Origin of the sequence: Microbispora sp. CL1-1 (genome assembly GCF_012034195.1) — a bacterium.
Lineage (GTDB): Bacteria > Actinomycetota > Actinomycetes > Streptosporangiales > Streptosporangiaceae > Microbispora.
Genome location: NZ_JAATEK010000006.1, coordinates 1 through 52,569 on the forward strand (window position 1 = coordinate 1; position 52,569 = coordinate 52,569).

Genomic DNA, 52,569 nt, shown 5'->3' on the forward strand with positions numbered 1-52,569 from the left:
ACGGTCCTCAACGCCCTCAACAACGCCGCACCCAACACCTCGCCCAGCCCCACCCCGCCCGTCAGCCCGAGCCCGAGCCCGACGCCCCCGGTCAGCCCGAGCCCGACCCCGCCGGTCAGCCCGAGCCCGAGCCCCACTCCGCCGGTCAGCCCGAGCCCGAGTCCGAGTCCGAGCCCGCAGCCGGGCAACGGGTGCAGCGCGACGATACGTACGGTCAACAGCTGGCCCGGTGGCTTCCAGTCCGAGGTCACGGTCCGCGCCGGCAACGCGGCGATCAGCGGCTGGACGGTGAACTGGAGCTGGTCCGGCTCCCCGTCCATCACCCAGCTGTGGGGCGGCCTCACGTCCGGCTCCGGCTCCTCGGTCTCCGTCCGCAACGAGTCGTGGAACGGCACCGTGCCCGCCAACGGCAGCACCACCTTCGGGTTCACCGCCAACGGCAGCCCGGAGACACCGACGCTGACGTGCAGCGCCTCCTGACCGGTGACCCTGACCGGTGACACCATGACGCGCTCCTGACCAGGAGGAGCGCCTGGGGCACCCCCGCCACCAGCGGGGGTGCCCCTCCGCATGCCGGGCGGCTCGTCTGGCGGGCGGGACGTCAGTGCGCGAAGCCGCCGGGCCTGCCGTTCCTGTCGGCGATCAGGCCGGCGAGCGTGGCCACCGCGATCTCCGCGGGCGTACGCGAGCCGATGTTGAGCCCTATCGGGCGGTGCACGCGGGCGATCTCCTCGGGCGGGACGCCCAGCTCGGTCAGCGCCCGCACGTGCGGACCCTCGTGACGGGGGCTGCCCATGATGCCGATCCAGCGCGCGGGGCCGCGGAGGACGTCACGCAGTATCGGCCCGATCTCCGCGCGGTGATGGTCGGTGACGACCACGTCGGCCGTGCCGTCCAGATGGCCGCCTGCCTCTCTCACCACCTCGACCGAGCCCGCCGGAAGGCCGCCGAGCCCGCGATCCGGGTCGGGCTCCAGCAGGATCGGCCGGAAGCCCAGCTCCACGCCGAACCGCAGCAGGTGATCGGCCACCGGAGACGCGAACACCGCGACCAGCGTCCGCCGCTCCGTCTCCTCCGGCGGCGCGTCGCCGTGGGCCGCCGCGCATGCGGGGTCCTCGTCATGGCTGTGACTCATGCCCGCAGTTTCTCAGCCCGCGGGCGTTTCGGTCCCCCGGACGGTGGCGGCGCTCCCGCGAAGAGCTATTGCGTTTCGTCCATAACTGGTCAAGACTGAGCGCTATCGATCAGATTCGGTCGCGTACCATCGTGCAACGCGACCGAACCTGAGCGTTTCGCCTGCCGTCACCCCTCCTGAGATTGCCGAGAACGCCCGAGGTGACCATGAGACACGCCGTCGCGATGCTCGCGACGCTCGCGGCGCTGGCCGCGCCGACCGCCCTGATCCCCGCCCCGGCCGAGGCCGCCCACGCCCCCGCGCCGCCCGCGGCGTACCCGGAGGTCGGCAGGGGCACCGCCTTCCTGGACCACGACGCGCTCGTGTCGGGGTACGCCGAGCCGGAGTGGTACAAGGCCAACATCCCGTTTCTGGAGGTGCCCGACCGGGAGATCCAGGACGTCTACTACTACCGCTGGAGCACCTACAAGCGGCACATCCGCTACACCGACTCCGCGACCGGTAACGTGATCACCGAGTTCCACAACCCGCCCGGATACTCCGCCCCGCTCGGCGGCATCGTCGCCGCCGCCGGTCACCACGTGTACGAGGGGCGCTGGCTGCGCGACACCCGCCCGATCGACGACTACCTCACCTACTGGCTGCAGGGACCGGGCGCCGGCCCCAAGCCGAAGGAGGAGTACCTCAACAAGGACACCGACGACTGGGCGCACCAGTACGCCTGGTGGGCGGCCGACGCCGCCTACCAGCGCTATCTGGTCACCGGCGACGCGTCCTTCGTCAAGGGGCTGCTGCCCGACCTGGTGCGGCAGTACGACAAGTGGGGCGGCCAGTACGACAAGAAGCTGGGCCTCTACTGGTCGGTGCCGGTGTGGGACGCGATGGAGTTCACCGCCTCGTCCTACGAGACCGACCCGGCCGATCCCTACCACGGCGGCGCGGGCTACCGGCCGACGCTGAACGCCTACCAGTACGGCGACGCCAAGGCGATCGCCGCCATCGCCACCTTGAGCGGCGACAAGGCGCTGGCCAAGACGTTCGAACAGCGGGCGGCGTCGCTGCAGGACGCGCTGCACCGCTATCTGTGGGACCCGAAGCGGTCATTCTTCTACCACAAGGCCCGCGCCGACCTGGACCCCCAGGAGCGGCTGGTGTCCACCCGCGAGGAGATCGGTTTCGTCCCGTGGGCGTTCGACATGGCCAGGCCCGGCACGGAGAAGGCGTGGGCGCAGCTGCTCGACCCGCAGGGGTTCGCCGCGCCGTACGGGCCGACCACCGCCGAACGGCGCAGCCCGCTGTTCATGCGCGACGCGCTGAACGGCTGCTGCCGCTGGGACGGGCCGAGCTGGCCCTACTCCACCTCGACCACGCTCACCGCGATGGCCAACCTGCTCGACGACTACGACCAGCACGTGGTCACCGCCGCCGACTACTACACGGTGCTGCGCGGCTACGCGCTCACCCAGTTCAAGGACGGGCACCCGTACGTCGCCGAGGCGCACCACCCCGACGAGCCGCGCTGGATCTACGACGCCGCGGGCCACAGTGAGCACTACAACCACTCGACCTTCGACGACCTGGTGATCAGCGGCCTGATCGGGCTGCGTCCGCAGCCGGGCGGCACGGTCGTGCTGAAGCCGCTCGCGCCGGCCGGGTGGGACTACTTCGCGCTGGAGAACGTGCCCTACCACGGCCACAACGTGACCGTGCTGTGGGACCGCGACGGCAGCAGGTATGGCCAGGGCGCGGGCATGCGCGTCTACGTGGACGGCAGGCAGGCCGCCAAGCGGGCCACGGTCGGCGAGCTGACCGCCCGGGTGCCGGCCGCCGTGACGCCCGACCGCTCCTCGCGGCCGTCCGACGACGCCGCCAACCCGTACGGCACCGGCTATCCCAAGCCGTTCGCGTCGTACACCAACGGCATCGACAACGTTTGGGACGCCGTGGACGGGCGGATCTACTACGACGACGTCCCGCACAACCGGTGGACCAACTACCGCTCGCCGAACGCCGAAGACCACCTCGGCGTGGACTTCGGCGTGCCGACCCGGGTGAGCGACGTGCGGTTCTACGCCTACGACGACGGAGGCGGCGTGAAGGCCCCCGCGTCGTACCGGCTGGAGTTCTGGGACGGCGCGGCGTGGCGCGAGGTGCCGGGCCAGACCCGCACGCCGGAGCGGCCCGCGGGTGCCGCGCTGAACCGCGTCACGTTCCCGGCCCTGACAACGACCAGGATCCGGCTGGTGTTCGGCAACCCGCCGGGCGCGTACGTCGGCGTCACCGAGCTGCAGGCGTGGTCGCCCGCCGCGGGCGACGCCATGGTGGACGTGACCGTCTCCGGGCAGGCGCGTTCCGGCGACCCCGCCGAGGTGACCACCACCTTCGTCAACCGGGGACGCACGCCCGCCACCCGGGTCACGGCGTCGCTGGCCGTGCCCCCGGGCTGGTCGGCCGAGCCGGTCGGCAGCCCGAAGGCCCACGTGGTGCGGCCGGGCGGCGAGTTCGCCGTACGCTGGCGGGTCGCGCCGCCCGCCGGGACCGCGCCGAGCCCCGGCGCCCACCCGGTGCGCGCGGCCGTCGAGTTCGACGGATCGGCGCGGGCCGTGAGCCCGTACGCCCAGGTGACCGTGGGGCTCGACCCGGACGCCTACGGGAAGGTGGAGGCCGACGACGACTTCGCCGCCGACACCTCGGCGGGCTACACGCTCTACAAGCCCGAGGGCGGCGAGGCCCTTCCGGCGGTCACCGTCGGCGGCGGCCGGTTCGCGGGCGGCGGCGCCCAGCCGTTCTTCGGCCTGGCGGCCGGTCCGGCGGCGCTCTCGTCGGCCGACGCGATCAGCGTGGTGACGGCGGGGGAGTTCGCCGGCACCGGCAGCCCGGAGGACAGCGTGTTCGTCGGCTGGGTGAAGGACGCCGGCACCTACGTGACCGCCTGGTACAACAACACCCGCAAGCAGTCGGGCATCAACGTGCGGGTCGGCGGCCGGTTCCTCGACACGCCCGGCGACGCCCCGCTGACCCTCAAGCCCGGCGACCGGTTCGCGCTGGCGCTGTCCGGTGACACCATCACCTCCTTCGCCTACACCGGCGGCCAGTGGCGTCCGCTGCGTACGGCGGACATCGGCGGCACGCTCGCCACCCCGCAGGCCCGCGAGGGCTTCCGCTACGGCTTCGGCCTGCGCGGCACCTCCGGCACGATCGCGGTCGCCGGCCTGGAGGGCCGTAGTTCCTCGTAGCGTGCCCCGTGGAGGGCGTGGTTCCGGCGCCGCGCCCTCCACGGATTCCGGGAACGACGCGCCGGGCACCGGCCGCGGTCGGGCCAAGGCGGTCATGTGGTCGATCTCCGGCGGGATACTGGAGGCGCGTACGTGCCCCCGACCCCCGGAGAGTCATGCCGCAGCCGCTGGAGCCGAGCGATCCCGCACGCCTGGGTTCCTTCCGCATCACCGGCAGGATCGGCGAAGGAGGGCAGGGCGTCGTCTATCTCGGCGAGGCGGAGTCCGGCGACCTCGTCGCGGTCAAGCTCTTCCACGCACGGCTCGGCCAGGACGCCGCCCGCACCGACTTCACCCGCGAGGCGGAGCTCGCCCGCCGGGTCGCCCGGTTCTGCACGGCCCAGGTGCTGGAGTCCGGCATGGACGGCAGCCGGCCGTACATCGTGAGCGAGTACGTCGACGGGCCGCCGCTGAGCCAGGTGGTGGCCGCGCGGGGGCCCCTGTCGGGCGGCGCGCTCGAACGGCTCGCCATCGGCACCGCCACCGCCCTGGTCGCCCTGCACGACGCCGGGGTGGTCCACCGGGACTTCAAGCCGCAGAACGTCTTGATCGGGCCGGACGGGCCGCGCGTCATCGACTTCGGGATCGCCCGCGCGCTGGCCAACACCAGCACGATGACCAGAGTCAATGTCCGTTAGACACACCAGCGGCGTACTCTGCTGGGCATGACAACCCCCGTCTTACGATCGGTCATCTACGACCGGGCCAGCAAGGACCGCCGCCAACGCAAGAGCGTCCGCGAGCAGCATGCGGAGAACCTCGCCGCGAACGACGAGCACGGCTGGCGGCTGGTCGGCGAGTACGTCGACAACAACATCTCCGCGTCGCGGTTCTCGAAGAAGGACCGCCCGGACTGGGATCGGTTCCTCGCCGACCTCGAAGCCCGCACCTGCGATGTGGTGATCCTGTGGGAGTCGTCCCGAGGGGACAGGAAGCCGTCGCAGTGGATGGCGTTCCTCGACACCTGCCGCACCCTCGGCGTGTTCGTCCACGTGACCAGGCATAACCGCACCTACGACATGCGGGTGGCGCGGGACTGGCGGGTCCTGGCCGAAGACGGCGTCGACAACGCCTACGAAAGTGAGCGGGCGTCGGAGCGGATCCGGCGGGCGATGCGCGGCAACGCCGTGGAGGGGCGCCCGCACGGGAAGGTCCCGTTCGGGTTCCGGCGGATCTACGACGACCGCACGGGGCACCTCGTGGCGCAGGTCGTGGACGATGTGCCGAGGCCGGCGATCGGCCCGGCCTGCGTCACCGGGCGGGCGTGGTTGCTGCTCAGCGCGTACACGCGGGCGGGCGTGGTGCAGGAGCTCGGGAACAGGATCGCCGCTGGGGAGACACTGCACGGGCTGGAGATCGACCTGAACCGGCGTGGTGTGCCCGCGTGGGGTGGGGGAAGGTGGACGGGGTCGCAGATCCGGGCGCTGCTGAAGAAACCCGCCTACATCGGGAAACGTGTCCACCATGGGGAACTGGTGGATTCCCCGGTGTGGCATCCGCGGATCCTGTCGGATGAGGTGTTTTTCACCTGCGCGGGGAAACTCACGGACCCGGCGAGGTCGAATCGCCGGGACTTCAGCGTGAAGCATCTGGCATCGGGGCTGGCGGTGTGCGGGGTGTGCGGCGGCCCGGTGCGCATCTTGTACAAGAGCGACTACAGGCGCAGCCCGCAGTACGTCTGCCGGCCGCGGACCAATGACGGGTCGCGGGGGGCGCACGTGGTGCGCAATGAGCAACGGGTCGATGAGGCGATCGAACGGGTCGCCGTCGCGTGGATGGCACAGCCGGAGCCCCTGGAAGCCCTGTCACGGCCCGACGAGGCGGGGGAGGAGTTGCAGGGCATCCAGGACGAGATCGCGGCTGCGAGGGCCCGTCTGGACGCGTTCTATGACCAGGCTGCGGAAGGGGCGCTGTCGGCGGCTGGGCTGGCGCGGGTGGAGGCGCGGATCCTGGCCGAGGTGGAGGCATTGGAGACGCGGGCACGCCGCCTGCGTGGGCAGTCGATGGCGGTGGTGGCTCGGGTGGGGAACCGTGAGGACGCGGAGCGGTTGTGGGCGTCGTGGACGCTCTCGCAGCGGCGTGAGCTGCTGATGGAGCTGTTCGAGCGGATCGAGATCCTCCCGGTGGGGAAGGGCCGGCATTCATACACGGATGAGGAGTCGCTGCGTTTGACCTGGCGGAGTTAGACGTAGTTGCGGTGACCTGTGGTTCCTCGGCTTGCGGGTGTCGCCAAGGTTACGGTCCTGTCACCTGGAACGTTCCGGGCATACCGGGAGAAACGTAACCTTTGCATGCTGCAACCTGCGCGGACCGTAACCACTTATTCGCCCTCCGCCGAAAACTTCCGGCCCATCCCGACGTGATCGCGAAATACTTGATCCAACGTCCCTTTTGGCGGCGATGGTTGAGACGTAAAGTACAGGTCCACTTGTCCGGGGCGGGGCGGGCAAGACAGCAGCTCAGGACTCTAGAGAGGCCATAGGTACGCAATGTCGCGTTTCATCAACTGGATCCTGACCGCAGTCGCTGTCACAGCCTGGGGAGCGCTCGTCGTTGACGGCATCCATCCTGCGGACCTGTTCAACGAGGACGCCACGATCCTGCTGTGCATCGCCGCCTGCCTCCCCTCCGTCGTCGTGGCCATCCGACGACACACAGCCCGCATCAAGACCGTGCTGGCGGCGGAGTTCGCCGCCAGCAGGGCGGACACCCGGCAGGCGCTCGATGAGCTGGGCGACCGGCTGTGTAAGCGCACCCTTGAGGCGGCGATGGAGACGCTGCTGCGGGCGCAGGTGGGGGCCACTATGGAGCACGCCGACCACGTGGCCGACCGGTTCCGGCTGACTGACACTGGACCGTTCCGAATGACCCGTTGAGCGATCAACACCCTCACGAAGAAGCCCCGGCCGTTCGCCGGGGCTTCTTCGTATGCGCGGGTGGTCAGGCGCGCCCGAACGCCTTGCGCCGCAGCAGCATGTACAGCTTCAGGAAGTCCGCCGCGGCCTGGGGGGTCATGTCGTCGGCGGCGAGGACCTCCATCACCTTGGCGTCGCGGTGGTCCTCCAGGTCGGTCAGCTCGTCCTCGGTCGCGACGCCGTGCTGAACGAGCAGCTCCCCGATCGTCGGGATCTCATCGGCGGGTTCGGGCTGGCCGCCGGCGGCGAGCGCGTCGAGGCTGCCGCGCTTCCACTTGAGGGCGTCTTCGAGCAGGGCGCGGGTGAGGTCGCGTGCGCCTTTACGGCCTTTGCGGTACTCCCGTAGGAACGCGGTGGAGACCCCGGCCTTAGCCGCGATCTCGTCCCACGACAGCCCGAGCTCGATGCGGCGGGCGTTCATCGTCGCGTCGAGTGGCGTGGTGGTCTCCACGGTGGTCTCCGGTCTGTGGTTGCGCTCCGATGTGCGCAACATACCGCAACATTGCTGTTCGGTCTCCATCAGTGTCGCGATCGTCACGTCCTGCCTCCCGGTAAGGTCGATATATCGGTTGCGCAAGGTTGCGCATCTGCTCTGGTTTCGCTAAGTTGCGTTCATGCCTAGCAGACGAAGACTCAGCCTCCCGTTCGACGGCGGAAAGGCCCGCACAGTCCGCGAGCGCCAGGGCCTCCGCTTGAGGGACCTGTCCGACCGCACCGAGAAGGCCGGAGACCGCATCGCCGTGAGCCTGCTCTGCCGGTACGAGAACGGCGAGTACCACCCCAACGCGCGACGGCTCACGATCCTCGCCAGCGCACTCAACTGCACCATTGACGATCTCCTGACACCGGCCAGCGAAGACGTACGCGAGTGTGCCTGATGGCCGCCCAAACGATCAATCATGATCACGGGAAGGTAACAACTCCATCCCCCCGCCGCCACCTCACCCCCGAGGAACGCGCAGCCGCCCGCAAGGCCGAACTCGACGCCTTCGCCGCCCGCGTCCTCGCCCAGGCCCCACCGCCTTCGGAGCGGCAGCTCGCCACCCTCCGCCGGCTCGCCCGCGGTGTCGAAGTCCGCCGGGACGCGGCATGACCGCCTCGTCGCCTTCTGAGGCTGCCCCGCCTGCGGTGCTGGAGACGACGTTCGTGTGTTCCCAGGGCCGCCCGCATCTGATCACGCAGGGCTGCACCTGCTCCCGCTCGTCCCGCTGAGGACGACGGCGGGCCCAACCGTCGCACCGGTCAGGCCCGCGTGACCCAGCTCAACATCACCCATTCGACTGAGGAAGGAGCCGGGACTTTGAGCATCATCTCATTGCCCGAGCCGACCACCAGCAAACCCCTGTTCGACCTGTCCACGGACGACGCCCTCGCGTTCGTCACGACCCTGACGCCCGCTGAGGCGCGGTCGATGCTGATGGAGCTGCTCGGCAGGGACGAGGACGCGTTCATCACCGCGATGGAGCGGGTTGAGCGGACGCGAGCCCGGTACGCCGAGGCGGTGACCCGATGAGCGACCGTGCCGCAGAGATGATCGAGAAGGCGCGCGCCACCATGCGCTCCTGGGCCCTGATCGCGGACTTCCTCGACCACAACCGGGACATCGCCAGCAGGGCGACCTGCTACCGGGACGCCGTCCTGGTCTGCCTCAACCTGGAGCCTGACCCGGTCACGGTCATCGCGGAGTACGCGAACCGCGCCAGCGCGACCGGAGCCCGGATCGAGGCCGACATCAACGGCAAGCACTCGGGCCTGAAGGCGTGGTTCGGGGAAACCTGCATCAGCTTCTACGCGGAGTCGGAGCAGGTGTGTGAGGTCGCTCCGGGTGTGCCGTCGCTGGCAGGTCCGCTGGCCGCCCTTGTGTCTGAGCCCGCCGCGTCCTCGGGGGAGACCCGATGACCGCGACGACCACCAACCCCCGCACCGCAGCCATCGCCGCCCGCGAGACCGCCCACACCGCGTACCAGGCGCTCGCGGCGCACGCCCGCACCTGCCGCTCCTGCACTCCGTACCCGTCCCGCGGCTGCGTGGAGGGCCGGGAGCTGGAGCGGGACCTGAACCAGGCGATCCTCGCCGCCCTTCGCGCGTGCGAGGCGTACGCCACGACCGGCGACCAGGTCACCTACCACGGGTCGAAGAGCGACTGTCACGGCGCGTGGACCGTCCACGGCCCCACTGCGGGGACGTTGGGGGCGGCGTACACCCTGACTCGCGACGACGACGAGCGGGTCCTGTCCGGGGTCCGCATCGAGTCGATCACCCCGGTCGGGGGTGCGCTGTGACAGCCCTGCAGATCGAGACCACCGCCGCCGAACGCCTCGAAGACCTCGCCGTCCGCTACCTCAACGAGGACTGGACCACCAGCGACGAGACCGAGCTGTACCACTTCGCCCACCACGACCGGGCCGAAGAGGCGATCTGGGCCCTGTTCGAGGACCTCGCCGAGGCCGTGCGGCTCCGTAACGGCGTCGGCGACGGCACCGTCCACTGGTCCGCGGTGTGTGACGAGCTGACCGGCTGGGACCCGTCTGAGGCCGCGTGGGAGATCGCGCAGGAGCGGGTGGACGAGTTGACGTACTCGCTGCTGTTCGGGAGGACCCGATGACCGACACCCCCATGAACGCCGTCCAAGCGCTCGCCAAGGTCAAACGAGCCGTCGGCGCCGTCGCCAAGAAGGACCGCAACACCCAGCAGGGATTCGCCTTCCGCGGCGTCGAGTCCGTCGTCAACGCGGTCGGCCCCCACCTCGACCGGATCGGCGTGGTCGTCATGCCGGTCCTGGAGTCCAGCACCTATGACACCGTCGAGGTCGGTAAGAACCGCACCCTGATGGGCCACGTCCGGGTGGAGGTCACCTACCGCTTCTACGGCCCGGACGGCACGTCCTACGTGGACGCCCGGGTGCCCGGCGAGGCGATGGACTCCGGAGACAAGGCGGCATCCAAGGCGATGGCCGTGGCGTGGCGCACCGCTCTGATCCAGGTGTTGAACCTCCGCACGCTCGACCTCGAACCGGACGCCCAGTCCTACGAGCGGTCGGCACTCGCCACTCCGGAGGACTACCGGGACCGGGCGCTGAACCTCAACGCCACGAAGGACGACCTGCGCCGCCTGTACGCCGAGGTGTCCCGCGCCGGCCACATCCAGACGGCGGTGGTGGACGAGCACGGCGACCAGATCAGCCTCGGGCACCTGATCCACCGCCGGGGGCAGGAAGCGCCGGACGGCCTGCCCCGTAACAAGGACGGCTCGATCAGCCGGTCGAAGGCCACCCCGGAGCAGCTCGAAGCGGTCGGCACCATGACCCCGCAGCAGATGCGGGAGCACAACAAGCTCGTGAAGGACGTCACCGAGTCGGCCCCGGCGGACCGGACCAAGGACGCCGACCTGTTCGACCAGTGGGCGAAGCAGCCTGAGCCGCCCGCCGCGAACGGTAAGCGGGGTGGCCGGCAGTGAACGCCACCCTGACCGTGGTCCGCCAGCTTGGGCAGCTCTCCCGGGAGCTGGACAAGGCCGTCGAGGAACTCGGCAAGGCCGAACTCGAAGCCGTGGACGCCGAGGCCGACTACAAGGTGGCCTACTCCAAGGCGTTTCGCGAGGCCGAGGGTCCGGTGGAGGACCGTAAGCAGATCGCGACCGCGCAGACCGACGACCTGTTCCGGGTGTGGGGCAAGGCGGTCGCGGTGGTCCGGTTGCAGCGGGAGCACATCAAGGCCCTGCACGCGCGTATCGACGTGGGCCGGACGATTCAGTCCACGGCGCGGGCTGAGATGGCGCTTGCGGGGTCGGGGGTGACTCCGTGAAGCCCGGGAAGCCTCTGCGCCGGTACGCCCGTCTGGAGCGTTCTACGCCCCTCACGGGCGGCACCCCGCTCAAGCGGACCCCGCTGCGGGCCCGGTCGAAGAAGCAGGAGGCCAAGTACCGCATCCGCCGCGGCCTGGTCGCCGAGCTGCTCGCCGAGCGGCCAGTGTGCGAGCGGTGCCACATGGCCCGGTCCACCGATGTCCACGAACCCCGCATGCGATCCCGCGGGGCGGACATCACCGACCGCCGCGAGTGCGTGTGCCTGTGCCGCGACTGCCACAACCATGTGCACGCCCACCCGGCAGAGGCGACCCGTGAGGGCTGGCTGATCCCGTCGTGGGAGGACCTCGCCGAGTGCGGCGCCCACCCCGCGTCGGCGGCCTGCCCCGGCTGCACCGCGTGCAAGCGCTGCGGTCCGTGCGGGTGCGAGCTCGTCGCCGGCTGGCAGCAGAGGACCCCGGCGTGACCCCCGTGGAGGACATGTCCGGCGGCCCGTGCGGCTGGTGCCACCACACCCACCCCTCCGGCGCCGAGTGCGTCACCGACCCCCAAACCTTCCGCCCCACCGAAGAGGAGACCACCGATGAGTGAGCACGTCGCCAACGGGTGCCACTGCGAGGAGCCGCCGGAGCCGCAGCCGCTCGACCTGGACAAGCTCCAGATCGCGCACGACGTCTACCGCCGAGACGGTGAGGAGGGCAATGGGCCCCAGGCCCAGACGTACCTCCTTGACGCCGTGCCCGGCCTGCTGGCCGAGCTGCGGGAGGCCCGCGCCGAGATTGAGTGGTGGCAGGCCCTACCCACGCGCGATGAGTACGCCTGCGCCGTCGGCGGCAAGAAGCACCCCGACGACTGCACCCAGGTGTGGCACACCGGCGACGCGGACGAGGCGCTGAGGTGGGCCGACAACGGCACCACCGGGCGGGCCTGGACGAGGGCCATCGCCCTGCACCCCTGGGTCGAGCTCTCCGCCGAACCGCCGTTTTGACCTTCCCCGGCTGCTCCCTCCCCGGGGGCAGCCACCCCCGCACCACCCGATCAAGGAACCACCCCCGCGAAAGGCGCGACATGAACACCACCGTCCTCGAACACCCCACCTTCACCCCCGCCCCGCTGACCGACCCCGCCCGCCGCTGGCTGACCTCCCGCTACCAGACCGACGAGAAGACCATCGCCGCCCTGGAGGCGGAGCGGGCCCGCCACATGGCGGAGGCCGCCGCCCTGGACGTCCTCATCGCCGACATGCAGGCGGAGCAGCAGGTGCGCGCGGCCCGTCTGGGTGGGGTGGTGTCCCTGCTCCCCGCCGTGGACCTGGCCGACGACGAGGGGGAGTTGCCGGTTGAGGCGGAGGCGCACGCCGCCGCCTCGCAGCAGCACCGGGAGCACCCCTACGCGCAGAGCGAGGGGGCGGCGTGATGGCCCGGCACACGCAGGCCGACCTGCACCCCACCGACTGCCTCGACTGGTCCCGCGAACCCGTCACGGTGCGGGCCGCTTACGACGACTGGCTGGCCGAGCACCCCGCCCCGGCACCGCGTGTGGTGCCCGCGAAGACCCGAACCCACAGGAGCACACGATGACCGCCCCTCTGTCTGACGAGCGCCTCGCCGAGATCCGCCGGGACTTTTCCGGCGGCGTGATGGGCGCCGCGACCGTTTTCGAGCTGCTGGCCGAGGTCGAGCGGCTCCGCACCGTCGTCGCCCGCGCCCGGGACATGCACTGGCGGTTCGACATCTACGACATCTGCGGCTGCCGGGAGCACGAGGACGAAGCCGCGACGGTCACCCTGTCCGACGGCGAGGTCGTGTGCCGCAGCGGCTACCAGTACTCGATCTGCCACGAGTGCTGTGCCCCCGGCGACAGTCAGACGGAGGAGTGCGTGGACAACCACGACCACTCCGAGTGCTGGCCGTGCCCGACCCGGAAGGCGCTGGACGAGACGCCCTCGCTCGTGGGGAGCCCGTCGTGACGGCGACCCGGGAGGAGCTGCTCCTCGCCGCCGAGTTGCAGGAGGAGTACCACATCGCGTGCTACGCCGAGTGTGGGCACGACAAGGAGGCGGACCGGCTCCGGGCGTTGGCTGCCGCTCTTCCGCCCGTCAGTGTGGCTCTCAGCCCCGCGGGGAGCCTGTCGTGAGCCGCCTCCGCCGTGGCCGCCTGTCGGTCTACCTCGAACCACGCGACATCTGGGTCGGCGTGTATGTCGCCCCGGCCGCCCTGTACGTCTGCCCGCTGCCGCTGCTGGTCCTCAAGTGGGACCGGAAGGGGAGCCCCTCATGAGCGGGGCCGAGCTGTACGAGCACCTCCGGGACGACGGGGCGTGGGGCGCAACCAAGGCGACCGCCGCCATCGTCGGCGTCCTCCTGCTGATCTCCACCCTCGTGTGGCTGTGGGAACGCCGCAAAGCGCGCCGCATCAACGCCCAGCAAGGCATCGAGATCTACCCACCCGACCGGACCGAGCAGATCCTCCGGGACGCCCTCCGAGAGGACCCCGACGACCTCACCCGCGACTGGCAATGGCCCTGATCGCCACCATCGCAGCCGCTCTCGTCCTCGGCGCGGTCACGGCCGCGCTCCGCCTCCTGGCCGCCCGAGGACTACGCCCCTAACCACCCCACCACTGCCCTTCGGAAGGAGGGACCCCCGATGACCCGCAAGCCCAAGCCCGCCCAGGGCTTCACCCCCGAAGAGTTCGAGGCCGTCGTCTCGATGATCCGCAGCGACGCCAGCCTGCGCGCCGACATCGAGACCATCACCGGCCAGAAGCTCGACGGCAAGACGCCCAGGCAGTTGTTCGACCTGTTCCGCGCCATCAACACGGCCGCCGAAGTGCAGAACGCCGTCGTCCGCTACGGACGCGCCCGGCAGGCAGTGCGGCAGACCCGCATCGAACTGCAGGACCTCCCGCCGGCGGACATGCCGCCGACGCAGGCGGCGTACGTGCAGGGACTGCAGGAACGCCTCGACGTGGTCAAGGCCGAGAACCAGCAGTTGCGGGCCGCGAATGCCGCCCTGAGGGCCGGAACGGTCCACCCCATCCCCGCCCGCACCATCAAGGGAGAAGTTGCGTCATGAGCGCTCTCGACGTGTTCGGCGCATTCGGCGCCACCGACGAATTCCAGAGCTACTACGTGCACCTGCGCGTCATCGACAAGATCGTCGGTGGTATCCCGTCCAGCCCCAGTGTCATCAAGGGCTGGCTGAAGACCCGCATGGAGCTTGGGGACCGCGACCTGCAGGAGATGGTCGACAAGACCCTGGTCGAGCGGTTCCCCGACCGGCAGCCGTCCCCGGACGAGCTGGCCGACGCTCTGATGGAGACCGACGCCGCCCCCTCGGTGAACGGCTTCAAGCGCATCCCCGGCACTGGGGAACTCGCCTACGAGGGCCGGTGCATGAAGGCCGCGATCAAGGAGTGGGCCAACAGCGCCTACCCCGGCACGGAGTGGCCGGGCAAGGGCGACGTCGCGAAGGGCTTCCGTAAGGGCCTGATGAGCACGCTGGCGGAGCGCGTGTTCGTGGACGAGGTGTTCATCGGCCTCGGCGTGACGGAGCCGACGGGGGTGGAGGAGCGGATCAAGCACGTCATGACCCCCCAGGGCCCCCGCTCCAGCATCAACCGGGTCGAGTACGTCCAGGGGGCCGAGCTCCACTTCACCCTGCTCGTGCGGGACGACTTCCTCCCCATGCAGGCGTGGTCCCGCATCTGGCAGAGCGGCGAGCAGATCGGCATCGGCTCCGACCGGGGGCGCAGCGACGGACGCTTCGAGCTTCTCAAGTGGGAGCGCGGGGGGGCCGCCAATGCCTGACCTTCCCGCCTGGGCATGGGGCTGCTTCTACGGCCTCGCTGGGGCCGCGAACGCCACCTGGTACCTGCCTGAGCTGCGCCGCAACCGGGTCCTTCAGGGCCGGGTCGGCTCGCTCGCCGAGGTGCTGGAGCCGCTGTTCACGCCGGCGTTCGTCCGTGGCCTGTTCGTGACGTCGATGGTCCTCGCCTGGCCCGTGGCCCTGCTCGCTGCCCTGATCTGCGACGTGCCGGGCCACGGCAAAAACCTCACCGACGACGAGCGCACCGAGATCGAGCGCTCCTGAAACGCGTAGGGCCCCAGCACACGGCTGGGGCCCCTCCCATCAACTGACTGTACCCGGAGGGTTCTGGTGAACGTCTGCGACGCCGCTCGTGCGGCTAGCCCATGCGACTACGCGAGCCTGTTCAGCCCTGCCTCCGCCTCGCGCCGACAGTCCACCCCACCGCCGTCCTGGCCCGACCTCGCCGACAAGCCCAACCCTTCCTTCGCTTGCCGACAGTCCATCCCACGCCCTACCTCAGCGAGCCCCTCCGACATACCGACTCCGCACCGTCCGTGCCGCCCCGACAGGCCCAGCCCGGTCCTGCCGCTCGCCGACAAGCCAAGCCTCCGCCTGCCTAGCCACGGCGACATGCCAGGCCACGGCTTCCCTCAGCACGCCGACTATCCGCACCGGCACGACTCCCGCCCTGCCGACGACCCGAGCCTTCTCAACCCTTGCCCCGCCGACAAGCCAAGTCTCCCCGAGACAGCCCATCACGCTCGACTAACCGATCCCTACCCACCTTCCCCGGCCGACGTCTCATGTGCCGACAAGCCGCACCGGACCCATCCCTCCCAACCCCGTGGCGACTATCCAGCCCGCGCCAGCCCTAGCCGACAGCCCAAACCAAGCCGAGACGTGCCGACATGCCACCCCCGCCGCAGACCAGCCCAGCCCGACATGCCTATTCCTGCCGCCCCCGCTCAAGCCCAACCGACATGCCATCCCTGCACACCAGCGCCCCGCCCCGACTCACGCCGACTCGCCTACCCGGGCCGTCACCGACCTCGCCACCCCATGCCTGTCCTCGCCGACCAGCCATCCCAGCGCCTCCCGGCCCACGCCGACAAGCCAGCCCCACCCGGACCGGCCCGCCCCGACTACCCGTTCCCTGGCTCATCCCTGGGACATCCCACACCCGCCGCGACATGCCTTCTCTGGCCCGTCCTAACCAGTCCGCACCCCTCCTCGTGACCACTGAAAGGAGGCCACTGTGAGCCCCTACCGCGTTCTCGTGACCGGGTCCCGCACCTGGCGGTCACCCAACGACCGCAAGACCCTCAGGGACGCCCTGGACGCCGTCCACACCGCGTTCCCGGACCTCGTCGTCGTCCACGGCGCCTGCTCCCGCGGCGCGGACTTCCTCGCCCAGCGCTGGGCCGAGGACCGCAACCGGGCCGGCGCCAACATCACCGTCGAGCAGCACCCCGCGGACTGGGACCGCTACCGGAAGGCGGCGGGGTTCCGCCGCAACGCCGAGATGGTTGCGACCCGCCCTGACTTGGTCCTCGCGTTCATCCGCAACGGCTCACCGGGTGCGACGCACTGCGCCGCCCTCGCTGAGAAGGCCGGCATTCCCGTCCGGAGGTGGTCGGCGTGACCGGCCGCCGCATGCACATCGCCATCCAATGGCAGCTCATCGGCGGGGGCAGTGTCCTGCGCTGCAAGTGCGGCGAGTGGGAGAGCGACCCCACCCAGGCCGTGCGTGTGCAGCGGGCATCCCATCGGGCGCACCGCGTGCAGATGGGGGAGACCGTCGCCCCCGTCAAGCCCACCTTGGCGGAGCGTGTCGCGGCTGTGCGGGCCCTTCACCATCCGACCGAAGGCATGGGCTACAACCCGGACGACGACCCCACCCCCGGCGCCTACGGGGACATCGCCAGGGTTTGCACCTCGTGCGGCACACACGACGAGTACGGGGTCCGCTGGCCGTGCCCGACGATCCGCGCCCTTGACGGCGAGCTGGGGGAGGCGTCGTGAGCGGGCATGCGAAGGGGGCCGGTCACTCGGTGACCGGCCCCGGGGGTGACACATCAGGACTCGGCGGAGCGCGGCGCCGGCCGCGTCTTGCGCTTCGGCGGGGGCTTGAGCCCGTCCACCACGTCGGCGTCCTCCTGGATGCGCCGGACGTGCTCGGGCTCCCAGTCGAAGTGGCGGGCGATGTCCGCCTGCTTCACACCGTCAGCTCGCATCTGGCGAATGACGCGGCCGAACTCCAACCAGGCCGCGTTGACGATGTCTTCCGCACGCTGCTCGGCGCGCTGGATCTCCGCGTACGCCGCATCGAGGGCTGCCATCTGCTCGGTCACCTCCACATCATCACACCTCTAATGTGGCCACCTTAGCATGTGGGCCCCCACTTCATAATGTGCCCACTAGCCATGGTGCCCACATGCTGATGTGGGCTAGGATGGCAACCGTTCGACCACCTGTACGACAAGGGGATCAAGGTGACCACCGTCTACGCGGACTTCCTCACCCGGAAACAACGCTCCCACCGGCCCGCGGGCCCAACTGTCGACATCACCGACGTCCACCCGACACTGCACGAGTGGCAGCGCCGCATCGTCGCGTGGGCCGCGCGTACCGGGCGGGCCGCGATCTGGGCCGACACAGGCCTCGGGAAGACCTTCATGCAACTCGAATGGGCCCGCCTGTCCGCCGACCGGTCCCTTGTGGTGGCGCCGCTCGCGGTATGTCAGCAGACCGTGCGGGAGGCCACCAAACTCGGCATCACCGCCCACTATGTCCGCTCCGACACGGACGCGACCGGCCCGGGGGTGTGGGTCACCAACTACGAGATGACCCCGCACTTCGACCCGGCCGGGTTCGGCGCCGTCGTGCTGGACGAGTCGTCCATCCTCAAGGACTTCACCTCTAAGACCCGCGACCGGATGATCAGCGAGTTCGCCGGGGTGCCTCGCCGCCTCGCGTGCACGGCAACGCCGGCCCCGAACGACGTGGCCGAGCTCGCCAACCACGCTGAGTTCCTCGGCGCCGCCACCCGCCGGGAGATGCTGTCGACGTACTTCGTGCACGACCAGTCCGGGTGGCGGGCCAAGGGGCACGCCCGCGGGCCGATGTTCCGGTGGATGGCCTCATGGGCGATCGCGATCCGCCGGCCGTCTGACCTCGGTTACAGCGACGACGGGTATGACCTGCCCGGCCTTGAGATCGTGCCGCACCTGTTGCCTGTCGACGTCGTCCCCGATGGGCAGTTGTTCGCGACCGACCTGGGCGGGGTGGGTGGCAGGGCCAGGGTCCGCAAGGCCACCCTCGACGCCCGGTGTGCCCGCGCCGCGGAGCTGGTTGCCGCCGAACCCGACGAGCCGTGGGTGTTGTGGTGCGGCCTGAACGACGAAGCTGACCGCCTCGCAGAACTGATTCCAGGCGCGGTCAACGTCCACGGGTCCCTGACCCCGGAGGAGAAAGCCGAACACCTACTGGGCTTCGCCGATGGGCAGATCCGGTACCTCATCACCAAGCCCGGGATCGCCGCCTACGGCCTCAACTGGCAGCACTGCGCCCGCATGGCGTTCGTCGGCCTGTCCGACTCCTACGAGCAGTACTACCAGGCGATTCGCCGCTGCTACCGCTACGGGCAGACCCGGCCCGTCCACGCCCACATCGTGCTGTCCCAGCTCGAAGGGCAAATCGCATCCAACATCGCGCGCAAGGAAAACGAGGCCGCCGGCATCGTCGGCGGCCTCGTGTCCGAGATGCGGGCCTCCGCCACGTGGGGCGCCGCATGAACTACTTGGAAAGCCACTCGCGTAGCAGCTCGCGGATTACGGCGGACAGGGATCGGCCCTCGCTCGCGGCCTTGGCCTTGGCCGCCGCCCAAAGGTCGTCCTCGATGCTGATGTTGCGGACTGTGACGCCTTCGGCGCGCTTCCCTGGCATGTCAAGCCACCCATGCGGCGGGGCACAGCAGCGACCCGTTGGGGGCGTCCTTGGGGACGTCGGCGAAGCGGTGGCGAATCCACGGTTTGCCGCAGATCGTCAGGTGCTCGACCTCGGGGACCTGCACGGCGATCCGGCCGTCGCCGGCGTCCACGCCGCCGTTCCGGTTGATCCACGCCTGGTCGGTGGTCCGGATCACGAACTTGGCCATCTCGGTTCCCTCTCTTTCGGGTGTACCCACACCATAGCCGGGTGTACCTACACCGTCAACCCCTTCAGGAGTACCCCATGACCCTGGACATCGACGCCGGATACATCACCGACGACGCCACCGGCGACGGCTGGCGCCTCATGCTGGGCGACTCCTGCGAGCGCCTCGCCGAGATCGCCGACCACACCGTGGACCTGTCGGTGTGCTCCCCGCCGTTCGCCCAGCTCTACAACTACTCGCCCTCGCCGCGGGACCTGTCCAACTCCCGGGACCGGGGCGAGTTCTTCGAGCACTACAGCTTCATCATCCGCGAACAGCTCAGGGTCACCCGACCAGGCCGCCTGTCCATCGTCCACGTACAGCAGATCGCCCTGCAGAAGGCCCTGCACGGGGTGATCGGCCTGACCGACTTCCGCGGCGAGGTGATCCGCGCGCACGAAGAGGCAGGCTGGATCTTCCACGGCGAGGTCACCATCGACAAGGACCCGCAGGCGCAGGCCATCCGCACCAAGGCGCACGCCCTGATGTTCGTCACCAAGGACCGCGACGCCGCGGGTCTGCGGCCCGCCCTCGCCGACTACCTGCTGATGTTCCGCGCCCCTGGCGACAACCAGACGCCCGTTAAGACCGACGTGTCCAACGACGAGTGGATTCAGTGGGCTCGCCCGATCTGGCCCGGATGCGGCGACGTCGAGGCGATGCAGGCGATGGAGGACCTCGGGCTGATCCTGCCCCGCCCCGCCTGGTACGGCATCCGAGAGACGAACACCCTGAACACCAGGGTCGCCAAGGAAGACGCCGACGAGCGACACATCTGCCCCCTGCAACTCGACCTGATCGAACGGTGCGTCCGCCTGTGGTCGAGCCCCGGCGAGCTCGTGCTGTCTCCCTTCGCCGGCATCGGGTCCGAGGGCTACGTCTCCGTCATGCAGGGCCGTCGTTTCGTGGGGTGCGAGCTCAAGCCGTCGTACTGGCGGACCGCGGTGACCAACCTTCGGTTGGCGGAGCGGCAGGTGTCGACTCCGTCGCTGTTTGACGACGAGTTCGACCTGGCCAGCGGGGACCGCTGAGCCCCACCCCGCCCCTTACCAGCCGGGCCGTCCCCTTCAACGTCTGAACCATTTGGAGCACGCACCGTGGCCGGAAGCTTCGCCAAGATCTACAACCGGATCTGGGCAGACGCCGACTTCCGCTCGCTGACACGCAATCAGCAGTGGCTGTACTTCACGCTGATCAGTCAGCCGGAACTCACCTTCGCGGGCGTCGTCACCACGACGGATCGGCGTCTGACCGGCTGCGCTGTCGACTTCACCGCGCCCGAACTGAAGGCGGACCTCGCCGTGCTGCACGAGCGCCGCTACGTGGTGGTCGATCACGAGCACGACGAGATCCTTGTCCGCACATACATCAAGTGGGACGACGCCTGGAAGATCCCCAACGTCCTGAAGAGCATCATCCGGGACGCCTCGATGGTCAGGTCTCAGGCGATCCGGGCGACGCTCGCCGAGGAGTTCGCCCGGCTGCCGGTCGCTGGCCTATCTGGCAAGAAGGCCGACGAGATGCGGGAGTCGATCGGAAGGGTTATCGAAACCCTTAGGCCAATGGTTCCCGTAAGGGTTAGCCCAACCCTTCCCGGAACGGTTCCCGGAACCCCTGGCGAACCCTTGGCGGAACCCTTCCAGCAACCCTCGGGCGAACCCATAGGCCAACCCTCCGTTGTTGTTGCTGTTGTAGGTGAAGAAGTTAAAGACCGTACTTCGGTAGAACCCGGCAACGATCCCGCCGCCCCGGCTGAGGCCGACGCCTCCGGCGACGGAGTCTTGATCCACCTCGAAGCCGCCCAGAAGAAACCCACCTTCCAGCCCGGCAGCGACCAGGACCCCGCCTTCGTCGCGTTCTGGAAGGCCTACCCCCGCAAGGTCGACAAGGGCCACGCCCGCGCCGCCTGGGTCAAAGCCGTCAAGCGCGCCGACCCGCAGGCGATCGTCGCCGCGGCTGAGCGGTTCCGGGACAACCCGATGCGGCAGGCCCGGGGCATCGAGTACACCCCGCACCCCACGACGTGGCTAAACGGGGAGCGCTGGAACGACGAGACCGCCACGAGCAATGACGACCACTGGCGGTGGGACGCCGTGCAGGAGGTCGCACCGAGGGAGTTCAACCACCGATGACCGACGACTTCCGGGCCCTGCCGCACGACATCGAGGCCGAACAGTGCGTCCTCGGCGCGTGCCTGATCTCGCCGAACGCCGTAGCTGTCGCCCTCGGGCACCTCGGCGCCGACGACTTCTACCGCCCCGTCCACCAGGAAATCTTCATCGCGATCGCGGATCTGCGCCGCCGCGGCGAACCGATCGACGTCGTGTCGGTGCGCGCCGAGCTGGAGCGCATCGGCAAGCTCGACCCGGCCGGCAAGAAAGCGATGCTCCTGCACGACCTGTCGGCCGTGGTGCCGACCGCTGCCAACGCCGGGTTCTACGTCAACCGCGTCCGGATGCTCGGGTCGAAGCGGCTCGCCGCGCTGGAATTCTCCCGCCTGGGCGAGATGGCCTACGAGGCGGACACCACCCCCGAGGACCTGGTCCAGGCCGCCGAGGATTCCCTGAGCTTGCTCCGCCGCACTGGCGACGACGGCGAGGTGGCCGGGCTGTCCACGATGGGCTCGTTCGTGGACGAGACCGACGAAGACCACGACTGGCTGATCCCCGGCGTGCTGGAGCGGATGGACCGCGTGATCGTCGTAGCGTCCGAAGGCGCTGGGAAGACCACGTGGGCGCGACAGATCACCGTGATGGGCGCCGCCGGGCTGCACCCGTTCTCGTGGGGCACCCGCATCCCCCCGTTCCGGACGCTGTACCTCGACCTGGAGAACCCGCCCGCCCTGATCCGCCGCAAGGCCCGCCACCTCGTGAGCCTCGGCCGGAACGCCGCCGGATGGGACGACGACCGCTGCTGGCGCTGGACCATCCCAGGCGGGATCGACCTGCGCAAACCGCACGACCAGTACCTCGTGGACCGCGTCATCGAGCAGGTCCGCCCGGACTTCGTGGCGATGGGCCCGCTGTACAAGGCGTTCCTCGAATCGGGGGAGAAGGCCGAGACGATCAACGGGCAGGTCGCCCGCGTCCTCGACGGGTTCCGGCAGCGACACGGCGTCGCCCTGTGGCTGGAGACTCACGCCCCGATGGAGCAGTCCGGGCAGCGGTCTCTCCGCCCTCTCGGGTCCGGTGTGTGGCAGCGCTGGCCCGAGTTCGGCCTGGCCCTCCGCAAAGACCCGAACAACCCAACCCAGGTGTTCGTCGAGCGGTTCCGAGGCGACCGCGACGAACGCGCCTGGCCCCACCGCTTGCAGCGCTCCTCCCCGTGGCCGTGGCAGGCCGTCTGGGACGGCGGCTTCCCCGTCGAGGAAGCCAGCGCCTAACCCCCCATCCCCCCCTCTCCGAAGGAGTCCCCATGACCGAGGAAAAGCTTGAAGTGATCTGCGACGCCTGCCGCCGGCCGATCGAGGACGGCGACGGGTTCCTGTACGTGGAACTCGCCAAGGTGCGGGACCTGTGGTCCGCGCAGCCCGACCCCGACGCCCAGGTGCTGTCGATCGAGTCGTTGATGGGCCGCCCCGTCCGCCCGACGTGGCAGGCCCGGCACACCGCGTGCGCCCCGGACGACGGCGGCGCCTCGTACGACGTGCCGGTTGCTCAGGTCCGCACCTGGCCCGGCCTCGCCGCGACCACGGCCCGCCTGATGGGCAAGTCGTGGCTTCAGCACACGGACTGGGACGCCCTGTTGGAGGGCGCTGCGTCTGCTGGTGGTTCCCGGGTGTCTCGTACCTCCCTCCGGGAGGCGTCCTAATGACCGCGCGACCCGACCAGCCCGTGCAGGTGGTCATGCCCGCCGCACTGCTGCCCCGCCTCGTTGAGCCGCTCGCCATGCTCGGCATGCGCGTCTACCAGCTCCCGACGAAGGACGGCCCGACGCTGATGATCGCGGCTGACCTGTCGGAGCTACGCGACCCGGACGCCCCGGCGTCTCTGACGACCGAGGACGTGCTCGAAGCGTGGTCGTTCGCCGTCGACTCCCTTGTTGAGGCCGCCGCTGAGGCGAAGCGACCGAAGACCCGGAAGCGGAGGGCGGCATGAACGTCTGCCCGAACCCCGAGTGCCTTGGTGTGTTCCCTCCTGCTGCTCCTGGTGAGTGGGTGTGCCGGTGCGGCTCCGGGTGGGCTGCGGACGCGGGCGCACACGAGGCGGTGGCGGCATGACCCTGCGCATCGGCAGCATCTGCACCGGCTACGGCGGCCTGGACATGGCCGTCCACCAGGTGTGCGGCGGCGAACTCGCCTGGGTCGCCGACATCGACCCCGGCGCGAACCAGATCCTCGCCCACCGCTACCCGCACCTGCCCAACCTGGGCGACATCACCACCGTCGACTGGTCGCAGGTCGAACCGGTCGACATCTTCACCGGGGGTTTCCCCTGCCAGCCCGTGTCTGCGGCCGGCCAGCGAAAGGGCGTCACCGATGACCGATGGCTCTTCGACGACATCTGCTCGGCTCTTGGCCGAATGGTCACACGCCCCCGGCTGCTCGTGTTCGAAAACGTCCTTGGGCTGCTGTCTGCAAACGGCGGGGACGCTATGGCCCGTGTCATTCAGGGACTGGCCGCGCTCGGCTACGTGGGGTCCTGGCGGACTGTACGAGCTTCCGACGCAGGCGCCCCCCACCGCCGGGAGCGGGTGTTCATCGTCGCTTGGCTCGCCGACGCCACGGGCGACGGACACGAACGGGGCGGGCGCGCATGGGACGGGCGGCCCGGATCTGCGGACGGCGGTCACGCTGTTGCCGACGCCACGGGCGACGGACACGAACGGGGCGGGCGCGCATGGGACGGGCGGCCCGGATCTGCGGACGGCGGTCACGCTGTTGCCGACGCCACGGGCGACGGACGGTACGAAGGGGGGGCCGAACCAACGAGGCTCGTCAGGCGACCTGATGCTGCCCTCAGCGGTGATGGCGTTCCTGCCGACGCCGGCGGCCGGGAACTTCAACGACGGGGAGAGCCTGTCGAACTGGGAGACCCGGAGGGAGACGCAGAAGGCTCGGGGGATCAACGGCAACGGGATGGGCATGCCGCTGGGCATCGCGGTGCAGAAGCTGCTTCCGACGCCGAGAGCCTCGGACACGGGGACGCCGGGCCGACGGGCGACAGATGGCTTCCGGCCGCCGCTGTCGCAGGTGATCTTCCGGGAGACGTCAACTGGGGACAGTACGAGCCCGCGATCCGCCGATGGGAGCAGCTCACCGGCCGCCCCGTCCCTCGACCCACCGAGCCCGGACGCAACGGCGAGCGCCTGAGCCCGCGCTTCGTCGAGTGGATGCAAGGCCTGCCCGCCGGCTGGGTGACGGACGTCCCCGGCTTGGCGCGTAATGCGCAGCTCAAGGCTCTCGGTAACGGGGTCGTGCCAGCCCAGGCGGCGTACGCCCTTCGCCTGCTGCTGGCCCGCGCCGGCGTTTCGGGGGTGGCGGCGTGAACCCGATCGATTTCGCTGCCCGGGTGTTGCGTGACATGCACGGCGACCGGCAGGCCGACCCGGGGCCGGTGGCGGAGCTGGCCTCGGAGGCGCGTGAGGTGGCGCCGACCTCGTACCGGCCGGATCCCGCCCTTGTGACCGCGTTCGAGTCCGGGTTCCGCGCGAGGGCTGCGGACGAGGCGATCGTGCTGGAGCGGCTGGCGGTGGAGACCGCCCGGGTCGGCCCGTGGGAGGCCGCCCGGACCCTGTTCGCCCCCAACACCCCGTGCGCGGGGCTGTACGCCACGCAGACGCCCGCAAGTGCCCCCTCTCATGTCTCGGTATCCCCGGAACCGCAGAAGCCAGCTCAGCCCCTCCCGTAACCCAACCCGCGAAGGAGACCAACCGATGACCACGGCTACACGGTTCCGGAAGAAGCCCGTAGAGATCACCGCCGCCCAATGGTTCAAGAACGGCGACCACCCCGAGGACAGATCCTCCGGCATCGAAGAGGGCCTCGTCGTGCGCTACTTCCGCAGCCCCGACCTGCCAGGCACCGCGATGTGCCGCCACTGCTGGAACCAGATGCACGACCATGGCTGGATCGACACCCTCGAAGGCGGTCACATCGTCTGCCCCGGCGACTGGATCGTGACCGGCGTCAACGGCGAGCGCTACCCGGTCAAGCCGGACATCTTCGAGCAGACCTACGAGCCCGCCGAGGCGGAGCACGCCGATGCCTGACCGCGTGTACTTCCACGCCAAGCGCCTGTGCCGCGTCGCGGTGTGGCCGAACCAGCGGCGGAAGGACCTGCCCGAGCCGCGGCCCCACCTGACCCGTCTGCGCCCGTACCCGCCCCGCAACGTCCTCGTGGAGTACGAGGACGGCACCCGTGTGGTGCGCCCGTTCCGTGGCCTGAGGAGAACCGATGCCTGACGTGAAGCCCGGCCAGATCTGGGCCGACAACGACAAACGATCCAGCGGGCGGAAGGTCCGCGTGATCGCGGTAGGGGAGACCCACGCGACCGTCGAGCAGGTCGTCACCGGACGCACCACGCGGCAGCCCCGGCAGTCGCGGATCCGCTTGGACCGGTTTCGCCCGACCTCGACGGGCTACCGGCTGGTGTCCGAGGGGGAGGCCCGCGATGCCTGAGCTTCCGGCGGAAGCCGTCCAAGCCGCCGCCAATGCGGCACTCGCGGCCCGGACCGTCCGTGAGACGTCCGCTGCGGGGGTGGGGTCGCCCACCTCTTGCCCCTCAGTGGCCCCAGAATCCACGCAGAGCCCGGAAAGCACGTCGGTCGCTCCCGTTTATCCTCCCGCCACCGTCAACCCCGCAGAAACGCTCTCAGCGCTTCGCGACCGGTACGCCCGCGCCATCGCCCGCCGTGCCGGGTCCCAAGCGTTCGACCACACCGACCGGGCCTGGGACGACCTCCGCAACCGGTGGCTGACCTACGCCGACGCCGTGCTGGCCGTCCGTGACGACGAGCTGGCCCGTGCGCTCCGCATCGCGGACTACCACGCCGGCCAACACCAGCAAGCAGCGCACGCCATCGCCCGTGTGCACCAGGTGTGCCGTCAAGCCCTCGCCACCCCGGACGCCCCTGACCGGTGGGCGGTCGCCGCTCAGGTCCGCGCAGCGTTGGAAGGCCCCGAACCCCAGACCGGGGCGGGTGCCGTCTCCGAGGAGCAGCCGCACGCCGAGCCGTCCCACTGGGGACCGGACCCGGGGCATAGCGGCCTGACCAGACACACGGGGGCCCCGGAGGACTGTCCCGGCCCTGACTGCGGCCCAAGTGCCTCCGAGGAGCAGACAGGAGGCGGCAATGGCTGACCCGCCCACGAAAGATGCCTGCCGTAGCTGCCGCCGCCCCATCCACTGGGTGGACGGCATCGGCTGGCTTCACGGCGAACTCCCGCAGTACGCCAACCAACCGATCACCTGCGGCTACGCCCACCCGGTGTCCTGCACCTGGCATCGGCAGGGCGAATGCCCGAAGGGCTACGACGCAGTTGACCAGTCCGGGGGCGGCTTCCCGCCCGCTTCCACCACCGAGGAGACCGGCCGATGATCCGTGAAGACCGCTTCCTGATCTCCCGCCGCCCGTACGCCGTGGACCTGTCCAGCCTCCGCACCAGCACGAACGAGTACGAGGGCGGGCGCAAGTCCTACAACTGCTACCTCGACGCCGTCTGGTACCGCCGCCGCAAGGGCGTCACCGTCGCCTGCGTCGGCACCCTGTGGGACATCCAACGCGAGCACCCCGCCGACGCCACCGAGTTCCTGAGTAGGCACGACGACGGCCGGTACGGAGGCGACTGCAAAGGCCGCTGGGACGGCGACACCTACTGGGGAGCCGGAGCACCCAGCGTCATCGAACAGCACCTCGCGCTGCTTCGCCCCATGCTCGCCAGCTACCCGGTCATCCCTGACGGCTACGACGGCTGGTGGCGGTTCTGATGCCCGACCTCACCAGCAACATGCTCGGTGATGTGACGACCCTCATCACCCTGCTGGAAGACAAGCAGCGGGCCGTCACCGACGAGGAGAAAGCCGCCTCCGGGCTCGCCCTGGAAACCGAGCTTGCTCTGCAGCAGGCCGCGTCAACCGAGCGGGCGCGTAGGCGTTGCTGGGACATGATTCGCCGTCTCGCCGATGGGCCGGACTGATGTGCCGCAATGTCCGTTTTTCGGGTTGCGACCTGCATCGATGTGGCACCCATACCCGCCAGTAACCCCGTGCGGCTCCCCCTGGTTGCACCTCCGGGGGAGCCGCCCACCCACCGCCCCTCAGCGTCGGGTCACCAGCACGGTACAACCCGAGGAGACCCGGCATGCCCCGAAACACCGCCACCGCCGTCTGCCAGGCCACCCACTCCCGCGACCCCGACAGGCCCCGCCCCGCCGCTGACGGGAGGAACCTCTGCTACGGCTGCATCACCGGCGTCACCCGCAACCTCACCGACCTGCCGTGGCTGCATGCCGAGGTGGAGGCGTCCATGCCCACCCAACGCCCCACCGGGACCGCCCCCGTGTCCGGTACCCGCGAGCGTGGCCTGCCCGTCAACCTCACCGCCGGCGAACTCGCCTCGCAGGTCGCCTACGACTTGGGGGTGTTCGCCACGTGGGTCGCCTCGGATCGTGGGCTGCTCGCACCCGCCGACCCTCGGGTGCCCGGCTTGTGCTCGTGGTTGACCCCGCATGTGGACTGGTTGGCCGCCTCCGAGTACGCGGCTGAGGTGCGGGACGTCCTCACCGAACTCGTGGGCCGCGCCTACAGGGTCATCGACCCCGGACGGCGTCCCGTCGAGTTGGGGCTGTGCGTCGAACAGTTCACCGACGGGCAGGTGTGCGAGGGCCGGTTGTGGGCGGCGGTCCGGGACATGGACGACCCCCGACCGTCCCGCATCTGGTGCTCCGGCTGTGACCTCGTGTTGACGCCTGAGCAGTGGTTCAGGTTCGGGAAGAAATACCAGCAGAGGGCGGCGGAAATCGCCCGTGACCAGCAGAAATGCGAGAGAATAGCATCATGACCGAGCACCCCCTGACCGCCTTCCTGCGAGCCCGCTACGACGAGCGCGAGCAGGCGGCCCGCGCCGCCAAGCCGGGGGTGAACCCCCTGCGCGGCGAGTGGTCCTTCGCCGACATGCAGGTTCGCGACGACGCGGGCCGCCTTGTGGTTAAGCACACATGGCCGAACGAGGGCGAACACATTGCCCTGAACGATCCCGCCTTCGTGCTCGCGGACGTCGACTCGAAGCGGAAGATCCTCGACGCGCACCACCCCATGGAGCCCGCCAGAGGGCGAGGACAGGATCCCCTCTGCGCGGAGTGCTCACACGGGCCTGACGAGTACTACACCGTGGACTATCCGTGCCTGACGGTGCGCCTGCTCGCCGAGCCGTTCGCCTCGCATCCGGACTACCCGAAGGACCCCGCATGAAGGAACAGCGCAGCCCCCGCAACATCGTCATCACCGTCTCCGACTCGCCTCGGGTGGAGCCGAGCGTGCCGCCGCCAGGAAAGCCGCGCGTGATGGTGATGGTGGTCAGTCGCAAAGACCGGGACTGGATCGACGAGGTGCGCGCCCGTTCGATTGACCTCGCGTACGCCCGTGGACATATCACCCGCGCATGCACGAAGGATCAGCCGTGACCGCGACCCTCGAACCGATCTGGGTCGGCGACGTCCACGAGACCTGGCCGCCCCCGAACCTGTCCGAGGTGCTGGGCTGGGCGCGCTCACAGGGCATCAACCCGAACGAGACCTACCGCATCGAGGTCTACCTCCTGGACTGCCCCTTCGCCCGCGTCTACGAGTACGACCTCGACGAGAACGGCACACGCTTCTGCTGGGTCGAGCACGACCACCTCGACGACCGCTGCGACGTGGCCAAGCGGAAGCCGTTCGACGTCCCGCTCACCCGCCTGCCGCCCGTCACACTGGACTCGTGATCGCTTCACCCCCGCCGTTGTCCGCCGACACGCACCGCACCCTCGGCGGCTGGTGGGTCATCCCGCACATCCTGCCGGTGTGGGTGCCTGACCGGGCGCTCACCCTGACCGTACGAGAGTGGCTGAACCTACCGGAGGAACCATGAGCCTCGACGACGGCATGGCCACCGCACCTGACCTGGCCCGCATGTACGGCGTCCCTATCGGCACCATCTACCGGTGGGCCAGCATCGACGGGTGGGAACGCACCAGCCCGCGCCACCGCCCCGTCCGCTACCGTAGGGGCGATGCGGACAAGTCGTACTTCGACCGCCGCGCGTCGGCTTGACACCGTGACCTGGGGCGAAGCAGACTAATGCGAAGCTAGATCACGTATCGGCCCGGCCCAAACCGCCGGGCCTTCGTCATTCCCGGGGGCGGTCAGTCCTCGACCCCGACCACAAGCCATTCCCCGGCCTGCTCGGTGAGCTCAACCACGGCGTCCCGTCGTGCGCCTCGCGCCCGCACCCGCCAATGGCGGACGGTCAACTCCCCGATGGCCTTGCCCCGGTTCTCGTCCACCCACCACGGCGCCTGTTCCTCCCAGTGCGGGCCCAGCACCTCCACCACCAGGTAGGTGCGCCCCCACGCCTGGATCCGCACCGGTGACCCCGACTGGTCGACCTCCACCCGGGCGGGTTCGTCATAGCGGCGCACCCGCCAAGTATCGAGGGGCAGGAGGGTGCGGTGCCCTGCCTCCGCCACAAGTGGATCGCCATCGAGGTCATCGGCCGGGTCGTCACCTACCGCTGCGCCAAGTGCGGCACGACGAAGACCCGCGTCCGCTGAACAACGGGGGCGTCTGAACACCCCCGGCCCCTTCAACAATCCGGGGCCCCCGCATCCATGGGGTGGGCATCAACCAGGGGTGCCACCACGCGGGGGACACCGGCCGGCGAGAGGCCCCAGCCCCCAGCCCTGCACCTCCATGCAGAGCAGCACGCCCGCGCATACCCGGCCAACACCGGGCACACACCGCCTCACTGCAACGTGACCACGCGCTCGCGCACCCGATGCGTCCCCTACAGGCCACGCCACCCCACGCCTCAGCTATCAGCCTGTGAGAGGCCACAGCCCACCAGGAGCATGCATGGGCAACGGAGGCAGAACCGGTCACGCCTACCGGCAACTCATCCGGCTAGTGAAGGGCCGCCCCGACGGGTGGCTGTGCTGCAGATGCCGAGGGGCTATTGACCCGGGCTACCGGAACCCCCACCCCCAGTCCTGGTCCCTGGACCACCTGGTGCCCCTGGCCCATGGTGGTCCGCTGCTGGATCCAGCCAACGCTGCTGCTGCTCATCTCACTTGCAACAGCAAACATGGAAATTCGATCAAGACCATCAAGCAAACGATCATCACAACCCAAGTGTGGTGACAAAACCGCAGGTCAGAGGGGTAGGGGGGGGTATGCCGGCACGTACAAGATCACCCAGGCCGGAGACCCGCGCCCTCTCCATTTTTCTCCCCCCGGCCCCTGGGTGCCGGGGGGCGGGGAGGGGGTAGGGGTGCCGCCCCGCCGCCGCCTCAACCCCGTCCCCGACAAGCAACGCGAACGCTCGCCCGACCTGCGGGACGCCGTGAAGGCAGCGATCGACGGCATGACGTGGCTGTCGGCCAGCGACAAGGCCTTGGCCGTGCTGGCGTTGCGGCAGGCCGAGGAGATCGAGAAGGCCGTCGACCGCGCCGAGGAACTCGCCGATCTGCGCCGCGAGTTCGCCGACGACATGGTCATGCTCAAGCGGCTGCAGAAGCTTGAGGCGATGTGCGAGGTCACCAAGACCGTCGGCTGGTTGGGCCCTCAACTGCAGGGCGTGCTGCGTGACCTCGGCGGTACGCCGGCGGCGCGTAAGGCGATGAAGGACGATCAGCCTGTGGGAGGTCGTCTTGCGCAGCTCCGCGCCGACGCTGCTGGGAAGCACGACTCCTAGGATCTGGACCCGCCCCCTGGTGACCGGCAGGCCGGGGCCGTGCGGCTGCGGCTGCGCGCTGACACCGAAGACGTCGATGGGGTTTTCCGCGGCGGAGTTCGCCGAGGAGGTCCTCGGGATTGAGCTGCTGCCGTGGCAGCGGTTCCTGCTGATCCATGCGCTGGAGCTCCGCTCCGACGGGCGTTTCCGGTTCCGTACGGTGCTGGTTCTCGTCGCGAGGCAGAACGGCAAGACGAGCATCGTCGAGGTCAAGAACCTGTGGAAGATGTTCGTCCTGCAGGTCCCCCTAGTCATCGGGACGGCGCAGAACCTCGACATCTCCGAGGAGTCGTGGGAGAAGGCCGTCGACATCGTCGAGGCCGTGCCCGAGCTCGCCGCCGAGGTGGCCCACGTGGACCGGACGAACGGCAAGAAAGCGCTGCGGCTGACGCACGGGTCCCGCTGGAAGATAGCCGCCGCGTCACGGAGGGGTGGACGCGGACTATCAGGCGACGACGTCAACCTTGACGAGCTGCGTGAGCACCAGACGTGGGACGCCTGGGGTGCGGTGACCAAGACGACGATGGCCCGCCGTAATCCGCAGGTGTGGGCGTTCTCCAACGCGGGCGACAACAAGTCGGTGGTGCTGAACGACCTGCAGGAGAAGGGTCGCGCTGCAGCCGAGGACCCGTCGGCGGATCCGTCGCTGGGGTTCTTCGAATGGTCGGCGCCGGACGACGTGGAGTGCACCTGTGGGCGCCCGGACGGCACCCACACCATGCGGTGCCGGTTGAGGGACCGGGAGGCGTGGGCGCTGGCGAATCCGTCGCTGGGGTACACAGTGACGGTCGAGGCGCTGGAGTCCGCCCTGGCGACGGACCCCGAGCCGATCTTCCGCACTGAGTGCCTGTGCCAGCGGGTGCCGGACCTGGTGCCGCAGTGGTCGGTCATCCCGCAGGCCCCATGGGATGTGCTGGCCGACCCGCACTCGCGGCCAGCAGGGAAGGTCGCGTTCGCCGCGGATGTCAACCCCGAGCGGACGCACGGCGCGATCGGCGTATCCGGTCTACGGAACGACGGGCTGCGGCATGTCGGCCTCACGATGAACGCCGACGGTGTGCTAGATCATCGGCCCGGCACGGACTGGATGGTCGACCGCCTGGCCGAACTCAACGCCAAGTGGGAGCCGGTCGCTGTGGTGGTGGACCCGAACAGCCCGGCAGCCTCACTGATTGAGCCGCTCAGGCTGCGCGGGGTCGAGGTGGTGACTCCGTCGCGGCAGGAGTGCGCGCAGGCGTGCGCGCAGTTGTATGACGCGGTGGTGCCGCCGCCGGAGAGCGACGGGTTCGCACCGGCGCTGCGGCACCTGGGACAGGGATCCGTCGCCGCGGCGCTGGCTGGTGCGGCCAAGCGCGAGTTGGGGGACGGTGCCTGGGCCTGGGCACGCAAAGGCCTTTCGGTCGACATCAGCCCGCTCGTTGCCATCACTCTCGCTGCTTGGGGCCATGCCACTCGGGCCCATGTCGCGGCTGTCGAGCCGTACGCGTTCTGGGACTGAAGGAGAGTCATGGTCACCCTGAACATCCCGCTGGAGAAGATCAGCGAGGACGCGCGGCGGCTCGACCCGGCGAAGGTGGCGTTGACGCTGCTGCTGGCGGTGCCGTTCCTCCTCGGTCTGGTCCTGCGCATGGTCTGGCTTGTGGTGGCGTTCTTGTACAGCGCGGTCGTGTCCGGCTGGGAGATGGGCGGCAACCTCGGCAAGCTGCGGAAGGCGCCTGATGAGGGCGGTCCGGCCTGATGGGGCTTTTGGAACGCGTCGCAGAGACGCACGCCCGCCGCTCGGCCGGCCGCAGCCAGAAGGGCTGGAGCGAGCCGAACTTCTGGGACCTCGATACCCTGCGCTGGCCGTTCCTCGGCTCCTCGTCGTTGAGCGGCGACCGAGAGGAGATCGAGAACGACTTCGAGGGCTACATCGCGGGCGTCTACAAACGCAACGGCCCGATCTTCGCGCTGATGATGGTCCGCCAGCTCGTCTTCAGCGAGGCGCGGTTCATGTTCCGCCGCCGGCGTGACGGCCGACCGGGCGGCTTGTTCGCAACACCGGATCTGCGGCTCCTGGAGCAGCCGTGGCCGAACGGCACGACCGGTGACCTGCTGTCTCGGGTGATTCAGGATGCGGACCTTGCCGGGAACGCCTACGTCACCAAGTTGGACGGCAGGTTGCGGCGGTTGCGCCCGGACTGGGTGACGATCGTCATGGCGTCGGAGTCGGAGCCGGAGCTGTTCGGTGATGCGCTCGACGCTGAGCTGCTGGGTTACTGGTACTCGCCGCGGAGGGCGGGCGCCCGGAAGGACTACTTTCTCCTACCGGACCAGGTGGCGCATTTCGCTCCGATCCCGGACCCGGCCGCGCACTGGCGGGGCATGTCGTGGATAACGCCCGTGCTGCAGGAGATCAGCGGTGACCTGGCGGCGACGAAGCACAAGCTGTCGCAGTTCCGTAACGGCGCGACGCCCACCATGGTCGTCCGGCTCGACGCCAGCGTGACGCCGGACATGTTCAAACGCTTCAAGGCCTTGATGGACGACCAGCACAAGGGCGCCGACAACGCCGGCAAGACCCTCTATCTCGGTGGTGGGGCCGACGTCACACCGCTGACGTTCGACCTGCAGCGGTTGGACTTCCGGCACGTGCAGGGCGCAGGGGAGTCCCGCCTGGCCAGCGCTGCCGGTGTCCCGCCTATCATCGTCGGCTTCTCCGAGGGGCTGTCCGGTTCGTCTCTGAACGCGGGGAACTACGGCTCGGCGAAGCGGAGGTTTGTGGACGCGACGATGCGCCCGCTGTGGCGCAACGTCGCCGGGTCGCTGGCAACACTCGTGCCGGTGCCGTCGGATGCGGAGCTGTGGTGGGACGACCGCGATATCGCGTTCCTGCGGGAGGACGCCCGAGACCGGGCTGACATCGAGCACACGAAGGCCTCGACCATCCGCCAGCTCGTCGACGCGGGCTACACGCCGGAAAGCGTGGTCGCGGCGGTGGAGGCCGAGGACATGACGCTGCTGGAGCATTCGGGCCTCTACTCGGTGCAGCTGCAGCCCGCCGGGCGCGTTGAGGGTGCCCGGTCAGATCAGCCGCCCGGCGACGGGCCGACTCCGCCGGATCCGGCAAAGGAGCAGTGAGATGGATACGAAGGGCTTCCGCGTCGAGATCAAGGACGAGGACAAGGGCCTGGTCACCGCCGTCTTCTCGACGTTCAACAAGCGCGACTCGGACCGGGACGTCACCCGCCCGGGGGCGTTCGAGGACGGCGCGGAGATGCCGATCAGTTCCTACGGCCACACCTCGTGGGACGGGGCGCTGCCGGTAGGGAAGGGCCGCATCCGCACCACCTCGAAGGAGGCCATCCTTGAGGGCGAGTTCTTCATGGACACCCAGCACGGCGCCGACACCTTCAAGACGGTGAAACGGCTCGGCGCGCTGGGTCAGTGGTCGTACGGCTACGACCCGGTCGAGTACAGCTTCGGCGAATGGGAGGGGCAGCGGGTCCGCTTCCTGGACAAGCTGAAGGTCCACGAAGTCAGTCCGGTGCTGCTCGGCGCCGGGGTGAACACCCGGACCCTCGCGGCGAAGTCGGCCGGGCGGGACCAGGTGCAGCGGGCGGGCAGGCCGATCGCCCCGCACGACACGGAGGTCGTGGCCCGCTCCTGGGACGGGGTGAAGATGCTCGACGGCCTGGCCGCCGACGCCCGCCCGTCGGAGCTGCGCACGGTGTTCGCCTGGGCCGACCCCGACAGCGACCCCGAGGCCAAGTCCAGCTACCGGTTCGCCCATCACCACGGGGTGGGCGGACCGGCGAACGTGCGGGCGTGCCTGATGGGCATCGCCCGCCTGAACGACGCGGCGAAGGCCGGCATCCCCGATGCCGACCGGGAGGCCGTGTACCAGCACCTCGCCGCGCACCTGAAGGACGCGGACGTCGAGGTGCCGGAGCTGAAGAGCGGGCCGGTTGGTTCGCTGAAGTTCCACGAGGAAGGACACGCGGTCCTGGCCGCGGTCGCTTCCTACATCGATCGCGCTTCGGAAGTCCTAGCTCTCCGGCGCGCCAAGGGCAGGACGGGCCTCGCCCCGTCGTCGGCTTCGCTCCTGGGCTGGGTCGAGGACGAGATGCGCAGGTTGAAGTCCCTGCTCGACACGCCCACGGGCGATGAGGACCCGACCGACGAGGAGATCGCCTCGGTCATCGCGCGGTCCGTCGCCCAGCTCAATGGATTCTGAGGAGACAGATCATGACGGTGGAAGCGCAGGACCGGATCGTTGAGTTCCCCGCGCTCAAGGAGGCGCAGGAGCGGCTCGACGCCAAGAGGAAATCGCTGGCGGACATCTTCGCCGAGGCGGGCCAGGACTACGACATGTCCAAGGTGAAGTCCATCCAGGGCGACACCCACGCGAAGGTCGCGCACATCGGCGCCCTGAACGACGAGATCACCGAGTGCAAGAAGAAGGTCGACGAGCTGCTCGTCGTGGCCCGCGCCGCGGCGATCGCCAAGGACCACGGCGAAGGCGGCAGCGAGCCGGACGCCCGCAAGGCCCGCGAGGACGCGCCCGAGCGGAAGGGCTCGCGCAAGAGCCTGGGCGAGCTGTTCGTCGCCTCGCAGGCCTGCAAGGGCTACAAGCCGGGCGCCGGCATGGGCCCGTCCGCGACGCTGGACATGGAGCTGAAGACGCTCTTCCAGACGAGCGCGGGCTGGGGGCCGGAGTCGGTCCGGACCGGCCGCGTCGAATACTCCCCGCAGCGGCCGGCGCCGCACGTCGTCGAGTTCATCCCCCAGACCACGACCACGCAGGCGTCCGTGGTGTACATGGAGGAGACGACCTTCACCAACGCCGCGCAGGAGACGGCCGAGGGCGGCACCTACCAGGAGGCGACCCTCGCCCTGACCGAGCGCGCGTCGCAGGTCCGCAAGGTCGCGGTGTTCCTCCCGGTGACCGACGAGCAGTTCGAGGACGAGCCGCGCGCCCGGGCCTACGTCGACAACCGCCTGCCGTTCATGCTGCAGCAGCGACTGGACCTGCAGGCCCTCGTCGGCGACGGCACCGGCGTGAACCTGCTCGGCACCGCCAACGTCGTCGGCATCCAGACCCAGGCCAAGGGCACCGACCCGGTCCCCGACGCGATCTACAAGATGTTCCGGAAGATCCGCGACGACGGCTTCGCCGAGCCGTCGGTGCTGTTCATCCGCCCCGCGAAGTGGGAGGAGGTGCGGCTGCTGAAGACCGCCGACGGCGTCTACATCTGGGGCCACCCCTCGATCCCCGGCCCGGCGACAATCTGGGGCGTCCCCGTCGTGGAGACCGTCGCCGCGCCCGCCACGAGCGCGGTCGCTGGCGACTACATGAACTTCAGCGAGCTCGCGGTCCGCCGCGGCATCGACGTGCAGGTGAGCAACAGCCACAGCACGTACTTCGCCGAGGGCAAGCTCGCGATCCGCGCCGACGTCCGCGTCGCGCTGATCCACTATAGACCCAAGGCGTTTGGGGTCGTTACCGGCCTGTAGTGCCACAATGTCCGATTCGGTCAAAGTCTGCGGTGGCTGCGGTGAGACGAAGTCGCTCGATGACTTCAGCCCAGACAGGCGTAACAGGGACGGTAGGCAGGCACGCTGCCGTCCCTGCAAGGCCAAGTGGAAGCGCGAGTACGCGCTGACGAACCCAGAGCGCATCCGCGCGGCAAACGAGCGGCACGGCCAGGTCCGCCGCGGCGACTACCGATGGGCGCAGCGCCTACGCGCTCACTACGGCCTGACGGTGGAGCAGTACGAGCGGCTTCTAACGGGCCAAGGGGGCGGCTGCGCCATCTGCGGCACGACGCGGCCAGGCGGTCCGGGCAACCGCTTCCAAGTCGATCACGATCACACGTGCTGCCCAGGCGTTGGGTCGTGCGGCCGATGTATTCGAGGGCTGCTCTGTAGTAACTGCAACACCCTGGTCGGTTTGGCCAAGGACGACCCCCAGCGCCTGGATGCCGCGGCGAGCTATCTGCGGCGCGATCGACGAGAAGGAGATGGCGGATGACCCTCGTGAAGACGAACTGGCTGAACGCTGCGACATCGCTTCAGGTCACGGAACCGGAGGAGGTTCCGGGCGCCACGAAGCTCGGGCTGCAGGTGAGCGCCTCAGGCAACCCCAGCTCCGCACTCGTGTGGCTGCAGGGGTCGATCGACGGGGTGAACTGGCACAACCTGCTGGGGCTGGACGCGGCCGGATCGCCGAAGCTCGGTTTCGTCGGTACCTCGACAGGCGTGGTGGTCAGGTACGTACGGCTGGAACTTTCGGCGCTGACCGGTGGGACGTCACCCGCGGTGAGCGCGAGCCTCGTTGCCACCGAAGGAGTCTGACGGTGGTGACGGCGGCGCGGGTCACGGCCGGGAATGCCGCCGTGGCCCTGAACACGGCCAGCACCTCTGGCCAGAAGCTGACGATCAAAAATACGGACACCACCAACGGCGTCGACCTTGGCGGGCCAGGAGTGACGGCGGGCACGGGGTTCCCTCTGCCCAACGGCGCTCAGGTCACGGTCGAACTGGCGCCCGGCGACGTCGTGTACGCCATTCGCTCCGCAGGAGCGGACGTCGTGCTCGCGGTCCTGCGAACCTGAAGGAGAAGACATGCCTGTCATGGAGGGCACCCGGGGTCTGAAGGAGGCCCGCGGCGAGTACGACTTCGCCGTCGACGGCGGCGCGGTCGGCACGATCGTGCTGCGGTCGGCGCCGGGCGACAGCAACGGCAACGACATCCCGAACGGTTCGCTCATCATGGGCGGCTACATCGAGGTCGACACCATCCCGACCTCCGGCGGCGCCGCGACCATCGCCGTCGCCTCCGAGGGTGCCGGCGATCTGCAGACCGCTGCCGCCATCTCCGGCCCGCCCTGGTCGACGACCGGTCGTAAGGCGATCACGCCGGTCTTCACGGCCGCGACCGGTGTGAAGACCACCGCACGCAGGAACCTGGCCATCGCTGTTGCGACGGCGGCGCTGACGGCGGGCAAGTTCCGCGTCGTCGTCTTCTACCGGTAGGAGGGGTGATGGCTCTGCAGTTCGTGAAGCGGCCGGACGGCGACGCCGGGCATGTCATCGCGACGGCCCGGCTCTGCCGCACAGAAGACGACCGCCTCGTCCCCGACAGCGACCCGGACGCCCGCTGGCTGTACTGCACGCCCGGAACGCCGATCCCGCGGGCTGAGGCGGAGCGGTACGGCCTACTGAAGGCCCAGGCCGACGAGCCGGAGCCCGATGCGGGCGGCGACGAGTCGGGCGGCGGGCCTGCCGCCAAGCGGGCGCGGCGCCCGGCCGATAAGGCGCGCGCTCCGCAGGGGGAAAAGTAGGCGGGGGTGAGTCGTGCCCCGTAAGAACTTGTGCCCGAACCCGTGTTTGACGAACGATGTCGCGGGTTGGGGCGGCGGCGGCACGCCGGTCCGTACGGACGTGTCCGGGCTCGGGTTCGCCCGGCAGTGGGCGGCCAGGTACGACACGGGGTCGTTCGTTTTGTCCCCGCAGGGTGCGGTCACTCCGGGCCTGACCTACACGGTGTCGGTCTATCTCCGCCCGGAGTCGTTCCCGATCAGCGGGACCGTGTGGATTGAGTTTTTGGATTCCGGCGGCGGGTCTCTGACGTTCGTCAACGGCGCGTTCTCGGCCCCGGATGGGGTGGTCACGCGGATCAGCATGACCGGCACCGCCCCGACGGGCGCTGTCACCTGCTGGCTGGTGGTGACCGGCGAGAACTACGCGGTGAACGCCACCAGCTACACGATGTGCCTCATCGAGCAGTCCGCCAGTGCGGGGACCTACTTCGACGGCTCGTCGCCGGGTGCCGTCTGGGACGGCACCCCGGGCAACAGCACGTCCACCCTCCCCGATGCCGCCGCCGCGCCGCCGCCGCAGTCGCCGTATCGGCGCCGCCGCCACCTGTTGATCCGCTGACCCATCAAGTGAGGGATGCTCTATGGCCGTGACCGTGGCCGTGTACGGCAAGCTGCAGCAGTCGCTGTGGGAAGGCCGCATCAACTTCAGCAGCGACACCATCAAGGCGATGCTGCTCAGCAGCTACACCGTCGGCAGCACGCAGGACACGGCGCAGTTCCTGTCCGACGTCGTCACCGCCGGCGTCGGCGTCGAGACCTCCGGGTCGGGTTACACCTCGGGCGGTGCGACGCTCGCGTCGAAGACCGTCACCTACACCGCGGCGAACTCCTGGAGCGTGCAGCGGGCCAACAGCACGGCCTACGCGGCCGGGGACGTGGTCCGCCCGGCGTCGGCGAACGGCTACGTCTACCAGGCCACGACCGCAGGCACCTCCGGTGGATCAGTCCCCACCTTCCCCACGGTGATCGGGCAGACGGTCACGGACGGCGGAGTGACGTGGGCCTGCGTCGGCCGCGGCGTGCTGGTCATCGACGCGGCGGACCCGTCGTGGACCACCAGCAACCCGGGCACGTTGGCCGGCTCGCACATCCTGTTCTACAAGGACACCGGCACTCCGAGCACCAGCCCGGTGATCCTGTACTGGGACCTCGGCGGCACACAAACCGCCTCGAACGGCGGCCCGTTCACCGCCCAGTTGGACAACGGCGAGGGCCTGTTGACCACCTTCACGGGATAACCGAGTGGCCCGGGTCGCAGCCCTCGGCGACGGAGCAACCAACGGGGCCACCGTCACCACGGCCAACTCCGGCCGCAAAGCGGGGATACCGTTCGACTCGACCACCATCGGGTCCGGGGCGACCCTGACGTGGGACACCGCGCACGCCGGATACCACGGCACGGCCGCCCTGCACGTAACAACCGGCGCCTCGGCCGCCAACGTGTGGGGCCGCTGGGACAACATGTTCCGGCCCAGCGCCGGGGCCGCCCAGGTCGCGACGGCCTGGATGTACTTCACCGCGAACCCCGCCGCCACGACCACCGTGCTGTTCGTCGGCAACACCACCGCGCAGCGGATCTGCGAGCTGAGGGTCACCGCAACCGGCCGCGTCCGCGCGGTCAACTCGGCGGGGACGACGGTCGTGGACACCACCAACGCCATCGCGTTGAACCAGTGGATCCGCGCCGACTTGCTGTTCACCCCCGACGCGTCCAACGGGGTGCTGCAGCTCAAGCTGTACAACAACCCGGCGAGCGCCACACCGACGGAGACGACGGCGGTCTTCACGGGCCAGAACCTGCGGCAGGCCGACCCGTCCCTGTACCTCGTGGGCGTCGCCAACGGCGCGACGAACATCTCCTACTGGGTGCAGGCGGCGTTCACCGACGGGGCACCGCCGCCGTTCGGGGCGGTCGGCTGGGTGATGTCCCGCTGGCTCGGCGCGGTCACGTCCACCTCGGCCAGTGTGGCAGCCCGGGTCCTGGGCGCGAGCTCCGTCCGGCTGAAGGTCTCCACCAGCTCAGACCTGTCCGCTTCGCCGGTGTTCTCGTCCGCCCAGGTGCCGGACGCCGACGGCACCGTGCGGATGACCGTGACCGGGCTGTCGGCGGACACGGCGTACTACTACGGGATCGAGGTCGACGGGGTCGTCGACACGGAGTACGGCGGGAGCTTCAGCACCGCGCCGACGCCGGGGACGCCGAAGTCGTTCACGTTCTGCGCCGCGAGCTGCGCGTCGAACAACAGCAACGCGACCACGTTCGACGCGATCCGCGCAGAGAACCCGAGCTTCTTCGTTCACCTCGGTGACCTGCATTACCGGGACCTGACCAGCAACGACCAGATCGCCTATCAGCGGGCGTACGACCAGGTGATGTCGTCGCCACGGCAGCTGGCGTTCTTCGGGGCGTTACCGGTGCCGTACATCTGGTCCGATCACGACAGCGTCGGGGCGAACGGCGACGGCACGGCGGCGAGCGTCCCGGCCGCGAACGCGGTCTACAGGTCCAGGGTGCCGGCCTACGGCGACATGCCGGCGGTCACAGGGACCTACTTCTCGTGGACGTGGGGGCGGGTGCGGTTCGTCTGCACCGACGGCCGGTCCTTCATGTCGCCGATCGCCCAGACCGACGACGCGTCCAAGACGAAGTTGGGCAGCACGCAGAAGGCGTGGCTGCTCGACCAGCTGACCGACCCGACGTATCCGCTGATCATCTGGTGCCACGAGGACGCGATCAGCAACGGCCTGACCTTCGTGGGAGATGACACCTGGTCGGCGTACTCGACGGAGCGCCAGGAGATCTTCGACGCCATCGCCGCGGCCGGAACGAACGTCGCCTACATCTGCGGCGACCTCCACTCCCTGGCGGCCGACGACGGCACCAACGTCCCCGCGGCCGGAGCGAACAGCGGCGTGCCGGTGCATGTCGCCGCGGCGATGGACAACACCTCGTTCAAGGGGAACGGCGTCTACACGGCAGGCACCTACCCGGCGACGGACGGCGTGCTGGTCAACCACTACGGCCTGTTCACCATCACCGACACCGGCTCCCAGATCAGCCTCGCTTTCGCGGGCAAGGACGCCGGCGGGGTAACCAGGGTCAGCCAGACCACCACCTGGACGCTGAGCACGCCGCAGAACGCCACGCCGTCCGGTTCGGCCGGCGCCGTCCAGGTGCGCGCATCCGCTGGTGCTGTGACGGCGGTCCGGGCCGCCCCGATCGCCGGCGGTCCGGGGGCGGTCCGGGTGCGTGCCCCGAGCGCTGCGGTCCAGGCGGTCCAGAACTCGTCGCTGCCTGCCCGGGCCGGTGCGGTACGGCTCGCGCCGTCGACCGGGGCTGTGCTCGCTGTGCAGGAGGCGCCCGTCGCCGGCGTGCCCGGCAGTGTGCGGGTGCGGGCCTCGGCGGGTGCCGTGCTGTCGGTCCGGCGGACTCTGCCTGCCGGGTTGGCAGGCGCGGTTCGGCTGCGTGCGTCGGCCGGTGCGGTCCTCGGCGAACAGGTCGCGGCGGTCTCCGGCGGGCCGGGGTCGGTACGGCTGCACGGGGCCCCCGGGGGCGTTGCGACGGTTCAGCAGGCGTTCCCCGCGGCTGGCGGGGGGCGAGTCGTCATCCGCGCATCTGCCGGCGCGGTGTCCACCGCCGTGGGCGGCACGTCGGTCACGGTCGGCGGGCGCGCCGGTGGGGTGCTGCTGCGCGCCGCGCAGGCGACCGTGCTGGCCGTCCAGGAGCAGCCGGTCACCGGCGCGCCCGGGGCGCTGACTGTACGGCCGGGGGCGGGGGCAGTGCTCGCCGTCCAGCGCCAGACCCCTGCCGGGGTGGCAGGAGTCGTGCGGCTGTCGGCCGGGTCCGCGCGGGTCTTGGCCGTTCAGTCCGCGGTCCCGGCCGGTGCCGCCGGCGTGATCCGGGTGCGCGGCGGCGCCGGAGCGCTGGCCGGCCCCGTCACGGTCGTGCTGCAGGGGACGGCCGCCTCGATCTGGTGCCGCCCCGGCCGAGGGTCGGTGCTGGCCGGCGGGACGCCCACCGTCACCCGGGGAGCCATGACGGCGGCAGCGCGAACGGGCGCTCAGGCGGTGCGCCGCGAAAGGGCCGGAGCACGGATGGGAGGCCGCTGATGGCGTGGGACCTCGGTGACGTCGTACCGCTGTCCGTCACCGTCACGAACCCGGCGGGCCAGGCGGAGGACGCGACCGCCGTCCACCTGACGATCACCCTGCCGGACGGCACGTCCGAAACGTACGGCCCAATCGCGTCGACGACGGCCGGGGTGTACGACTACGACTACGCCACGGTACAGGCGGGACGGCACGTGGCCCGCTGGGTCGCGACCGGAACCAACGCGTCGGCGTACGTCGATGCGTTTGATGTCACACCGATTGATGGTGGGGACTTCATCAGCCTGGCCGACGCGCAGGATCACCTGAAGCTGACCTCGACGGGCGATGAGGAGAAGCTCCGGGGCTTCGTGGCGGCGGCCTGCCAGATGATCACGGATCGGGTGGGGCAGGTCGCCCCGCTGACCGTGGTCCACGACGTCACCGGATGCGGTCGAACGGTCGTCCTGCCGGCCCGCCCCGTCATCGCCGTGACGAGCGTCGAAGAACTGCCGGGCCTGACCACCATCCCAGAGGCCGACCCTGCCGCTCAGGTGGACGGCTGGGCCCTCACCTCGGCCGAGGGCGTCCTCACCCTCACCCGGCCGTATCGGGCGGTCCGCGTCACCTACAGGGCCGGACGCAACCCCGTCCCGGCCAACTACCGTCTGGCGGCGCTGGAACTGACCGCGCACCTGTGGCGCACCAGTCAGCTCAACACCGGCGGCGGCAGGCCCCCGGTCGGGGTGGATGAGGTGGTCGTGCCCGGCGTCACCTTCGCTCTGCCGTACAACGTCCGCCAGCTCCTCGGGTTGGACAAGAGGCCGCAGGATGAGGTGCTGGTCGGGTGAGCGTGTCCACGGTCCCGGCTGTCCTGGACGCGATCCTGTCCGCCGTACGGGCCGCCCTGCCCGACGTTGAGGTGTGGGACGGGCAGCCGGTCAAACAAACCCGCGACGACGTGATCTGCATCGCGTTCACGGGCGAACCCGGAGAGGCCGCGGTCACGGCCACGATCACACTGGAGCAGATGGCGGTAGACCCCCGCCGGGAGTCGTACACCATCACCTGCCTGGCCTCCTCATGGAAGGGCGAGGCCAGCAACGCCAAGGCCGTGCGTGACCGCGCCTACGAGCTCGTGGACGGTGTGGTGGCCGCCCTCGCCCAGGACCAAGCCCTCGGGGCGCTGGTGATGCGGGCGATGGTCTCCACGCAGGCGTTCGCGCAGGAGCAGACCACCAGAGGCGCGGTCTCGACCGTGCAGTTCGGCATTCACATCGACGCGTACACGAGGTGAGTCATGCCGTCGGCTGGTGAAGAGATCCTGCGCGTGCTCGACGTGTTCGGGCCGATCCCGGCTGAGATCCGCAAGGAGATCAGGCCCGCGCTGCGGAAGGTCGCCGAGCCGATCCTCGCGCAGGCGAAGGTCAACGCGGCCTGGTCGTCGCGGATCCCCGGGGCGATCGGGATCTCCACGTCGTTCTCCCGGAAGACCGCAGGCGTCGCGATCACGGTGTCGGCGAAGAAGGCCCCGCACGCCCGCCCATTCGAACACCTCGGCCGGCAGGGCACCTTCCGGCACCCGGTGTTCGGCAACCGCGAGAAATGGGTGTCGCAGACGGCGCGGCCGTTCCTGTTCCCGGCGGTTGCGTCGGCTGATGACGACCTGGTCCGGGAGACCGGGCGGGTGGTCGAGCAGGTCGCCCGCAAGCACGGGTTCCGCTGATTCCGAAAGGACACATTCATGGCGACGTTGACCACCCAGGTCGTCCCGCTCACGGGGCTGGCCATCAACTTCACGAACGCGGCCGGCGGAGGCGACAAGTGCACCACCGGCGACGGGGTGACGCTGCTCGTCCGCAACGACGACTCGACCGCGACGACGGTCACGCTGGCGACGCCTGAGGTGATCGACGGTGACCTGACGGTCTCCGACCGGGCGGTGACCGTGGCCGCGAGCGCCATCGAGGCGATCCCCGTCTCCTCCCGCTACCGCGACCCGGCGACCGGGCTGGCGTCCATCACCTACTCCAAGACCACGTCCCTGCAGGTCGCCTGCATCCGGAGGTAACCACTGTGAAGCTCGTGAGAATCGTCCACCCGGACGGGTTGGAAGCCGACGTGCCCGAGTCGGCGGTGCCGCAGCACCGGGCGTCGGGCTGGGAGCTGGCGAACCCGCCGACCCCGAGGGAGCGGGTCCGGCAGATCCTTGTCGGCGGCGGGCTGGCGGAGGACGAGGCGGAGAGGGTCGCCGCGGCGGCCTACCCCGACGACGGCAAGCAGAGCAAGGGAGCCCCGGCGCAGTCCGGGGCTTCTTCATCGGAGGACCAGTCGCCGCAGCGTCGGCGCGGAACCGCTAAGGACGGTGAGTGAGTTATGGCGGCCACGCCGATCGCTGCTGAGACCCGGTATTTCAACCCGGAGACGACGAAGGTCTACTGGGTGCCGACCATTTCCAATAAGGCGGCTCCGACCCGATCGGAGCTGAACGCGGGCACGGACGTCAGCAGGGCAATCGCCGACGTCAACGGCTGGCAGGTGTCCAGTGAGATGATCGACGTGCCGGACATGGGGTCGCGGTTCATCAGCAAGATCCCGGGCCGGATCTCGGCGAACGACTCGTCGATCACCTACTACATGGACACCGCCGGCGTGGACGCCCGGACGGTGATGCCGCGTGACACCACGGGCTACATCGTGTGGCTCGACGGCGGCGACGTGGCCGGCCGGAAGTGCGATGTCTTCCCCGTCACCGTCAGCTCGCACGGTAAGTCGCGGTCGGCGGGTGCGGAGCCCGCCCGGATCACGATCCAGTACGCCATCACGTCCGAGCCGGCTGAGAACGTGTCCATCCCGTCGTGAGCAGTCTGCGTGAGCAGCTCCGGGCCCGGGAGCGGCCGAGCCTCGACTACGAGCTGCCGGTCGGGGATGCCTTTGGAGCGAAGCGGGACCTGGCGGCGGCGGAAGACGCCCACCGCCAGGCCCTGCGGCTCCTGGCCAAGGCTGCCACCGCTGAGGGTGCCGGGGACGACGAGGCGGCGCAGGCTGCTGTGGCGGAGACGCGGCAGGCGGTCGCGCAGGCTGAGCAGGCCCTCGACGCCTGCTACGTCCACATCAAGCTGGTCGCGATGCCGCCGGACGAGTACGAGGCGCTCAAGGCGCTGCACCCGCCGCGGCCGGGCACCGACGACAAGGAGTACGACAGTACGACCTTCCCGCGGGAGTGTTTCCTGGCGTGCGCCACGGAGCTGACGCCGGAGGAGTGGGAGCCGATCCTGCGGGAGAACTTGACGCACGCCGAGCGTGAGGACCTGTTCTTGCTGGCGGAGGCTGTGAACACGCGGTTGGTGAACGCGGCCCTCCCAAAAGGTTCGAGGTCGACCCGCAGCTCCTGACGGAGTTGGAGGTCTGCGAGCGCTACGGCATCCCCCACAGCGAGTTCCTCAAGTGGTCCAAGGACGACCGGGACAAGGCGCTCGCTCTGCACCTGCGGAAGCGGTCGACCTGCAAGCACTGCGGCACCCGGCCGGAGGAGTGGGACGAACGCCGCGGCGGATCCCGCAACGCCTACGTCCCGGACATCGATCGCTGCCGCGGCTGTGAGCAGATGCAGGCGTACGACGCTTCCCTGAGCCCCGAGGACCGCAAAGAGCTGGGGCGCGGGATCTACATCGTGCTGAGACGCAGACGGGAGGTGTGACGTGGCGGCAACCATGGTGCGTGACCTGCGGGCCAACCTGTCCCTGGGAATGTCCGATGAGGAGTTCCAGCGGGGCATGGACGGCCTGAAGCGGTCCGCGCCCCGCGATGGGGAGCAGATCGCCGGCGCGTTCTCTAAGGCCTTCTCCCGGCAGCTGGGGGCGGCGTTCCGCAGTCTGCCGCAGGCCGAGATCACCGCCGACTCATCCGATGCCGAGATCAAGGTCAACGCCCTGCGGTCGAGCCTGCGTGAGCTGGCGAACAAGCGGATCGGGATCGACATCGACAGTGCGTCGGCACTGGGGGAGATGCGGGCCATCCGCTCCGAGTTGGAGGGTCTGCAGCAGACCGGGGACATCGCCGTGCGGGCCGACGTCACGCGGGCGTTGGCTGCGCTGAACTCCGTCGAGCGTGAGGTTGAGAAGCTCGACCGGCAGGACGTCGATATTGACGTGGACGTGGACGGCGCCGCAGCGGCGGTCACCCAGGTCGGTCTTCTGGAAAAGGCCCTGTCGTCGGTCGCGTCGGTCGGCCCGGCCCGCATGGCAGCCGTCGCCGGGGCGATCAGCCTGCTGCCGATCGCGGGGTCGGCCGCCGCCGGGGCGATCGTGACCGTGCTGGGTGGCGCGCTGGCCGCGGTCGGCTTGGCCGCCTCGCGGGGGTCGGAGACCGCGCAGGCCGCGCTGGAGCGCCTGCGGCAGGCGGCCGAGACCGAGGCGGCCCGGACGGGTCAGCCGTTCGAGAAGGTCTGGGTCACGATCGCCGACGAGGCTGAGCGGCAGCTCGGCAGGTTCGGCCCGATCGTCCGGCGCAATCTTGAGCAGCTCGCGCCCACCGTGCAGAGCTTCGTGCGGGACGCCGGGGAGTCCCTGGGTGAGCTGGAGCCCGCGCTCGACGGCATCGCGCGGGCTTTCGCCGCCGTGCTGGCTGATCTTGGCCCGGCCATGCCGGAGATCATGGGCCATCTGGCTGCCGCGATCACCGAAGTGACCTCCGCGGTCGAGGAGAACCCCGAGGCGATCACGGAGATGGTCAACGCCCTGGCGACGCTGGTCGAGTGGGGCGGCAAGGTCCTCGGCTTCTTGACCCGGCTCAAGGGCTCCATCGACGACAACGCCGCCGTGTTCCACGTTCTGGCGAACGCTGTCCTGCCCGGGTCGACCGCCCTGTATGCGCTGGTGGACGGGCTCGGCAAGACCGAGAAGGCCGCGACCACGTCAGCGCAGGCGACGCAGGCCGCCGCGGTGGTCGCCGACCAGACGTCGTCGTCCCTGGCGTCCCTGGCCGCGGCGTACGGCCTGGCCGGTGACGACAGTGTCGCGGCGGCCCAGAAGATGCTGGACGCCTGGTCGAGCGCTTACAGCGCGTTCGGGAACCTCGGCGGCGCGCTCCAGACCATCGAGCAGCGCACCCGGGCGAGCACGGGCGGCACCAACCGGCAGGCGCAGGCATCCGAGCGGCTGGCGGAGGTGCAACGGCAGGCCGCGGAGAAGATCCAGCGGGCGGAGCGTGACGTCGCCGACGCCTCCGAGCGGGCCACCGAACGCGTCGCGCAGGCCAAAAGGCAGCTGTCCGACGCGCACGAGCGGGCCGCTGAGCAGGTGGCGACCGCCCAAGAGCGGGTTGCCGACGCCCAGGAAGCGGTGTCTGAGGCGGTCGAGCAGGCGGCGCAGCGAGAGGCCGACGCCGTGGCGCGGGTCGAGGAGGCCCGCGAGCGGGCAGCCCAGGCAGCCGAGGATGCCGGCCGGAAGATCGCACAGGCTGAGCAGCGGGTAGCCGACGCCCAGGAGGACGCCGCCGACCGCGTGGCGGACGCCGAGCAGCGGGTCGCGGACGCCCAGGAGGACGCCGCCGACCGCGTGGTCGACGCCGAGCGGCGGCTGCAGGACTCCCACGCCCGGACCGCGGATGCCGTCGAAGACCTGACCCGGGCGCGGGAGCAGGCCGCGGAGCGGCTGGAAGACCTGCAGCGGCAAACAGCCGGCATCGAACTGGACGAGGAGTCGGCGCAGCTGGCCATCGAGCGGGCCCGCCTGCGTATGCAGGAGGTCAACGCCGACCCGAAGGCAACAGACCTGGACCGCCGGGAAGCCGATTTGGCGTACCGGCAGGCGCTGCAGCGGCTCGACGACGTCCGCCAGCGCAACGCCGACCTGCGGGAGGAACTCGCCGACGCCCAGCGCGCCGGCATCGAGGGCAGCGACGAGGTCATCCAGGCCAAGGAGCGCATCGCCCAGGCGCAGCAGGAGGAGCAGGACGCCGAGCTTGCCCTGGCCAAGGCCCGGGAGGACGCTGCCAAGCAGGTCGCGCAGGCGGAGCAGGGCCTGGCCGACGCCCGCAAGGATGCCGCCCGCCAGGTCGCAGCGGCCGAGCAGGGCCTGGCCGACGCCCGCAAGGATGCCGCCCGCCAGCAGCAGGACGCCGAGCGGGAGCTGGCCAGGGCTGAGGCGGAGGTTGACCAGGCGCGGATCGCCGGTGCGAAGGACGTGCAGAAGGCGAAGGAGGACCTCGCGAAGGCGGAGACGGACGCGGCGAAGACCGCCCGGGACGCTGCCCGTGACGTCGCCGACGCCGAGGAGGCCCTGCGGAAGACCAAGAAGGACGTCGCCCGGGACATCCAAGACGCCGAGGCCGCGCTGACGAAGGCCAGGCAGGACGCGGCCCGCGACGTGATGAAAGCCAACTCCGACGTCGCCGGGTCCTGGTCGTCCATGGGCGGCACCGTCAAGGTGACCACGCAGGAGTACCTCGCCGAGCTGGAAAAGCAGGTCAAGGCGCAGGAGGACTGGGCGTCCAACCTCATCTCGCTGGCGGGGCGGGTGCCGGACGAGATGCTGAAGGAGCTCGCCGAGCTCGGGCCGGGCGGCGCCCAGATTGTCGAGCTGGCGACGCAGATGTCGGACGCGGAGCTGCGCAAGTTCATCGACTTGCACGGGCGGTCCGGCAAGGAGGCGGGCGACACCTTCGCGAAGAACCTCGCGGAGGCGGGCCCGGTGCTGCGGGAGATCGCCCGCCAGCGCGGCGAGGAGGTGGCCGACAAGGTCCGCGAGGGCATGAACAACGGTGCCACCAGCGTGTACGAGGCGGCCCGGCGGATCGGTCTGCGAATCACGCAGGAGGTCGGCCCCGAGCACAAGATCCGCATCACGGCGGACGCCGCCCCGGCGTACGGCGTGCTCAACCAGCTGCTGCACGACATCGGCCTGTCCAGCGCCAACGTGTCCGTGGGCGTGCTGCAGAACGCCAACGGCAACATCCTTATGGCGAACGGCGGCGTCCTGTCATTCGCCGGGGGCGCCGAACAGCACATCGCGCAGATCGCCGGGCCCGGAACACGCATCTGGGCCGAGCCCGAGACGCAGGGTGAGGCTTACATTCCGCTCGCGCCGAGTAAGCGGGCGCGTAGCGAGGAGATCCTGTCCAAGGTCGCCGACATGTTCGGCGGGGCGTTCGTCAAGGCGGCACCCGCTGGCGGGATGCCTGTGGCCGGCGGCGACGGCGCGACCACGGGCGGCGGCATCAGCATCGGCCAGATCACGCTCGCCTTCGCCGACGACCGCGACATGTACACGAAGGGCGCCGAGTTCGCCGCAGGCCTGCGCGAGTACGCCCGCCGTGGCGGTGTGCTCCCTCGATGAGGTGGAACGGGGTGATGGTCTGATGCCCTTGCCGACGATCATCGCGGAGGTCCAGTTCACATCGGGCGTTTGGACGGACGTGTCGCAGTGGCTGCAGGCGCCCGCGACCGTACGGCGCGGTAGCAGCCGGGTGGAGTCGCCAGTCATCCGGTACGAGCCGGGGACCGCGACGATCCGCTTAAAGAACGGCGACCGCCGTTTCGACCCGACGAACACGGCCGGGCCGTACGTGTCCGGCGGCGTGTCCCAGGTGACGGCGATGCGCCCGCTCCGGATCCGCGCCCAGTATGGCGGCGACACCTACAGCCTGTTCCGCGGGTTCGTCGATCTGTGGGATGTGAGCTGGATCGCCACGGTCCATAGCGTGGTGACGGTCACCGCAACGGATGGATTCAAGGTCCTCGCGAACAAACGCCGGGTCGCCGTAGACCCGCCAGTCGGGGCGGGCGAGACCACCGGCGCGAGGATCAACCGCATCCTCGACTCGGCTGGCTGGCCGTCCGGTGACCGGAGCATCGCGACAGGCAACTCGACGGTGCAGGCGACCGATCTGTCCGGCGATGCGCTGTCGGAGTTGCAGCGCGTCGCCGAGAGCGAGATCGGCGAGCTGTATATGAGCGGGTCAGGCCAGGTCGTGTTCCGGAACAGGCACGGCATCCTGCAGGATTTCCGATCCACCAACGTCATCGTGACCTTGGGCCAATCGACGACCGCACCGGCCCCGTTCGAGGTGCGGTTGAACACCGACGACGCGACCTTGTGGAACGAGGTCATCGCGCAGCGGGCTGGCGGCGAAGAGAGAACGGCAGGCGACTCGGCGAGCCAGACCAAGAACACGACGCGCACGTATCAGCGGTCCGACCTGATGTTGGAGTCAGACGTTGATGTCGGCAACTGGGCGCAGTGGGTGCTGTACATCTCGAAGGATCCGGAAACGCGGTTCGACGAGATCAAGATCCACGTTCATGCGGACCCGGACACCCTCGTTCAGCCGGCGCTGGCGCGGGGTATCGGCGACCGGATCCAGATCTGGCGGCGCCCGCCCGGCGGCGGGTCCCCCATCGTGCGGGACTGCTTCATCCGCGGCATCTACCACGAGATCGGGCAGGCGACCTGGGTCACCACGTGGAGCCTTCAGAGCGCGACCCGCTACATCTCGAACTTCTTCGTGCTCGGCAGCGGGGTCTTGAACAGCGACATCGTGTCGTACTGAGGGGGTGCGCTGGTGCCGTTCAAGGACTGGGGTCTTGAGGTACTCACCTCAGCCGACGTGAACACCTACCTGATGCAGCAGGTCATCATCCGGTGTACGTCCACCACCCGGCCGGGTAGCCCGGCCGAGGGCTGGCACATTTATGAGACCGACACCAGGCGTTTCCTGGTCTACAAGTCGGGGTCGTGGGTGCGGGAGGGCGAGCAGGAGCTGTACGCGGTCAAGACGTCTGACGAGTCGTACTCGTCGACGTCGATGCACAACGACGCGCATTTGGTCCTGCCGGTCGCGGCGAACAGGACGTACTGGATGGACCTGCTGCTGATGGGCAGCGGCACACTCTCCGGGCACAACTTGGTCGCCAGGTGGTCGGTCCCGTCCGGGTCGACCATGTTGTGGGCGAGCAACCACCCGGCCCTGAACGACCCGGGCGTGACCAGCACAAGCGGCAACAACGTCAACAAGCGGGTGTGCGACGCGGGCACCGAGATCAACATCCGTGTGAGCGTCGGCGGCGGGCACGGCACGACGAACGCGGTCTACACGACGCGGGCGCGGGGGATCCTCAAGACCGGCAGTACGACCGGCAACCTCCAGTTGCAGTGGCGATGCGGTAGCGGGACGACGGCGACCGTGCATGAGCTGTCCACGCTGCGCCTCCAGGCAATCCAGGGATGAGGTGACAGGTGCCGTTCAAGACGTTCGGGAGCGCCACACTCACCGCTTCTGATGTGCAGACCTACCTCATGGACCAGTGCGTCATCCGATGCACGTCCACGAGCCGCCCGCCCAGCCCTAGCGAGGGCTGGCACATCTACGAAACCGACACCGGCCGGCGCATGGTGTACACGGGCGGGTCGTGGCGGCCGGAGGGCATCTACGAGCGGCTCAAGGTCAAGCCCGAGACCACCGCAATCTCTGGCTGGTTCACCCCTGTCTACGACGCGCACCTGCGCTTCGACCTTGAAGCCAACAGCACCTACTGGCTTGAGGGCTTCCTCATGTTTCAGCAGTCCGGGGAAACTCCCGCGAACAACACCCAATGGACCTCGCTGGGATGGACCTTCCCCGACGCGGCGTGGAAAACCCGCACCTGCTGGAACGCGCCGATGGGCGACCCCTCGGGAACCTCCGCGGACACGAGGGTCCGGCTGGGCACATATGCGTTCCCGGAGGCGTGGAAATACTCGGTCGGCAAGCGGGATATCGGCATCTCGGACTCCGACCCGAACAACTACATCAACTGCGGCCATAACTTCTGCGCCTGGGCGGACGCGACCGGGGCCGTCTGCGAGCCCGAGGCGATGATCAAAACGACGACCGCCGGGACCTTGATCCTCACCTGGTCCGGTGGCTGGGGCGGCGCCAGCAACTTCAACCTGAGACTCCTGGCCAACTCCTGGTTACGCATCCGCAAGGCCGGCTGACGTGGGATACAAGACCTTCGCCAACGGCGAGTTGTTCACCACGTCCGACCTGGACGCGCTGCTGATGAGCCAGGTC

At 69.7% G+C, this 52,569-nt stretch carries 79 protein-coding genes (1 of these 79 only partly in view); 73 read left to right on the top strand and 6 right to left on the bottom strand.

Going from position 1 to position 52,569, the window contains the following annotated elements:
- Positions 1-204 precede the first annotated feature (204 nt).
- Entirely contained in the window at positions 205-480 is a 276-nt protein-coding gene (locus tag HCK04_RS44115) for a cellulose-binding domain-containing protein (protein WP_260617193.1), read from the top strand.
- A gap of 121 nt (positions 481-601) precedes the next feature.
- Here HCK04_RS44115 and HCK04_RS09245 read toward each other — a convergent pair whose 3' ends face one another.
- Positions 602-1,135: an XdhC family protein gene (locus tag HCK04_RS09245; RefSeq protein ID WP_142646762.1), complete on the bottom strand. Its 534-nt coding sequence runs from the start codon at positions 1,133-1,135 to the stop codon at positions 602-604.
- Positions 1,136-1,341: 206 nt separating this feature from the next.
- Between HCK04_RS09245 and HCK04_RS09250 the strand changes: the two genes are divergently transcribed.
- The 4 genes from HCK04_RS09250 to HCK04_RS09265 all read left to right on the top strand — a co-directional run bounded on the left by HCK04_RS09250 (position 1,342) and on the right by HCK04_RS09265 (position 7,286).
- Entirely contained in the window at positions 1,342-4,371 is a 3,030-nt protein-coding gene (locus HCK04_RS09250; protein ID WP_142646763.1) for an NEW3 domain-containing protein, read from the top strand.
- A 155-nt stretch (positions 4,372-4,526) separates the two neighbouring features.
- Positions 4,527-5,048, top strand: coding sequence for a serine/threonine-protein kinase (locus tag HCK04_RS09255; RefSeq protein WP_142646764.1), 522 nt, complete (start codon positions 4,527-4,529; stop codon positions 5,046-5,048).
- 27 nt (positions 5,049-5,075) lie between these two features.
- Positions 5,076-6,596 carry a recombinase family protein gene (locus tag HCK04_RS09260; RefSeq protein ID WP_142646765.1) on the top strand — a complete coding sequence of 507 codons (1,521 nt, stop codon included), beginning with the start codon at positions 5,076-5,078 and terminating at the stop codon, positions 6,594-6,596.
- A gap of 303 nt (positions 6,597-6,899) precedes the next feature.
- The gene (locus HCK04_RS09265; protein ID WP_142646766.1) at positions 6,900-7,286 is read left to right on the top strand and encodes a hypothetical protein; all 387 of its coding nucleotides are present in this window, start codon (positions 6,900-6,902) and stop codon (positions 7,284-7,286) included.
- A 64-nt stretch (positions 7,287-7,350) separates the two neighbouring features.
- Here the strand turns inward: HCK04_RS09265 and HCK04_RS09270 are convergent, their stop codons facing one another.
- A complete protein-coding gene (locus tag HCK04_RS09270; RefSeq protein WP_142646767.1) occupies positions 7,351-7,818 on the bottom strand; it encodes a hypothetical protein in 468 nt (155 codons plus the stop codon).
- A gap of 121 nt (positions 7,819-7,939) precedes the next feature.
- On the opposite strand from HCK04_RS09270, the gene HCK04_RS09275 reads away from it, so the two are divergent.
- The 21 genes from HCK04_RS09275 (at position 7,940) to HCK04_RS09370 (ending at position 16,962) form a co-directional block, all read left to right on the top strand.
- The gene (locus tag HCK04_RS09275; protein ID WP_142646768.1) at positions 7,940-8,203 is read left to right on the top strand and encodes a helix-turn-helix transcriptional regulator; all 264 of its coding nucleotides are present in this window, start codon (positions 7,940-7,942) and stop codon (positions 8,201-8,203) included.
- A gap of 422 nt (positions 8,204-8,625) precedes the next feature.
- Positions 8,626-8,838, top strand: a complete 213-nt coding sequence (locus tag HCK04_RS09280; RefSeq protein WP_142646769.1) for a hypothetical protein — start codon at positions 8,626-8,628, stop codon at positions 8,836-8,838.
- Positions 8,835-9,224, top strand: coding sequence for a hypothetical protein (locus HCK04_RS09285; RefSeq protein WP_142646770.1), 390 nt, complete (start codon positions 8,835-8,837; stop codon positions 9,222-9,224). Before HCK04_RS09280 ends, HCK04_RS09285 begins: the two co-directional genes overlap by 4 nt.
- The gene (locus HCK04_RS09290; RefSeq protein ID WP_142646771.1) at positions 9,221-9,607 is read left to right on the top strand and encodes a hypothetical protein; all 387 of its coding nucleotides are present in this window, start codon (positions 9,221-9,223) and stop codon (positions 9,605-9,607) included. The genes HCK04_RS09285 and HCK04_RS09290 overlap by 4 nt, the downstream gene beginning before the upstream one ends.
- Positions 9,604-9,930 carry a hypothetical protein gene (locus tag HCK04_RS09295; protein WP_142646772.1) on the top strand — a complete coding sequence of 109 codons (327 nt, stop codon included), beginning with the start codon at positions 9,604-9,606 and terminating at the stop codon, positions 9,928-9,930. Before HCK04_RS09290 ends, HCK04_RS09295 begins: the two co-directional genes overlap by 4 nt.
- Positions 9,927-10,781: an ERF family protein gene (locus tag HCK04_RS09300; RefSeq protein ID WP_142646773.1), complete on the top strand. Its 855-nt coding sequence runs from the start codon at positions 9,927-9,929 to the stop codon at positions 10,779-10,781. Before HCK04_RS09295 ends, HCK04_RS09300 begins: the two co-directional genes overlap by 4 nt.
- Complete coding sequence (locus tag HCK04_RS09305; protein ID WP_142646774.1) at positions 10,778-11,128, top strand: hypothetical protein; 351 nt, start codon at positions 10,778-10,780, stop codon at positions 11,126-11,128. The genes HCK04_RS09300 and HCK04_RS09305 overlap by 4 nt, the downstream gene beginning before the upstream one ends.
- A complete protein-coding gene (locus HCK04_RS09310; protein WP_142646775.1) occupies positions 11,125-11,595 on the top strand; it encodes a hypothetical protein in 471 nt (156 codons plus the stop codon). The genes HCK04_RS09305 and HCK04_RS09310 overlap by 4 nt, the downstream gene beginning before the upstream one ends.
- On the top strand, positions 11,592-11,720 hold the full coding sequence (locus tag HCK04_RS43470) for a hypothetical protein (protein ID WP_260617176.1): 129 nt from the start codon (positions 11,592-11,594) through the stop codon (positions 11,718-11,720). The genes HCK04_RS09310 and HCK04_RS43470 overlap by 4 nt, the downstream gene beginning before the upstream one ends.
- On the top strand, positions 11,713-12,117 hold the full coding sequence (locus HCK04_RS09315) for a hypothetical protein (RefSeq protein WP_142646776.1): 405 nt from the start codon (positions 11,713-11,715) through the stop codon (positions 12,115-12,117). The genes HCK04_RS43470 and HCK04_RS09315 overlap by 8 nt, the downstream gene beginning before the upstream one ends.
- An 80-nt stretch (positions 12,118-12,197) precedes the next feature.
- Positions 12,198-12,545: a hypothetical protein gene (locus HCK04_RS09320; RefSeq protein ID WP_142646777.1), complete on the top strand. Its 348-nt coding sequence runs from the start codon at positions 12,198-12,200 to the stop codon at positions 12,543-12,545.
- Positions 12,545-12,709 (top strand): hypothetical protein, encoded by a 165-nt coding sequence (locus HCK04_RS09325; RefSeq protein ID WP_168065768.1) that lies wholly within the window; start codon positions 12,545-12,547, stop codon positions 12,707-12,709. Before HCK04_RS09320 ends, HCK04_RS09325 begins: the two co-directional genes overlap by 1 nt.
- The gene (locus HCK04_RS09330) at positions 12,706-13,098 is read left to right on the top strand and encodes a hypothetical protein (protein ID WP_142646778.1); all 393 of its coding nucleotides are present in this window, start codon (positions 12,706-12,708) and stop codon (positions 13,096-13,098) included. Before HCK04_RS09325 ends, HCK04_RS09330 begins: the two co-directional genes overlap by 4 nt.
- Positions 13,095-13,265: a hypothetical protein gene (locus HCK04_RS09335; RefSeq protein ID WP_168065770.1), complete on the top strand. Its 171-nt coding sequence runs from the start codon at positions 13,095-13,097 to the stop codon at positions 13,263-13,265. Before HCK04_RS09330 ends, HCK04_RS09335 begins: the two co-directional genes overlap by 4 nt.
- Positions 13,262-13,408, top strand: a complete 147-nt coding sequence (locus HCK04_RS09340; protein WP_168065772.1) for a hypothetical protein — start codon at positions 13,262-13,264, stop codon at positions 13,406-13,408. The genes HCK04_RS09335 and HCK04_RS09340 overlap by 4 nt, the downstream gene beginning before the upstream one ends.
- Positions 13,405-13,656, top strand: coding sequence for a hypothetical protein (locus tag HCK04_RS09345; protein WP_142646779.1), 252 nt, complete (start codon positions 13,405-13,407; stop codon positions 13,654-13,656). Before HCK04_RS09340 ends, HCK04_RS09345 begins: the two co-directional genes overlap by 4 nt.
- 120 nt (positions 13,657-13,776) lie before the next feature.
- Positions 13,777-14,205: a hypothetical protein gene (locus tag HCK04_RS09350; protein WP_142646780.1), complete on the top strand. Its 429-nt coding sequence runs from the start codon at positions 13,777-13,779 to the stop codon at positions 14,203-14,205.
- Positions 14,202-14,939 (top strand): hypothetical protein, encoded by a 738-nt coding sequence (locus tag HCK04_RS09355; RefSeq protein ID WP_142646781.1) that lies wholly within the window; start codon positions 14,202-14,204, stop codon positions 14,937-14,939. Before HCK04_RS09350 ends, HCK04_RS09355 begins: the two co-directional genes overlap by 4 nt.
- A complete protein-coding gene (locus HCK04_RS09360; protein WP_142646782.1) occupies positions 14,932-15,222 on the top strand; it encodes a hypothetical protein in 291 nt (96 codons plus the stop codon). The genes HCK04_RS09355 and HCK04_RS09360 overlap by 8 nt, the downstream gene beginning before the upstream one ends.
- A 973-nt stretch (positions 15,223-16,195) precedes the next feature.
- A complete protein-coding gene (locus HCK04_RS09365; protein WP_142646783.1) occupies positions 16,196-16,582 on the top strand; it encodes a DUF2493 domain-containing protein in 387 nt (128 codons plus the stop codon).
- Entirely contained in the window at positions 16,579-16,962 is a 384-nt protein-coding gene (locus HCK04_RS09370) for a hypothetical protein (RefSeq protein ID WP_142646784.1), read from the top strand. Before HCK04_RS09365 ends, HCK04_RS09370 begins: the two co-directional genes overlap by 4 nt.
- A 53-nt stretch (positions 16,963-17,015) precedes the next feature.
- Here HCK04_RS09370 and HCK04_RS09375 read toward each other — a convergent pair whose 3' ends face one another.
- Positions 17,016-17,291, bottom strand: coding sequence for a hypothetical protein (locus tag HCK04_RS09375; protein ID WP_142646785.1), 276 nt, complete (start codon positions 17,289-17,291; stop codon positions 17,016-17,018).
- A 141-nt stretch (positions 17,292-17,432) separates the two neighbouring features.
- Here HCK04_RS09375 and HCK04_RS44120 point away from each other — a divergent pair, with 141 nt between their 5' ends.
- Positions 17,433-18,734 (top strand): DEAD/DEAH box helicase, encoded by a 1,302-nt coding sequence (locus HCK04_RS44120; protein ID WP_205830052.1) that lies wholly within the window; start codon positions 17,433-17,435, stop codon positions 18,732-18,734.
- A 1-nt stretch (position 18,735) separates the two neighbouring features.
- Here the strand turns inward: HCK04_RS44120 and HCK04_RS09385 are convergent, their stop codons facing one another.
- Entirely contained in the window at positions 18,736-18,885 is a 150-nt protein-coding gene (locus tag HCK04_RS09385; protein WP_142646786.1) for a ribbon-helix-helix protein, CopG family, read from the bottom strand.
- A 1-nt stretch (position 18,886) separates the two neighbouring features.
- Positions 18,887-19,096 carry a hypothetical protein gene (locus HCK04_RS09390; RefSeq protein ID WP_142646787.1) on the bottom strand — a complete coding sequence of 70 codons (210 nt, stop codon included), beginning with the start codon at positions 19,094-19,096 and terminating at the stop codon, positions 18,887-18,889.
- Between the two features lie 77 nt (positions 19,097-19,173).
- Between HCK04_RS09390 and HCK04_RS09395 the strand changes: the two genes are divergently transcribed.
- The 20 genes from HCK04_RS09395 to HCK04_RS09490 all read left to right on the top strand — a co-directional run bounded on the left by HCK04_RS09395 (position 19,174) and on the right by HCK04_RS09490 (position 29,385).
- On the top strand, positions 19,174-20,166 hold the full coding sequence (locus HCK04_RS09395; protein WP_142646788.1) for a DNA methyltransferase: 993 nt from the start codon (positions 19,174-19,176) through the stop codon (positions 20,164-20,166).
- A 66-nt stretch (positions 20,167-20,232) separates the two neighbouring features.
- Entirely contained in the window at positions 20,233-21,267 is a 1,035-nt protein-coding gene (locus HCK04_RS09400) for a hypothetical protein (RefSeq protein ID WP_142646789.1), read from the top strand.
- On the top strand, positions 21,264-22,517 hold the full coding sequence (locus tag HCK04_RS09405; protein WP_142646790.1) for a DnaB-like helicase N-terminal domain-containing protein: 1,254 nt from the start codon (positions 21,264-21,266) through the stop codon (positions 22,515-22,517). The genes HCK04_RS09400 and HCK04_RS09405 overlap by 4 nt, the downstream gene beginning before the upstream one ends.
- A gap of 32 nt (positions 22,518-22,549) precedes the next feature.
- On the top strand, positions 22,550-22,945 hold the full coding sequence (locus HCK04_RS09410) for a hypothetical protein (RefSeq protein ID WP_142646791.1): 396 nt from the start codon (positions 22,550-22,552) through the stop codon (positions 22,943-22,945).
- Positions 22,945-23,232, top strand: coding sequence for a hypothetical protein (locus HCK04_RS09415; protein ID WP_142646792.1), 288 nt, complete (start codon positions 22,945-22,947; stop codon positions 23,230-23,232). The genes HCK04_RS09410 and HCK04_RS09415 overlap by 1 nt, the downstream gene beginning before the upstream one ends.
- A 118-nt stretch (positions 23,233-23,350) precedes the next feature.
- Positions 23,351-24,622, top strand: a complete 1,272-nt coding sequence (dcm, locus tag HCK04_RS09420) for a DNA (cytosine-5-)-methyltransferase (RefSeq protein WP_142646793.1) — start codon at positions 23,351-23,353, stop codon at positions 24,620-24,622.
- Positions 24,619-24,984 carry a hypothetical protein gene (locus HCK04_RS09425; protein ID WP_142646794.1) on the top strand — a complete coding sequence of 122 codons (366 nt, stop codon included), beginning with the start codon at positions 24,619-24,621 and terminating at the stop codon, positions 24,982-24,984. Before dcm ends, HCK04_RS09425 begins: the two co-directional genes overlap by 4 nt.
- A gap of 25 nt (positions 24,985-25,009) precedes the next feature.
- Positions 25,010-25,345, top strand: coding sequence for a hypothetical protein (locus tag HCK04_RS40965; RefSeq protein WP_205830101.1), 336 nt, complete (start codon positions 25,010-25,012; stop codon positions 25,343-25,345).
- Complete coding sequence (locus tag HCK04_RS09435; protein WP_142646795.1) at positions 25,338-25,538, top strand: hypothetical protein; 201 nt, start codon at positions 25,338-25,340, stop codon at positions 25,536-25,538. Before HCK04_RS40965 ends, HCK04_RS09435 begins: the two co-directional genes overlap by 8 nt.
- Positions 25,531-25,755: a hypothetical protein gene (locus HCK04_RS09440; RefSeq protein ID WP_142646796.1), complete on the top strand. Its 225-nt coding sequence runs from the start codon at positions 25,531-25,533 to the stop codon at positions 25,753-25,755. The genes HCK04_RS09435 and HCK04_RS09440 overlap by 8 nt, the downstream gene beginning before the upstream one ends.
- A gap of 106 nt (positions 25,756-25,861) precedes the next feature.
- Positions 25,862-26,437, top strand: coding sequence for a hypothetical protein (locus tag HCK04_RS09445; protein ID WP_142646797.1), 576 nt, complete (start codon positions 25,862-25,864; stop codon positions 26,435-26,437).
- Positions 26,438-26,486: 49 nt separating this feature from the next.
- On the top strand, positions 26,487-26,675 hold the full coding sequence (locus tag HCK04_RS09450) for a hypothetical protein (protein ID WP_168065774.1): 189 nt from the start codon (positions 26,487-26,489) through the stop codon (positions 26,673-26,675).
- Positions 26,672-27,064 carry a hypothetical protein gene (locus tag HCK04_RS09455; RefSeq protein WP_142646798.1) on the top strand — a complete coding sequence of 131 codons (393 nt, stop codon included), beginning with the start codon at positions 26,672-26,674 and terminating at the stop codon, positions 27,062-27,064. Before HCK04_RS09450 ends, HCK04_RS09455 begins: the two co-directional genes overlap by 4 nt.
- Positions 27,064-27,273: a hypothetical protein gene (locus tag HCK04_RS09460; protein WP_142646799.1), complete on the top strand. Its 210-nt coding sequence runs from the start codon at positions 27,064-27,066 to the stop codon at positions 27,271-27,273. The genes HCK04_RS09455 and HCK04_RS09460 overlap by 1 nt, the downstream gene beginning before the upstream one ends.
- A gap of 164 nt (positions 27,274-27,437) precedes the next feature.
- A complete protein-coding gene (locus tag HCK04_RS09465; protein WP_142646800.1) occupies positions 27,438-28,136 on the top strand; it encodes a hypothetical protein in 699 nt (232 codons plus the stop codon).
- Positions 28,133-28,546, top strand: coding sequence for a DUF6221 family protein (locus HCK04_RS09470; protein WP_142646801.1), 414 nt, complete (start codon positions 28,133-28,135; stop codon positions 28,544-28,546). The genes HCK04_RS09465 and HCK04_RS09470 overlap by 4 nt, the downstream gene beginning before the upstream one ends.
- On the top strand, positions 28,543-28,758 hold the full coding sequence (locus HCK04_RS09475; protein ID WP_142646802.1) for a hypothetical protein: 216 nt from the start codon (positions 28,543-28,545) through the stop codon (positions 28,756-28,758). Before HCK04_RS09470 ends, HCK04_RS09475 begins: the two co-directional genes overlap by 4 nt.
- Positions 28,755-29,057, top strand: coding sequence for a hypothetical protein (locus tag HCK04_RS09480; RefSeq protein WP_142646803.1), 303 nt, complete (start codon positions 28,755-28,757; stop codon positions 29,055-29,057). The genes HCK04_RS09475 and HCK04_RS09480 overlap by 4 nt, the downstream gene beginning before the upstream one ends.
- Entirely contained in the window at positions 29,054-29,203 is a 150-nt protein-coding gene (locus HCK04_RS09485; protein WP_168065776.1) for a hypothetical protein, read from the top strand. The genes HCK04_RS09480 and HCK04_RS09485 overlap by 4 nt, the downstream gene beginning before the upstream one ends.
- Entirely contained in the window at positions 29,200-29,385 is a 186-nt protein-coding gene (locus tag HCK04_RS09490) for a hypothetical protein (protein ID WP_142646804.1), read from the top strand. Before HCK04_RS09485 ends, HCK04_RS09490 begins: the two co-directional genes overlap by 4 nt.
- A 92-nt stretch (positions 29,386-29,477) precedes the next feature.
- On the opposite strand, the gene HCK04_RS09495 is transcribed toward HCK04_RS09490, so the two are convergent.
- The gene (locus HCK04_RS09495) at positions 29,478-29,753 is read right to left on the bottom strand and encodes a hypothetical protein (RefSeq protein WP_142646805.1); all 276 of its coding nucleotides are present in this window, start codon (positions 29,751-29,753) and stop codon (positions 29,478-29,480) included.
- Positions 29,754-30,601: 848 nt separating this feature from the next.
- On the opposite strand from HCK04_RS09495, the gene HCK04_RS09505 reads away from it, so the two are divergent.
- From HCK04_RS09505 to HCK04_RS09635, 26 genes are all read left to right on the top strand, one after another.
- The gene (locus HCK04_RS09505; protein WP_221889890.1) at positions 30,602-31,024 is read left to right on the top strand and encodes a hypothetical protein; all 423 of its coding nucleotides are present in this window, start codon (positions 30,602-30,604) and stop codon (positions 31,022-31,024) included.
- A gap of 19 nt (positions 31,025-31,043) precedes the next feature.
- Positions 31,044-32,561 carry a hypothetical protein gene (locus HCK04_RS09510; protein WP_142646807.1) on the top strand — a complete coding sequence of 506 codons (1,518 nt, stop codon included), beginning with the start codon at positions 31,044-31,046 and terminating at the stop codon, positions 32,559-32,561.
- A 9-nt stretch (positions 32,562-32,570) separates the two neighbouring features.
- Positions 32,571-32,801, top strand: coding sequence for a hypothetical protein (locus HCK04_RS09515; protein WP_142646808.1), 231 nt, complete (start codon positions 32,571-32,573; stop codon positions 32,799-32,801).
- Positions 32,801-34,183 (top strand): phage portal protein, encoded by a 1,383-nt coding sequence (locus HCK04_RS09520; RefSeq protein WP_142646809.1) that lies wholly within the window; start codon positions 32,801-32,803, stop codon positions 34,181-34,183. Before HCK04_RS09515 ends, HCK04_RS09520 begins: the two co-directional genes overlap by 1 nt.
- Before the next feature lies 1 nt (position 34,184).
- Positions 34,185-35,279, top strand: a complete 1,095-nt coding sequence (locus HCK04_RS09525) for an HK97 family phage prohead protease (protein ID WP_142646810.1) — start codon at positions 34,185-34,187, stop codon at positions 35,277-35,279.
- Positions 35,280-35,290: 11 nt separating this feature from the next.
- Positions 35,291-36,559, top strand: coding sequence for a phage major capsid protein (locus HCK04_RS09530; RefSeq protein ID WP_142646811.1), 1,269 nt, complete (start codon positions 35,291-35,293; stop codon positions 36,557-36,559).
- Between the two features lie 513 nt (positions 36,560-37,072).
- A complete protein-coding gene (locus HCK04_RS09540; RefSeq protein ID WP_142646813.1) occupies positions 37,073-37,399 on the top strand; it encodes a hypothetical protein in 327 nt (108 codons plus the stop codon).
- 2 nt (positions 37,400-37,401) lie between these two features.
- Positions 37,402-37,659 carry a hypothetical protein gene (locus HCK04_RS09545; protein WP_142646814.1) on the top strand — a complete coding sequence of 86 codons (258 nt, stop codon included), beginning with the start codon at positions 37,402-37,404 and terminating at the stop codon, positions 37,657-37,659.
- Positions 37,660-37,669: 10 nt separating this feature from the next.
- On the top strand, positions 37,670-38,080 hold the full coding sequence (locus HCK04_RS09550; RefSeq protein WP_142646815.1) for a hypothetical protein: 411 nt from the start codon (positions 37,670-37,672) through the stop codon (positions 38,078-38,080).
- An 8-nt stretch (positions 38,081-38,088) separates the two neighbouring features.
- Entirely contained in the window at positions 38,089-38,388 is a 300-nt protein-coding gene (locus tag HCK04_RS09555) for a hypothetical protein (protein ID WP_142646816.1), read from the top strand.
- Between the two features lie 46 nt (positions 38,389-38,434).
- The gene (locus tag HCK04_RS09560; protein WP_142646817.1) at positions 38,435-38,986 is read left to right on the top strand and encodes a hypothetical protein; all 552 of its coding nucleotides are present in this window, start codon (positions 38,435-38,437) and stop codon (positions 38,984-38,986) included.
- Between the two features lie 22 nt (positions 38,987-39,008).
- Positions 39,009-39,665 (top strand): hypothetical protein, encoded by a 657-nt coding sequence (locus HCK04_RS09565; RefSeq protein WP_142646818.1) that lies wholly within the window; start codon positions 39,009-39,011, stop codon positions 39,663-39,665.
- A 4-nt stretch (positions 39,666-39,669) separates the two neighbouring features.
- Positions 39,670-42,537: an alkaline phosphatase D family protein gene (locus tag HCK04_RS09570; protein ID WP_142646819.1), complete on the top strand. Its 2,868-nt coding sequence runs from the start codon at positions 39,670-39,672 to the stop codon at positions 42,535-42,537.
- Positions 42,537-43,367 (top strand): hypothetical protein, encoded by an 831-nt coding sequence (locus HCK04_RS09575; protein WP_142646820.1) that lies wholly within the window; start codon positions 42,537-42,539, stop codon positions 43,365-43,367. The genes HCK04_RS09570 and HCK04_RS09575 overlap by 1 nt, the downstream gene beginning before the upstream one ends.
- Positions 43,364-43,813: a hypothetical protein gene (locus tag HCK04_RS09580; protein WP_142646821.1), complete on the top strand. Its 450-nt coding sequence runs from the start codon at positions 43,364-43,366 to the stop codon at positions 43,811-43,813. Before HCK04_RS09575 ends, HCK04_RS09580 begins: the two co-directional genes overlap by 4 nt.
- A 3-nt stretch (positions 43,814-43,816) precedes the next feature.
- Complete coding sequence (locus tag HCK04_RS09585; RefSeq protein WP_142646822.1) at positions 43,817-44,242, top strand: HK97 gp10 family phage protein; 426 nt, start codon at positions 43,817-43,819, stop codon at positions 44,240-44,242.
- 18 nt (positions 44,243-44,260) lie between these two features.
- A complete protein-coding gene (locus HCK04_RS09590) occupies positions 44,261-44,587 on the top strand; it encodes a hypothetical protein (protein ID WP_142646823.1) in 327 nt (108 codons plus the stop codon).
- 5 nt (positions 44,588-44,592) lie between these two features.
- Positions 44,593-44,889 carry a hypothetical protein gene (locus HCK04_RS09595; protein ID WP_142646824.1) on the top strand — a complete coding sequence of 99 codons (297 nt, stop codon included), beginning with the start codon at positions 44,593-44,595 and terminating at the stop codon, positions 44,887-44,889.
- A 3-nt stretch (positions 44,890-44,892) separates the two neighbouring features.
- Positions 44,893-45,378: a hypothetical protein gene (locus tag HCK04_RS09600; RefSeq protein ID WP_142646825.1), complete on the top strand. Its 486-nt coding sequence runs from the start codon at positions 44,893-44,895 to the stop codon at positions 45,376-45,378.
- Positions 45,375-45,911 (top strand): hypothetical protein, encoded by a 537-nt coding sequence (locus HCK04_RS09605; protein ID WP_142646826.1) that lies wholly within the window; start codon positions 45,375-45,377, stop codon positions 45,909-45,911. The genes HCK04_RS09600 and HCK04_RS09605 overlap by 4 nt, the downstream gene beginning before the upstream one ends.
- A gap of 5 nt (positions 45,912-45,916) precedes the next feature.
- Positions 45,917-46,216, top strand: a complete 300-nt coding sequence (locus tag HCK04_RS09610; protein WP_142646827.1) for a hypothetical protein — start codon at positions 45,917-45,919, stop codon at positions 46,214-46,216.
- Between the two features lies 1 nt (position 46,217).
- Positions 46,218-49,853, top strand: coding sequence for a hypothetical protein (locus HCK04_RS09615; RefSeq protein WP_142646828.1), 3,636 nt, complete (start codon positions 46,218-46,220; stop codon positions 49,851-49,853).
- 22 nt (positions 49,854-49,875) lie between these two features.
- Entirely contained in the window at positions 49,876-51,066 is a 1,191-nt protein-coding gene (locus tag HCK04_RS09620; protein ID WP_168065778.1) for a hypothetical protein, read from the top strand.
- 12 nt (positions 51,067-51,078) lie between these two features.
- Entirely contained in the window at positions 51,079-51,744 is a 666-nt protein-coding gene (locus HCK04_RS09625; RefSeq protein ID WP_142646830.1) for a hypothetical protein, read from the top strand.
- Between the two features lie 8 nt (positions 51,745-51,752).
- Positions 51,753-52,493 carry a hypothetical protein gene (locus HCK04_RS09630; protein WP_142646831.1) on the top strand — a complete coding sequence of 247 codons (741 nt, stop codon included), beginning with the start codon at positions 51,753-51,755 and terminating at the stop codon, positions 52,491-52,493.
- A 1-nt stretch (position 52,494) separates the two neighbouring features.
- Positions 52,495-52,569 carry the 5' portion of a hypothetical protein gene (locus HCK04_RS09635; RefSeq protein ID WP_142646832.1) on the top strand. The gene runs 555 nt beyond the window's last position, so only the first 75 of its 630 coding nucleotides appear in the window; the start codon lies at positions 52,495-52,497; its stop codon lies beyond the right edge, outside the window.

Excerpts from the sequence above, each read along its gene's own strand:
- HCK04_RS09565 (WP_142646818.1), top strand. The coding sequence starts at position 39,009 with ATGGCCGTGACCGTGGCCGTGTACGGCAAGCTGCAGCAGTCGCTGTGG.
- HCK04_RS09520 (WP_142646809.1), top strand. The coding sequence starts at position 32,801 with ATGGGGCTTTTGGAACGCGTCGCAGAGACGCACGCCCGCCGCTCGGCC.
- HCK04_RS09475 (WP_142646802.1), top strand. The coding sequence starts at position 28,543 with ATGAAGGAACAGCGCAGCCCCCGCAACATCGTCATCACCGTCTCCGAC.
- HCK04_RS09465 (WP_142646800.1), top strand. The coding sequence starts at position 27,438 with ATGCCCCGAAACACCGCCACCGCCGTCTGCCAGGCCACCCACTCCCGC.
- HCK04_RS09515 (WP_142646808.1), top strand. The coding sequence starts at position 32,571 with ATGGTCACCCTGAACATCCCGCTGGAGAAGATCAGCGAGGACGCGCGG.
- HCK04_RS09350 (WP_142646780.1), top strand. The coding sequence starts at position 13,777 with ATGACCCGCAAGCCCAAGCCCGCCCAGGGCTTCACCCCCGAAGAGTTC.
- HCK04_RS09525 (WP_142646810.1), top strand. The coding sequence starts at position 34,185 with ATGGATACGAAGGGCTTCCGCGTCGAGATCAAGGACGAGGACAAGGGC.
- HCK04_RS09410 (WP_142646791.1), top strand. The coding sequence starts at position 22,550 with ATGACCGAGGAAAAGCTTGAAGTGATCTGCGACGCCTGCCGCCGGCCG.
- HCK04_RS09415 (WP_142646792.1), top strand. The coding sequence starts at position 22,945 with ATGACCGCGCGACCCGACCAGCCCGTGCAGGTGGTCATGCCCGCCGCA.
- HCK04_RS09330 (WP_142646778.1), top strand. The coding sequence starts at position 12,706 with ATGACCGCCCCTCTGTCTGACGAGCGCCTCGCCGAGATCCGCCGGGAC.
- HCK04_RS09405 (WP_142646790.1), top strand. The coding sequence starts at position 21,264 with ATGACCGACGACTTCCGGGCCCTGCCGCACGACATCGAGGCCGAACAG.
- HCK04_RS09435 (WP_142646795.1), top strand. The coding sequence starts at position 25,338 with ATGCCTGACCGCGTGTACTTCCACGCCAAGCGCCTGTGCCGCGTCGCG.
- HCK04_RS09470 (WP_142646801.1), top strand. The coding sequence starts at position 28,133 with ATGACCGAGCACCCCCTGACCGCCTTCCTGCGAGCCCGCTACGACGAG.
- HCK04_RS09360 (WP_142646782.1), top strand. The coding sequence starts at position 14,932 with ATGCCTGACCTTCCCGCCTGGGCATGGGGCTGCTTCTACGGCCTCGCT.
- HCK04_RS09385 (WP_142646786.1), bottom strand. The coding sequence starts at position 18,885 with ATGCCAGGGAAGCGCGCCGAAGGCGTCACAGTCCGCAACATCAGCATC.
- HCK04_RS40965 (WP_205830101.1), top strand. The coding sequence starts at position 25,010 with ATGACCACGGCTACACGGTTCCGGAAGAAGCCCGTAGAGATCACCGCC.
- HCK04_RS09275 (WP_142646768.1), top strand. The coding sequence starts at position 7,940 with ATGCCTAGCAGACGAAGACTCAGCCTCCCGTTCGACGGCGGAAAGGCC.
- HCK04_RS09245 (WP_142646762.1), bottom strand. The coding sequence starts at position 1,135 with ATGAGTCACAGCCATGACGAGGACCCCGCATGCGCGGCGGCCCACGGC.
- HCK04_RS09440 (WP_142646796.1), top strand. The coding sequence starts at position 25,531 with ATGCCTGACGTGAAGCCCGGCCAGATCTGGGCCGACAACGACAAACGA.
- HCK04_RS09270 (WP_142646767.1), bottom strand. The coding sequence starts at position 7,818 with ATGTTGCGCACATCGGAGCGCAACCACAGACCGGAGACCACCGTGGAG.
- HCK04_RS09355 (WP_142646781.1), top strand. The coding sequence starts at position 14,202 with ATGAGCGCTCTCGACGTGTTCGGCGCATTCGGCGCCACCGACGAATTC.
- HCK04_RS09600 (WP_142646825.1), top strand. The coding sequence starts at position 44,893 with ATGGCGGCCACGCCGATCGCTGCTGAGACCCGGTATTTCAACCCGGAG.
- HCK04_RS09345 (WP_142646779.1), top strand. The coding sequence starts at position 13,405 with ATGAGCGGGGCCGAGCTGTACGAGCACCTCCGGGACGACGGGGCGTGG.
- HCK04_RS09490 (WP_142646804.1), top strand. The coding sequence starts at position 29,200 with ATGAGCCTCGACGACGGCATGGCCACCGCACCTGACCTGGCCCGCATG.
- HCK04_RS09460 (WP_142646799.1), top strand. The coding sequence starts at position 27,064 with ATGCCCGACCTCACCAGCAACATGCTCGGTGATGTGACGACCCTCATC.
- HCK04_RS09550 (WP_142646815.1), top strand. The coding sequence starts at position 37,670 with ATGCCTGTCATGGAGGGCACCCGGGGTCTGAAGGAGGCCCGCGGCGAG.
- HCK04_RS09315 (WP_142646776.1), top strand. The coding sequence starts at position 11,713 with ATGAGTGAGCACGTCGCCAACGGGTGCCACTGCGAGGAGCCGCCGGAG.
- HCK04_RS09585 (WP_142646822.1), top strand. The coding sequence starts at position 43,817 with ATGCCGTCGGCTGGTGAAGAGATCCTGCGCGTGCTCGACGTGTTCGGG.
- HCK04_RS09325 (WP_168065768.1), top strand. The coding sequence starts at position 12,545 with ATGGCCCGGCACACGCAGGCCGACCTGCACCCCACCGACTGCCTCGAC.
- HCK04_RS09290 (WP_142646771.1), top strand. The coding sequence starts at position 9,221 with ATGACCGCGACGACCACCAACCCCCGCACCGCAGCCATCGCCGCCCGC.
- HCK04_RS09265 (WP_142646766.1), top strand. The coding sequence starts at position 6,900 with ATGTCGCGTTTCATCAACTGGATCCTGACCGCAGTCGCTGTCACAGCC.
- HCK04_RS09320 (WP_142646777.1), top strand. The coding sequence starts at position 12,198 with ATGAACACCACCGTCCTCGAACACCCCACCTTCACCCCCGCCCCGCTG.
- HCK04_RS09590 (WP_142646823.1), top strand. The coding sequence starts at position 44,261 with ATGGCGACGTTGACCACCCAGGTCGTCCCGCTCACGGGGCTGGCCATC.
- HCK04_RS09395 (WP_142646788.1), top strand. The coding sequence starts at position 19,174 with ATGACCCTGGACATCGACGCCGGATACATCACCGACGACGCCACCGGC.
- HCK04_RS09530 (WP_142646811.1), top strand. The coding sequence starts at position 35,291 with ATGACGGTGGAAGCGCAGGACCGGATCGTTGAGTTCCCCGCGCTCAAG.
- HCK04_RS09285 (WP_142646770.1), top strand. The coding sequence starts at position 8,835 with ATGAGCGACCGTGCCGCAGAGATGATCGAGAAGGCGCGCGCCACCATG.
- HCK04_RS09255 (WP_142646764.1), top strand. The coding sequence starts at position 4,527 with ATGCCGCAGCCGCTGGAGCCGAGCGATCCCGCACGCCTGGGTTCCTTC.
- HCK04_RS09390 (WP_142646787.1), bottom strand. The coding sequence starts at position 19,096 with ATGGCCAAGTTCGTGATCCGGACCACCGACCAGGCGTGGATCAACCGG.
- HCK04_RS09620 (WP_168065778.1), top strand. The coding sequence starts at position 49,876 with ATGCCCTTGCCGACGATCATCGCGGAGGTCCAGTTCACATCGGGCGTT.
- HCK04_RS09575 (WP_142646820.1), top strand. The coding sequence starts at position 42,537 with ATGGCGTGGGACCTCGGTGACGTCGTACCGCTGTCCGTCACCGTCACG.
- HCK04_RS09540 (WP_142646813.1), top strand. The coding sequence starts at position 37,073 with ATGACCCTCGTGAAGACGAACTGGCTGAACGCTGCGACATCGCTTCAG.
- HCK04_RS09260 (WP_142646765.1), top strand. The coding sequence starts at position 5,076 with ATGACAACCCCCGTCTTACGATCGGTCATCTACGACCGGGCCAGCAAG.
- dcm (WP_142646793.1), top strand. The coding sequence starts at position 23,351 with ATGACCCTGCGCATCGGCAGCATCTGCACCGGCTACGGCGGCCTGGAC.
- HCK04_RS09250 (WP_142646763.1), top strand. The coding sequence starts at position 1,342 with ATGAGACACGCCGTCGCGATGCTCGCGACGCTCGCGGCGCTGGCCGCG.
- HCK04_RS09555 (WP_142646816.1), top strand. The coding sequence starts at position 38,089 with ATGGCTCTGCAGTTCGTGAAGCGGCCGGACGGCGACGCCGGGCATGTC.
- HCK04_RS09300 (WP_142646773.1), top strand. The coding sequence starts at position 9,927 with ATGACCGACACCCCCATGAACGCCGTCCAAGCGCTCGCCAAGGTCAAA.
- HCK04_RS09455 (WP_142646798.1), top strand. The coding sequence starts at position 26,672 with ATGATCCGTGAAGACCGCTTCCTGATCTCCCGCCGCCCGTACGCCGTG.